Origin of the sequence: Streptomyces sp. CA-106110, assembly GCF_050936285.1 — a bacterium.
Lineage (GTDB): Bacteria > Actinomycetota > Actinomycetes > Streptomycetales > Streptomycetaceae > Streptomyces.
Genome location: NZ_JBNJNB010000001.1, coordinates 6885793 through 6942677, shown reverse-complemented (window position 1 = coordinate 6942677; position 56885 = coordinate 6885793). Strand labels below are relative to the sequence as shown.

The 56885-nt window shown below is 68.8% G+C and carries 46 protein-coding genes, 3 pseudogenes and 1 riboswitch (1 of these 50 running past the window's edge); of the genes and pseudogenes, 14 read left to right on the top strand and 35 right to left on the bottom strand.

Features of this window, described 5'->3' with window-relative positions; genetic code table 11:
* On the top strand, positions 1-328 hold the 3' portion of the coding sequence (locus ACQEXA_RS31970; protein WP_432929097.1) for a DUF5958 family protein. The gene continues 68 nt to the left of window position 1, outside the view; 328 of the gene's 396 nt are visible here — the last part of the coding sequence; its start codon lies beyond the left edge, outside the window; it ends in the stop codon at positions 326-328.
* Between the two features lie 663 nt (positions 329-991).
* Here ACQEXA_RS31970 and ACQEXA_RS31965 read toward each other — a convergent pair.
* From ACQEXA_RS31965 to ACQEXA_RS31925, 9 genes and pseudogenes are all read right to left on the bottom strand, one after another.
* Positions 992-1165, bottom strand: coding sequence for an SHOCT domain-containing protein (locus ACQEXA_RS31965; RefSeq protein WP_432929099.1), 174 nt, complete (start codon positions 1163-1165; stop codon positions 992-994).
* Between the two features lie 681 nt (positions 1166-1846).
* Positions 1847-3286: an NF041680 family putative transposase gene (locus ACQEXA_RS31960; RefSeq protein WP_432920289.1), complete on the bottom strand. Its 1440-nt coding sequence runs from the start codon at positions 3284-3286 to the stop codon at positions 1847-1849.
* Between the two features lie 643 nt (positions 3287-3929).
* A pseudogene (gene pknB, locus ACQEXA_RS31955) lies at positions 3930-5078 on the bottom strand (Stk1 family PASTA domain-containing Ser/Thr kinase); the annotation flags it as partial.
* 788 nt (positions 5079-5866) lie between these two features.
* Positions 5867-6670 (bottom strand): hypothetical protein, encoded by an 804-nt coding sequence (locus ACQEXA_RS31950; protein ID WP_432929101.1) that lies wholly within the window; start codon positions 6668-6670, stop codon positions 5867-5869.
* 303 nt (positions 6671-6973) lie between these two features.
* Positions 6974-8290, bottom strand: coding sequence for an IS110 family transposase (locus tag ACQEXA_RS31945; RefSeq protein WP_433131791.1), 1317 nt, complete (start codon positions 8288-8290; stop codon positions 6974-6976).
* A gap of 245 nt (positions 8291-8535) precedes the next feature.
* On the bottom strand, positions 8536-9600 hold the full coding sequence (locus ACQEXA_RS31940) for an IS110 family transposase (RefSeq protein WP_432929103.1): 1065 nt from the start codon (positions 9598-9600) through the stop codon (positions 8536-8538).
* A 97-nt stretch (positions 9601-9697) separates the two neighbouring features.
* On the bottom strand, positions 9698-10600 hold the full coding sequence (locus tag ACQEXA_RS31935) for an IS3 family transposase (RefSeq protein ID WP_432929105.1): 903 nt from the start codon (positions 10598-10600) through the stop codon (positions 9698-9700).
* A 58-nt stretch (positions 10601-10658) separates the two neighbouring features.
* Positions 10659-11903, bottom strand: coding sequence for an IS110 family transposase (locus tag ACQEXA_RS31930; RefSeq protein ID WP_432929107.1), 1245 nt, complete (start codon positions 11901-11903; stop codon positions 10659-10661).
* A 251-nt stretch (positions 11904-12154) separates the two neighbouring features.
* A complete protein-coding gene (locus tag ACQEXA_RS31925) occupies positions 12155-12466 on the bottom strand; it encodes a transposase (protein WP_432929109.1) in 312 nt (103 codons plus the stop codon).
* 424 nt (positions 12467-12890) lie between these two features.
* Here ACQEXA_RS31925 and ACQEXA_RS31920 point away from each other — a divergent pair.
* Positions 12891-13031: pseudogene (locus ACQEXA_RS31920) on the top strand (GNAT family N-acetyltransferase); the annotation flags it as partial.
* A gap of 225 nt (positions 13032-13256) precedes the next feature.
* Here ACQEXA_RS31920 and ACQEXA_RS31915 read toward each other — a convergent pair.
* Entirely contained in the window at positions 13257-13949 is a 693-nt protein-coding gene (locus tag ACQEXA_RS31915) for a class I SAM-dependent methyltransferase (RefSeq protein WP_432929110.1), read from the bottom strand.
* A gap of 346 nt (positions 13950-14295) precedes the next feature.
* Here ACQEXA_RS31915 and ACQEXA_RS31910 point away from each other — a divergent pair, with 346 nt between their 5' ends.
* The gene (locus tag ACQEXA_RS31910; RefSeq protein ID WP_432929112.1) at positions 14296-14757 is read left to right on the top strand and encodes a DUF4265 domain-containing protein; all 462 of its coding nucleotides are present in this window, start codon (positions 14296-14298) and stop codon (positions 14755-14757) included.
* On the opposite strand, the gene ACQEXA_RS31905 is transcribed toward ACQEXA_RS31910, so the two are convergent.
* Positions 14726-15166, bottom strand: a complete 441-nt coding sequence (locus tag ACQEXA_RS31905) for a VOC family protein (RefSeq protein ID WP_432929114.1) — start codon at positions 15164-15166, stop codon at positions 14726-14728. The genes ACQEXA_RS31910 and ACQEXA_RS31905 overlap by 32 nt on opposite strands.
* Positions 15167-15624: 458 nt before the next feature.
* A complete protein-coding gene (locus tag ACQEXA_RS31900; RefSeq protein WP_432929116.1) occupies positions 15625-15834 on the bottom strand; it encodes a hypothetical protein in 210 nt (69 codons plus the stop codon).
* Between the two features lie 638 nt (positions 15835-16472).
* Here ACQEXA_RS31900 and ACQEXA_RS31895 point away from each other — a divergent pair.
* The gene (locus ACQEXA_RS31895) at positions 16473-17291 is read left to right on the top strand and encodes an alpha/beta fold hydrolase (RefSeq protein WP_432929117.1); all 819 of its coding nucleotides are present in this window, start codon (positions 16473-16475) and stop codon (positions 17289-17291) included.
* Positions 17292-17571: 280 nt separating this feature from the next.
* Here ACQEXA_RS31895 and ACQEXA_RS31890 read toward each other — a convergent pair whose 3' ends face one another.
* Complete coding sequence (locus ACQEXA_RS31890) at positions 17572-21660, bottom strand: carboxypeptidase regulatory-like domain-containing protein (RefSeq protein WP_433131789.1); 4089 nt, start codon at positions 21658-21660, stop codon at positions 17572-17574.
* A gap of 155 nt (positions 21661-21815) precedes the next feature.
* Positions 21816-22010 (bottom strand): hypothetical protein, encoded by a 195-nt coding sequence (locus ACQEXA_RS31885; protein ID WP_432929119.1) that lies wholly within the window; start codon positions 22008-22010, stop codon positions 21816-21818.
* Between the two features lie 119 nt (positions 22011-22129).
* Here ACQEXA_RS31885 and ACQEXA_RS31880 point away from each other — a divergent pair, with 119 nt between their 5' ends.
* Positions 22130-23083: a TrmB family transcriptional regulator gene (locus ACQEXA_RS31880; RefSeq protein ID WP_432929121.1), complete on the top strand. Its 954-nt coding sequence runs from the start codon at positions 22130-22132 to the stop codon at positions 23081-23083.
* 412 nt (positions 23084-23495) lie between these two features.
* On the opposite strand, the gene ACQEXA_RS31875 is transcribed toward ACQEXA_RS31880, so the two are convergent.
* The 4 genes from ACQEXA_RS31875 to ACQEXA_RS31860 form a co-directional block, all read right to left on the bottom strand.
* The gene (locus ACQEXA_RS31875; RefSeq protein WP_433131787.1) at positions 23496-24608 is read right to left on the bottom strand and encodes a hypothetical protein; all 1113 of its coding nucleotides are present in this window, start codon (positions 24606-24608) and stop codon (positions 23496-23498) included.
* Between the two features lie 49 nt (positions 24609-24657).
* Complete coding sequence (locus ACQEXA_RS31870) at positions 24658-25764, bottom strand: SPFH domain-containing protein (protein ID WP_432929125.1); 1107 nt, start codon at positions 25762-25764, stop codon at positions 24658-24660.
* A gap of 308 nt (positions 25765-26072) precedes the next feature.
* Positions 26073-26411 carry a putative quinol monooxygenase gene (locus tag ACQEXA_RS31865; protein WP_432929126.1) on the bottom strand — a complete coding sequence of 113 codons (339 nt, stop codon included), beginning with the start codon at positions 26409-26411 and terminating at the stop codon, positions 26073-26075.
* 366 nt (positions 26412-26777) lie between these two features.
* Complete coding sequence (locus tag ACQEXA_RS31860; RefSeq protein ID WP_432929128.1) at positions 26778-27305, bottom strand: YbhB/YbcL family Raf kinase inhibitor-like protein; 528 nt, start codon at positions 27303-27305, stop codon at positions 26778-26780.
* A 586-nt stretch (positions 27306-27891) separates the two neighbouring features.
* On the opposite strand from ACQEXA_RS31860, the gene ACQEXA_RS31855 reads away from it, so the two are divergent.
* Complete coding sequence (locus ACQEXA_RS31855) at positions 27892-28959, top strand: NAD(P)-dependent alcohol dehydrogenase (RefSeq protein ID WP_433134665.1); 1068 nt, start codon at positions 27892-27894, stop codon at positions 28957-28959.
* A gap of 546 nt (positions 28960-29505) precedes the next feature.
* Here the strand turns inward: ACQEXA_RS31855 and ACQEXA_RS31850 are convergent.
* Positions 29506-30321 (bottom strand): 2-oxoglutarate and iron-dependent oxygenase domain-containing protein, encoded by an 816-nt coding sequence (locus ACQEXA_RS31850; RefSeq protein WP_432929130.1) that lies wholly within the window; start codon positions 30319-30321, stop codon positions 29506-29508.
* Positions 30322-30933: 612 nt separating this feature from the next.
* Positions 30934-31108, bottom strand: a riboswitch (M-box (ykoK) riboswitch).
* Positions 31109-31334: 226 nt separating this feature from the next.
* Between ACQEXA_RS31850 and ACQEXA_RS31845 the strand changes: the two genes are divergently transcribed.
* Entirely contained in the window at positions 31335-31502 is a 168-nt protein-coding gene (locus ACQEXA_RS31845; protein ID WP_432929132.1) for a hypothetical protein, read from the top strand.
* A gap of 172 nt (positions 31503-31674) precedes the next feature.
* Here ACQEXA_RS31845 and ACQEXA_RS31840 read toward each other — a convergent pair whose 3' ends face one another.
* The 3 genes from ACQEXA_RS31840 to ACQEXA_RS31830 form a co-directional block, all read right to left on the bottom strand.
* The gene (locus ACQEXA_RS31840; protein WP_359404394.1) at positions 31675-32028 is read right to left on the bottom strand and encodes an antibiotic biosynthesis monooxygenase family protein; all 354 of its coding nucleotides are present in this window, start codon (positions 32026-32028) and stop codon (positions 31675-31677) included.
* Positions 32029-32243: 215 nt separating this feature from the next.
* The gene (locus ACQEXA_RS31835; protein WP_432929134.1) at positions 32244-33500 is read right to left on the bottom strand and encodes a M20 family metallopeptidase; all 1257 of its coding nucleotides are present in this window, start codon (positions 33498-33500) and stop codon (positions 32244-32246) included.
* Positions 33497-34234 (bottom strand): trimeric intracellular cation channel family protein, encoded by a 738-nt coding sequence (locus ACQEXA_RS31830; protein ID WP_432929136.1) that lies wholly within the window; start codon positions 34232-34234, stop codon positions 33497-33499. The genes ACQEXA_RS31835 and ACQEXA_RS31830 overlap by 4 nt, the downstream gene beginning before the upstream one ends.
* A gap of 339 nt (positions 34235-34573) precedes the next feature.
* Here ACQEXA_RS31830 and ACQEXA_RS31825 point away from each other — a divergent pair, with 339 nt between their 5' ends.
* A complete protein-coding gene (locus tag ACQEXA_RS31825; protein ID WP_432929138.1) occupies positions 34574-34783 on the top strand; it encodes a hypothetical protein in 210 nt (69 codons plus the stop codon).
* Between the two features lie 211 nt (positions 34784-34994).
* Here ACQEXA_RS31825 and ACQEXA_RS31820 read toward each other — a convergent pair whose 3' ends face one another.
* Positions 34995-35828 carry a COG4705 family protein gene (locus ACQEXA_RS31820; protein WP_432929140.1) on the bottom strand — a complete coding sequence of 278 codons (834 nt, stop codon included), beginning with the start codon at positions 35826-35828 and terminating at the stop codon, positions 34995-34997.
* A gap of 116 nt (positions 35829-35944) precedes the next feature.
* Between ACQEXA_RS31820 and ACQEXA_RS31815 the strand changes: the two genes are divergently transcribed.
* Entirely contained in the window at positions 35945-37198 is a 1254-nt protein-coding gene (locus tag ACQEXA_RS31815) for a COG4705 family protein (protein ID WP_433131785.1), read from the top strand.
* A gap of 166 nt (positions 37199-37364) precedes the next feature.
* Positions 37365-38645: an IS256 family transposase gene (locus ACQEXA_RS31810; protein WP_432938879.1), complete on the top strand. Its 1281-nt coding sequence runs from the start codon at positions 37365-37367 to the stop codon at positions 38643-38645.
* A 401-nt stretch (positions 38646-39046) separates the two neighbouring features.
* Here the strand turns inward: ACQEXA_RS31810 and ACQEXA_RS31805 are convergent, their stop codons facing one another.
* Positions 39047-40210 carry a metallophosphoesterase family protein gene (locus tag ACQEXA_RS31805; RefSeq protein ID WP_433131783.1) on the bottom strand — a complete coding sequence of 388 codons (1164 nt, stop codon included), beginning with the start codon at positions 40208-40210 and terminating at the stop codon, positions 39047-39049.
* Positions 40211-40354: 144 nt separating this feature from the next.
* Between ACQEXA_RS31805 and ACQEXA_RS31800 the strand changes: the two genes are divergently transcribed.
* Complete coding sequence (locus ACQEXA_RS31800) at positions 40355-40528, top strand: hypothetical protein (RefSeq protein ID WP_432929146.1); 174 nt, start codon at positions 40355-40357, stop codon at positions 40526-40528.
* A 133-nt stretch (positions 40529-40661) separates the two neighbouring features.
* Here the strand turns inward: ACQEXA_RS31800 and ACQEXA_RS31795 are convergent, their stop codons facing one another.
* The 9 genes from ACQEXA_RS31795 to ACQEXA_RS31755 form a co-directional block, all read right to left on the bottom strand.
* Positions 40662-41369: an SDR family oxidoreductase gene (locus tag ACQEXA_RS31795; RefSeq protein ID WP_432929148.1), complete on the bottom strand. Its 708-nt coding sequence runs from the start codon at positions 41367-41369 to the stop codon at positions 40662-40664.
* A gap of 520 nt (positions 41370-41889) precedes the next feature.
* Positions 41890-42681: a hypothetical protein gene (locus tag ACQEXA_RS31790; RefSeq protein WP_433131781.1), complete on the bottom strand. Its 792-nt coding sequence runs from the start codon at positions 42679-42681 to the stop codon at positions 41890-41892.
* Between the two features lie 10 nt (positions 42682-42691).
* A complete protein-coding gene (locus ACQEXA_RS31785; protein WP_432929152.1) occupies positions 42692-43213 on the bottom strand; it encodes an RNA polymerase sigma factor in 522 nt (173 codons plus the stop codon).
* 357 nt (positions 43214-43570) lie between these two features.
* A complete protein-coding gene (locus tag ACQEXA_RS31780; protein WP_432929154.1) occupies positions 43571-43843 on the bottom strand; it encodes a hypothetical protein in 273 nt (90 codons plus the stop codon).
* A 78-nt stretch (positions 43844-43921) separates the two neighbouring features.
* Positions 43922-44464, bottom strand: a complete 543-nt coding sequence (locus ACQEXA_RS31775; protein ID WP_432929156.1) for a DUF6518 family protein — start codon at positions 44462-44464, stop codon at positions 43922-43924.
* Positions 44465-44948: 484 nt separating this feature from the next.
* Entirely contained in the window at positions 44949-45713 is a 765-nt protein-coding gene (locus ACQEXA_RS31770) for a class I SAM-dependent methyltransferase (protein ID WP_433131779.1), read from the bottom strand.
* Between the two features lie 285 nt (positions 45714-45998).
* Positions 45999-46967 carry an ATP-binding cassette domain-containing protein gene (locus ACQEXA_RS31765; protein ID WP_432929159.1) on the bottom strand — a complete coding sequence of 323 codons (969 nt, stop codon included), beginning with the start codon at positions 46965-46967 and terminating at the stop codon, positions 45999-46001.
* Positions 46964-49789, bottom strand: coding sequence for an ABC transporter permease (locus ACQEXA_RS31760; RefSeq protein ID WP_433131778.1), 2826 nt, complete (start codon positions 49787-49789; stop codon positions 46964-46966). Before ACQEXA_RS31760 ends, ACQEXA_RS31765 begins: the two co-directional genes overlap by 4 nt.
* Before the next feature lies 1 nt (position 49790).
* Complete coding sequence (locus ACQEXA_RS31755) at positions 49791-53090, bottom strand: FtsX-like permease family protein (protein ID WP_433131776.1); 3300 nt, start codon at positions 53088-53090, stop codon at positions 49791-49793.
* A 175-nt stretch (positions 53091-53265) separates the two neighbouring features.
* Here ACQEXA_RS31755 and ACQEXA_RS31750 point away from each other — a divergent pair, with 175 nt between their 5' ends.
* The 3 genes and pseudogenes from ACQEXA_RS31750 (at position 53266) to ACQEXA_RS31740 (ending at position 55356) form a co-directional block, all read left to right on the top strand.
* Complete coding sequence (locus ACQEXA_RS31750; protein ID WP_432929165.1) at positions 53266-54006, top strand: ABC transporter ATP-binding protein; 741 nt, start codon at positions 53266-53268, stop codon at positions 54004-54006.
* Positions 54007-54162: 156 nt separating this feature from the next.
* A pseudogene (locus tag ACQEXA_RS31745) lies at positions 54163-54801 on the top strand (patatin-like phospholipase family protein); the annotation flags it as partial.
* 180 nt (positions 54802-54981) lie between these two features.
* A complete protein-coding gene (locus ACQEXA_RS31740) occupies positions 54982-55356 on the top strand; it encodes an HGxxPAAW family protein (RefSeq protein ID WP_432929167.1) in 375 nt (124 codons plus the stop codon).
* A 175-nt stretch (positions 55357-55531) separates the two neighbouring features.
* Here ACQEXA_RS31740 and ACQEXA_RS31735 read toward each other — a convergent pair whose 3' ends face one another.
* Complete coding sequence (locus ACQEXA_RS31735) at positions 55532-56110, bottom strand: GNAT family N-acetyltransferase (protein ID WP_433131774.1); 579 nt, start codon at positions 56108-56110, stop codon at positions 55532-55534.
* A 217-nt stretch (positions 56111-56327) separates the two neighbouring features.
* Positions 56328-56777 carry a hypothetical protein gene (locus ACQEXA_RS31730; RefSeq protein ID WP_432929171.1) on the bottom strand — a complete coding sequence of 150 codons (450 nt, stop codon included), beginning with the start codon at positions 56775-56777 and terminating at the stop codon, positions 56328-56330.
* Positions 56778-56885 lie beyond the last annotated feature (108 nt).

Here is a 56885-nt window from a genome sequence, read left to right as displayed (position 1 = left end):
CGAGTGGTTCGAGGGCCTCTCGGAGGAAGACCGGCGCAAGGTTTTGCATGCACTGGTGCTGTTCTGCGGGCAGGCCCGTGCCTGCGAGGACGACGTCCTGGAGAGCATTGCGCGTTCTGGCATTCGTCCCACTCACACGCCTGCAGTGATGCTCACGAAGTGGCGCTTCGGGATGGCAGGGCTTCCGGCCTACGAACTCACCAAGTCCTTCCGCTTGCTTGTTGCCCTCTTCAGCATCGCGGACACCCGCAGGCGGGCGCTGCATTGCGCCGATGGGTGCGGTCACGAGTGGCACAACCTGCCGGATCCTCTGAGTGATGCGACCTGAGGTGACTTCTTGCCCTGGGTCTTGCCCAAGAAGTTGGCGACCTGCGTTTCCGCTGGTCCGAGCGGTGCCTCGCTGCGCCTGCGTAGGTGTCATTGGTCGTCGTTGGCCACTGTTGAGCAACCTCGCACGGCCCAGAGACGGCCCAGGACGCCAGGCCATCCGCCGCACCGCACCTTCTGATCCGCTGACCCGACCGCGCCCTGGCGGACGCACGCAACCAGCGGTTCACCCGCTGAGTTGACGACTTGACGCTGATCCAGAGGGGCGGTGCGAGGCGGGCGAGTGCGGGGGCGGCTCGCCCGGCGCGACGTGCTGCTCTACGCGAGGACGACGAGACCGCCCGCTGGTCCGTGGAGGCCCGGTACGGAGCCGTCGAGGGCAAGAGCCGCTGGTGGGATCTGGCATGCGAGCCCGACGCCACGCGCCTCGTTGAATGATCTGATGGCGGACCCCATACCCGGGCGAGGTGTGGCGCGAGCTGCCGACCCGTGAGTCATCCCAGGGCGTGGCCGAACCTGACGCTCACCTTGTGGCAGATCCGGTCGGTTGATCTTGCGGAGTAAAGTCGAACCACCTGCGCGAGAACCGGCGTCAGTACCGCGCCAAGAGATTTGGATCATGCGCGTCGACCCGGGCCCGGGCGCCGACTGGCCGCCTCAAGTGTCAGAGACGCTCGAGCAGCTCAGCCTTCTTCTCCGCGAACTCCTCGTCCGTGAGGATGCCAGCGTCGTGGAGCGACGCGAGCTTCGCGATCTGCTCGACAACATCCGGCTGAGCTGCGGCCTCGGCCGGTGCCCCATGCTTGCCTCGCTGGATCACCGAAGAAGCGAGGTCCAAGACCTTCTCGGCTGCACTCTCGCGGGTTCAAGGCCGCTACGGGACGGCCCTTGGGCGAGGCCGCTGCATGGTTCTGACTCGTCCGAAAGGCTGAGCCGCACAGGCCGGGATGTGCATCCGTGCTGCCCTCAACGGCTGCCGTCGAGGGGCATGCACGAAGAGCACGGTCGAGGCCGTTCGCGTACCCGATACGAAAACACCCCCTCCGGAAGATCCCGGAGGGGGTGTTTGCCCTGGTAGGCGACGGTGGCTGGGGCCGGGGTCGAACCGGCGACCTTCCGCTTTTCAGGCGAGTTGATCGTGCGGCCAGGATCATGATCCGGCCCGACAACGACTGACATCGACACCCCGTGACATACCGCTGCGTACGCTGACGGCCGTTGTCGTTGCCGTCAGACTGCCGTCAGGGTGGTCGCGGTCGGTTGCTGTGCTTCCCTGCTGTACAGCACGGTCTTCAATTCGAGCGTTCATCGCCCGCATCCCGCAAGCGGCCTCCGGTGCGGCCAGGACCGACAGGATCCACTGGTAAGGCGGCGCGAGCGCCTCCGCACCGAAGCCCTCGACGCGATGCGGCACCGTCGACCCCGTCACCGCAGCGGCCCGAACCTGTCCTGTCGTCTCGGTGACCGGCTCGGTTCATACGGTCTACTCAGTGCCGCGGCCAGCGGCTCAGCTTGATCTTTAACCTGCACGGTTCTTGTGTTCCGCGATGCTGAGATCGCGTTTCACGGTTTTACCGACGTCGTGGTTGGGTGCCCGGCGGCGGTTCTTCGAGCCGGTCGGGCGTCCGGGGCCGGGCCGGGAAGGTTTGGGTGCGGCCGCCGGACGGGCCGTCTTCGCTCGGAGGTTCCGAAACCCCCGCCGCACCCGCGCGGGCGTGAGCCGCCCCGGCTCGGCGGGCTTCTCCCAGGGGCGGCGAAGATCCTCGGCGAGTGGGCGGGCGAGCCGGAGCTGCGTGTGGGCGATGATGACCAGCCAGGTCCAGCGGTCCGCCGTATCGGGCTCACGGACCTTCGGACGGGTCCAGCCGAGCGTCTGCTTGATCATCCTGAAGGTGTGTTCAAGATCGAACCTTCGCAGGAAGGCCTGCCAGAACACATCGACCAGTCCAGCGCTCGCACCGGTGACCGACGACCACAGCCAGACCGGCTTGGGGTCACGGTCACCGGGCAGGTACTCGACCCTGAGGCGGATCAACGTGCCATGCAGAACGGGGAGTTCGCCCTCGTGGTCCAGCCAGGGCCCGCGGTGGGTGAGCCGGGGATGCATCCGGTCCCATGCCATCGCCTCGGCTTTCCCATAGCGGGTGGTGTCGGTGACGGTCGCCACCTCCGGCTCGTGCCAGGTGTCGGACTTGGCCAGGGTGAAGGTTCCGCCGTGCTTGCGGGGCCGGCCCCCCTTGGGGCTGTAACGGTGCGGTGGTGCGGGTCGAAGCAGCACCCGGTCGGAGCGGAGACGGCCCACCAGCTCGACCGGCAGGTCCGTGAGGACGAAAGCGAGGCGGGTGACGTCGTAGCCGGCGTCCATCACAATCAGGATGTCCGGGTCACCGTCGCTCCAGTGCCCTGCAGCGATGATCCGGTCGACAACTTCGCGGAGCTGGGCGGCGGTCACCGCAGTGGCGTCGTCGGCCGGGCCCAGCCGCACCGCGTCCAGCAGCGCGGTCCAGGATGTGCGTCCGGTCTCCAAGGCAGCGACGAAAGAGTAGGGCCAGCCCGGGATGAACTGCGAGTTGCTCTTGGCCCGCCCGTAGACATGACAGAACAGCCGCTCCGCGCTGGTCGGCGCATCGGGCCGCAGCCACGGCGAGACATCGACCGCCAGCACGATCCTCCCATCGGCCGCCCTGGGTAGCGGCAGGGACGCCAACGACCGGCGCAGACGTTCCACCTGGAGGCGCCCGCAGTTCAGCGCGTCGTACATCGCGCCGTGTCCCCGCTGGTGCTCCGCCACCAGCGTCAGGTCGACCAGCGAGGTGACCGGGCCGTCGGCACACAGAACCGCATCCGTCAGCTCGAACAGTGCATCCGCTCGCCGGGACAGGCAGGCATGGAAGTCCTCACGGAAGCAGGACAACACGGACAGCGACTCGACGCGGGCGGCGTCATCCAGAACACTCATCACAGCGGCCGTTTCTTGGTGCTTCGTTGCTCGACACTCCGAAGCCTCAAGGACGGCCGCGCTCTCTGTCCGGCGAATCAAGAACCCCGACAAGAAACGATCTTGCCGAGGTTAAAGATCAAGCTCAGAGCTTGTTGAACTGGTGCTGCGGGAGACCGTACTGCTGCGCTATGGGGTTCCACAGGGCGGCAGCCTTCTTCTTGGCGAGGGTCGCCTGCTCGCTGGCCGCGTTGCCCTGGTCGGTCTGCTCGGTTTTCGTCGCGTGGCCGTTATGGCAGCCCTTGGCGCCGGCCGCCTGGTCGGCCCAGGCGGCGTAGTGGTTGTCGGCGGCGGCGGACGCCTTCCAGGCCGTGGTGAGCTGGGCCACCAGGTCGCCGTGGTTGGGTAGTTTGTCGAAGGTGAGCTGGGAGAGCTTGGTGACCAGGTCGTCGCGCCGACTTGCGGCGGTGCGCAGGTCGGTCGCCGAACCAGCCAGGTTGCTGCACTGCTTGATGGAAGCGACCGCGTCGATCACCGCCGTGCGGCTGCTGTTGCTCGACTGCAGCAGCGCGTCGAGCGACTTCGCCTGGGCCTGCGCGGTGTCCGTCCCGGACTGGCCGCTGCCCGAGGTGGCGGAGGTGTTGGCGGCCGGCTGCTGGTCGTTGCCGTTGTTGCCGCCGACGTCCAGCGCGGTGCCCACGACAATGCCGATCAGAGCGAGACCGGCCACGATGCCGATGAGCGCACCCAGCGACAGACGCCGACCTCCGGCGCGAGCCGGATCAGGGTACCCGGAGTCGAAGCCGGCGCCGCCCGGGCGGCCGCCGCCGTCGCTGTAGCCAGACTGTTGCGGGGGCTGCTGGGCAAACGCGGGACGCGACTGCTGCAGCGTCGGCAGGGCGGTGGTCGGTGCGCTGTCCGTGTAGCCGCCGTACCCGTATCCGACGACGCCGAGCGCGGCCGTCGCGGCGACCGGCTGTCCGTCAAGGTGCGCCTCGATGTCCGCGCGCATCTCGTCGGCGGACTGGTAGCGGTAGCCAGGGTCCTTGGCCAGCGCCTTCAGGACGATCGCGTCCACCTCGGGGGGGATCTCAGGGCGGAAGACGCTCGGCGGTTGCGGGGCCTCGCGTACGTGCTGGTAGGCGACGGCGACCGGGGAGTCGCCGATGAAGGGCGGCCGAACGGTGAGCAGTTCGTAGAGCAGGCAGCCGGTGGAGTACAGGTCGGAGCGGGCATCAACGGTTTCGCCCATCGCCTGTTCCGGCGAGAGGTACTGCGCCGTGCCGATCACTGCGGCCGTCTGCGTCATCGTCATGCCGGAGCCCATCGCGCGCGCGATGCCGAAGTCCATCACCTTCACCTGGCCGGTGCGGGTGAGCATCACGTTGGCGGGCTTGATGTCCCGGTGGACGATGCCGTTGCGGTGCGAGTACTCCAGCGCCTGGAGGATGCCGACGGTCATCTCCATGGCGCGCTCGGGCAGCAGCTCGCGACCGCTGTGCAGCAGCTCGCGCAGGGTCGAGCCGTCCACGTATTCCATGACGATGTACGGGATCAAGACGCCGTCCACGAAGTCCTCGCCGGTGTCGTGGACCGCGCAGATCGCGGGATGATTGAGCGAGGCGGCTGACTGGGCCTCCCTGCGGAACCGGGCCTGGGACGACGGATCGTGGGCGAGGTCCACCCGCAGCGTCTTCACCGCGACGGTGCGGCCCAGGCGGATGTCATGGGCGAGATGGACCTCGGCCATACCACCACGGCCGAGTATCGTGCCCACCTCGTACCGGCCGCCTTGGCGACGCGGCTCTTCCATAGTGAGTCCCCCTGCTTCTCCCCTTGTCGGAGCCTCCCCGAGCCCGAACCTTCGACCACTGGGTTCGGGGAGGCGATGAAGCCCTCGCTAACCGCTTCGACGTGCGGTGACCACAACGGCGACTGCGCGATCTTAGCCCGGGATCCACCGTTCGGCGTGGTCCGACGTCGCTTTGGCCGCAGCTTGGGTTACAGGCCGCGAAGTGCCTCGTAGAGGTCGCCGTAGGCGCTCCAGGAGGTGACGCTATGACGGGCCGTCTCAAAGGGCTGGTGGCAGTTGGACACTCACCCGCCCAACCCGACCAGGCGCTTAGAAGATGTGGGCACACCCCAGCTGGCTGGGCCAGCGGGTCTGCGGGGCTTCCGTGACAGGCCGCCGGGCGTTGTCGTCGTCCGCGCTCGTTGCCGTCAGCGTTGCCGTCATTGTCGTCCGGGTCTTGATACGCGACCGCCGCTTTACAAGTTCGACTTCGGCTCCCAGCGATCTGCCGGAACAATGAGCGGCGGCGGCTCTCCGATCCGCTGGAGGCCCGTGGGATTCGCCACCGTCCGACGACGTTGATGTCAGCAATGGATGTCAGAGACCTTCTGATCCGTAGGCGCGTGCGCCCCAGTCGCTCCTCACGGGAGGCGGTGCATCCGGCCGCTCGTGAAGGACCGCCTAGCACAGAGCAGTTCTTAGCTGTCCACCACTGTGCGTGCCTGTTGGTGTCACCCACTGATGTCAGGGCCAACCTCTCGCTGGCTCTGTCCATGAACACGGGTTCTGGCACAACTTCTGTGGGGATATCAGCAGTGGCAGTGCAGCCGTACCAGAATCGTGTCGCCGGGCAGCTGCGCCAGGTATGCCTCGCTGCCCGGCCATACGGCGGGCCCCGGAGGATCGTGAGGACACGATTCCGGGTCGCAAGCCGCATGAACGGCGTTCCCGCCGCTCTCCCGCCACCAGCCATCCACGGTGAGCACATCGGTGTCCGGCGCAAGCGCCCGGGAGAACTGACGGATGTAGTCAGCACGGCTCCCGGAGTAGCCGATGACGGGATGCTCCGTATGGAACGGGGAGCCCGGAAAGCCCAACCCGAGACTCCAGGGGTGACCGAGGTACGCCCTGATCAGCGGCTGGGCTTGGTAGGCGGCCACCATTCCGTCGCTCCAGGGGCCGCCCGGGAACGCGTGCGGATCGTTTCGCCAACGGTCCACGAAGGCCCGGAGGGGCAGGGCTGGAGGATGCATGGCGGACAGACGTTGCCACAGGTCCCAGGACGCGGCCGCCGCTCGTTCGGAAGCGGCCTGAGGCCGCGAGAAGTCGAGCAGGGCACGTGGTCCTCCGGCACAGACTCCTGGCGCGCTGGGAGCCGGGCTGCCGTCGTATCGGGGCTTGTCGTGAACCAGCCTGGGATCGTCCTCGTATCCGTAGACGATCGCGAACCCCCGGCCGTCGCTGCCACCGAGGATGCGGCGTGCATCCCACATGCCGCGGTCCAGAGGGTTGTCACCGTTCTGGTCGAACGGCGCGAGAGCCACGGCGAGGGCCCCTTCGATGTCGTCCGCGCCCCCGGCCGGCAGACACACCGTCACTGTCAGGCCGGCCATACGCCCTCCCCCGCTATGTCGACGGACAGAATGATCGCACCGTGCGGCTACGTTTGACATGCCCCATTGGCGGCAAGCAGGTGTCCTGCACTGGCGTACGGCGGGCGGGCGAGTAATCACCGCTTTAGGAGTTCGATCCAAGCCTCCTCCGGCTGCGGCCATCGCTTGATACGACGGCCGGACAGGGACGCTGGTGTATGTCCCCGTCCGGCGTCGTTGATGAAGCTGATCGGAAAATTGAGCTTCGGGAGGGCAGGCGGCAGCATCCGGGCCGCTTGCGGACCGGATGTCGGGGTGGGTGAGTCAGGTGGATGCGGCTTCGAGGGTGACCTGGTGGCCGAGGGCCTGGAGTTGGCGCACGAGATCGCGGGTCTTGCGGGCAGGGTTGAGATGGCGCTGGTGCCAGTCTGCGCCGAGCTCCTGGTAGGAGGCGTCCGGGTCGTTGATCAAGTGCCAGGTGATAACGAGTATCGAGCGGGCCACGGCGACCAGGGCTTTCGCGTGTCCGCGGCGTTTGACGATGCGCCGGTAGCGGGCGCCGAGGAAGGTGTCGGTGCGGGCGGCGGCGTTGGCGGCCTCGCCCAACGCCCCCTTCAGCCAGGGGTTGCCCTGCCCGGCCGGGCCGGTGGTGCTCTTCGCCCCGGACTGGATCGTCCGGGGGCACAGCTTCGCCCATGAGACGAGGTGTTCAGGGGTGGGGAAGCGGCTCATGTCCGCACCGATCTCGGCGAGGATGATCTGCGCGGTCGCCGGCCCGATCCCAGGGACCGCGTCCAGCTTCTCGGCCAAGTCGCGGGCGTTCACGCCACCGGTGGACGGTCCCTCTCCCGAGCCGTCGTACGCAGTGGTGATCTCCTCCAGCGTGCAGGCGATGAGTCGGTCGAGTTCCTGGATCTGGTCGGTGAGGTGGTCGACGGTGCCCAGCAGCACCCTTAGCAGCCGTGCGTGATGGTCCTCGAACTGCCCGGTCAGAGCCTCAACCAGGGCCGCCTTCTTCTTGACCAGGTTGCCCTTCGCGAGGTCGGCCAGGGCGCGGGGGTTGCGTTCGCCGCCGACCAGGGCGTCGCGCATGGCCCGTCCCGACATGCCGAAAAGGTCCGAGACAACGCCGGACAGTTTGATCTGCGCGTCTTGGAGGGCCTTGTCCACCCGGTGCTTGTGGCGAGTGCGCTCCTGGACGAACACGGTGCGGGTGCGGGTGAAATCCCGCAGCTGGCGGACCGGCTTGGGCGGGACGAACGAGGCACGGACCATGCCGCGTTCGGCGAGCTTGGCCAGCCAGACCGCGTCCAGCTTGTCAGTCTTCGGACGCCCAGGGACGTTCTTCACATCGCGCGCATTGACCAGCCAGCAGTCCAGTCCGCGGGCCTCCAATAGGTAGAAGAACGGACGCCAGTACGAACCCGTCGCTTCCATGACGACCCGCTCGACGCCCTGGCAGATCAGGCGGTCGCCGAGCTCCAGGATCGTGTTCGTGGTCGAGGCGACCGTCCAGACCCGCTGGACGCGCCGACCCTCGATGGTGTCGTGCGGGACGCGCAGGCAGACCATCCCTGACGCCTTCGCGATGTCGATCGCCGCGACCCGCCCGACCGTTCCGTCGTCGTGGTCTTCTCTCAACTCCTCCACCATGTACCCCCTGATGTGATGGCCGGGCGGCGCTGCCCGGGGAGCCTTGAGGGGTAACGGAGAAGCTGATCGGCGTGCTCAAGGCGACAGTGTGCGGCCCCTCGGACGGCTCCCTCACCAGACTCCTATGCGGGCTCACAGCCCAAACATCAAGCGGCGTCGGCGGACAGCCCCTGGACCGATTTTCACGTCCGCGAGGCGTCATCCGCAGGTGAACGGCTGACTCCTATAGGCCGTCAAGCGGTCTGGATGAGTGCCTTCGGTGGGGTGTGTTGGCCGGTGAGGTACTTGTAGACCTCGCGGGCGATGAAGCGTTTGAGGCAGCGCAGGATGTCCCTCTTGGACATGCCTTCGGCGGTGCGGCGGGCGACGTATTCCTGGGTGCGTTGGTCGTATCGCATGCGGACCAGCGCGATCATGTGGAGTGCGTGGTTGGCCCTGCGGTCGCCGCCCCGGTTGAGACGGTGCCTGTTGGTGCGGCCCGAACTGGCCGGGACAGGTGCTGCTGCACACAGGTGGGCGAAGGATGCCTCCGAGGTCAGTCGCTCGGGGTTGTCTCCCGCGGTGATCAGGAGTTGGGCGGCGGTCTCGATGCCCACACCGGGTAACGCGACCAGCTCAGGCGCTGCTTCGGTCATCAGTGTCTTGAGTTCGGCATCGGCATCGTCGATCTCTGTGGTGAGGTATTGGTGGCGGCGGGCCAGGCGTCGCAGGGCGACCTTGGCGGCGCAGGCCGGGTCGTTGGTCTGCGTGCCGGGGCGGGAGCGGGCCAGGTACTTGATCAGCTCGGCGGGGGCCAGAGCGCGCAGCGGTTCGCGGACTTCGCTTGGTGCGGTGATGATGAGGGCGCGGATCTGGTTGATGGTTTGCGTGCGGGCCTTGACGGCTGAGCGGCGCACCACCCGTAGGGAACGGATGGCCTCCACGATGCCGTCGTGGGCCTTGGGCGTGCCGCCGGCACGGCCGGTGAGGACGGCGGTTGCGGCGGCGAAGGCGTCGACGGGGTCGGACTTGCCGCTTGCCCTGCGGGCCCGGCGGTCGGGGCGGTCCACCTCGATCACGGTGACCTGGTTGTGCCGCAGGTGCCGGGCGAGTTCGCAGCCGTAGGCTCCGGTGCCCTTGACGCCCACGGCGATGAGGGCACCGTGGGAGCGGAGCCAGTCCAGGAGTCGGTGATAGCCGTCGGGTGTGGTGGGAAATGCCTGGGTGGCCAGGTGCCGGCCGATGGAGTCGATCACGGCGGCCTGGTGGAAGTCGGTGTGGGTGTCGACACCGCCGACCACCGCTGTCTCGTCTGCCATGCTGATGACGCTGTCCTTCCGTGCGGCACATGAGGGATGGCACGCGCCGGTCGGGCGGGAGGACTGAAGTTCCCCCCTGATCTTGGACAGCGGATGCTTACGCTGCGGGGGTGAAGTCGTGCTGCAGCCTGGCTCGGGTTTCGAGTGGGGTGAGGTACCCGAACTCGGGGTGTTTGCGGAGCCTGGTGCGGTTGTATTCGACTTCGATGAAGCGGAAGACGTCGGCGCGAGCCGCCTCGCGGCTCTCCCAGACGGTCGTGCCGATCTCCGCTTTGAGCAAACCGAAAAAGCTCTCGGCTGCGGCGTTATCGTAGCATATGCCGGTTCTCCCCATACTCTGCCTCAGGTTCAACTTCCTTATTTTCCGGCAGAATTCGCTACTCGTGTACTCGCTGCCGCGGTCGGTGTGCATGATGCAGCCGGGCTGCAACTGGCCGCGCCCGGCGGCCATCTCCAGCGCGTCGGTAACCAGTTCGGCGCGGTGGTGATCGGCCATCGCGTACCCGATCACCTCGCGTGTCGCCAGGTCGATGACCGTCGCCAGGTACCACCAGCCCTCGATCGTCGCCAGATACGTAATGTCCCCGACGAGCTTCGTGCCGGGTTCGGCGGCGGTGACGTCGCGGCCGACCAGGTCCGGGGCCGGGGCGGCCTTGGTGTCCTGCTTCGTCAGGTACCGGCGCTTGCGGCGGGTCACGCCTCGGATATCGCGCTCCCGCATGATCCGTTCAACCTTCTTCCGGTTGATCGCATGGCCCTTGCGCCGCAGCGCGGCGTGCACGCGCGGGGCGCCATAGGCACCACGCGACTTCCCGTGGATCTCCCGTATCTCCTCAGCGAGTTCGTCCTCGGCGCGCTGCCGCTCGGCGACGGCCGGCCGACTTGCCAGCCAGAAGTAGTACGTGGCGCGCGAGACCTTCAGTACACGGCACAGCAGCGCAACGCTGTAGCCATCGGGGTTGCCCTCGGTGGCCTTCTCCGCATCGATGAAGAGGCACACCTCGCCTACTTCACGATCTCCTTCGCGAAGAAGGCCGCTGCTGAGATATGAATCCACGTCACGCCGACGTGCCCGGAACCACGGGCACCCTCATGCCCAGGTCCTCCAGCTGGGAGATCAGCCGTTGGGCTCGGCGCTCGGGCGAGTACCGGCGGGCGATCCAGTCCGATCCCAGCTCCCGGTAGGGCACCCGGTCGTGGACGATGTGCCAGTAGGCGACGATGATGTCGTGCCGGGTCGCGCCGATGGCCTTGAACCGTCCCGCACGGCCCTTGATCTGGGCATGGTGGGCGGCCAGGTAGGTACCGCGGGTGCGGGCGGCTCCCCAGGCGGCCTCGGTCAGTGCCTGTTTGAGCCAGCGCGAGCCGGGACGGGTATGCCCTGGGCGGCGCTTGCCGCCGGAGGCGTTGTTGCCGGGGCAGATACCTGCCCAGGAGGCGAGGTGGGCCGACGTGGGGAAGACCTCCATGTCCAGTCCGATCTCGGCGATCAGGACCTGGACGTTCTTCGGCCCAACGCCGGGGATGGAGCGGATCAGTTCCACCAGATCGGCGTGCGGAGCAAGGCGCCGTCCGATCTCGGCATCCAGCGTCGCCGATGCTTCCTCCAGCGAGTCGATGTGGTCCAGCAGCCGCGCTGCCAGCACACCGTGGTGCTCGGGGCGGAAACGGTTGCCCAGGGCCTCGACCAGACGGTCTTGCTTGGAGCGCAGTCGCCCCTTGGCCAGCGCCGCCAGCGCCTTCGGGTCACCCTCACCACGGATCAGCGCGTCCACGATGGCCCGGGCAGACTTCGAATACGCCTGCGAGGCCACCGAGGTCAGCTTGATCCCAGCGTCCTGCATCACCTTCTCCAGGCGCTGGATCATCCGGGTCCGCTCCTGGGTGACCGCGCTGCGCGAGCGGGTCAGATCCCGCAGATCCCGCATCTCCGGCGGCGGCACGAACGAAGGCCGTACCAGTCCGTGCTCCAACAATTGGGCGATCCACGCGGAGTCGGCCACGTCGGTCTTACGGCCCGGCACGTTGTGCATGTGATGGGCATTCAACAACCAGCACGCAAGCCGATCCTCCAGCGCGGCGAACACAGGCTTCCAATAGATCCCGGTGGCCTCCATGCCCGCCAGCTCGATATGTTCGGCGACCAGCCAGTTGCCGAGCTCACCCAGACCGCGCACGGTGGTCTGGTAAGTCCGCGTCTCATGATGCCGACTGCCCCGGCGCCTGCCGGGAACCCGGATCGTGGCGACCGCGGTATCGCGGTGCACGTCCAAGCCGGCGACCCGGTCCACGATAACGTCCATCCTCGCCTCCCCGATGATCGGCCGCGGACGGTGCCGCCCGAAGGGGCCTACCAGTCGAAGAGTCTGAGATTCGCGCTCGTGGCAGCAGTCAACGATCCCTCAGGCCCCAGCGTCATACTTTTTACGCGGACTCGAAGTACCACACGGCACCGACGTCAACCGGGCGTCACCATCCGCAGGATGACCCTGGCGAGCCGATGGCGAACAGTAGCGTTGGGCTGGCGTCCTGCAGGCGCGGTCCAGCCGGATTCTCATCCCGCCACGGTGGCGCCGCACAGCGGCGGCATGACTACTTTTACCAGGATCTCGTTCGCCTTCTTCAGCTCGGCGGCCTCACGACGCAACCGCCGCAGCTCGTCCCGCTCATCACTGGTCAGCGCGCCAGCGGGCCCCTCGCCGCGGTCGACCTTCGCCTGCTTGACCCAGCCGCGCAGCCCCTCGGCACTCACGCCGAGCTCCCGGGCAACCTCGGTCACGTTCCGACCGGAGGAGCGAACCAGCTCCACCGCGTCCTGCTTGAACTCGGGCGTGTACCGCTTGCTCATGTTGCTCTTGCCACTCAACCTGGACTGCTTCCTCTGGGACCCAACCGTCCCAGTATCAGGCTGTCCAGCTCAGCGGGGGAACTTCAAACCGAGCCATCCCCCTCCGCCGCGAACATCCGGCATGCAGGTCAATCACAGCAATGACAGGGCACGGAACACCCCTGCACATCCCCGGGTTGCCCGGTGCAGGACCGAACTGGCAGCCCTGATAAGCAATTCGTCGGTGACCCGAGGTGCGAGGGGAAGGCAGTGCAGATCGCGAACGGAACCGACTGGGGCACCTGTCCGTCGCTGACGGGGGTCAGGATGTAACGCACCGGGGGCCAAACGGAGCAGCTGCAAGACGACCGTCTCGGACTGAAATGGACGCTGCTGGACGGCGGACGCGTAGACCTGCGGTCCCGGATCAGGGTCATGCGAGCTCGGATCGCGTTCGGGACGAAGAGGTCGTGGTGGCACACTCCTGACTACCACCTGGCACCCAGGCGAGGACGGGCCGGAACGTTTCTACCGAGCACTCGGGTTCCGTCCGACGGGCGAGACCAGTGGGGACCAGACAGTTGGCGAGTTGGACTTGCAGTAGAGCGTGATCCGCCGGACAGGACCTCGGCTTCTGATCGACTAAAAAGCAGAGGGTCGGCTGTGCCCTGCGTGCCCGGTCCGGCGGGGCGCAGCGGGGACTGACGGGGAACAGCGGTGCCGATCGCGCTCCGACCCAGGTCAGGGAGTTGCCAGGTCAGCCGTCATCCGCATACGGCGTCTTCCGAACAGCGACGAGCCCGACGTCCAGTCGTCGAGGCACATACCCCTAGGCCGCGAAACCCGCCCGCGCCCATGTCCGGTCCTCCGTCAGGTACTTGTCTACCTTCAGGCCCACCTCCGCGAGCGCCCCCTCGAACTGCTCCTTCGTCAGCGGCCGGGACAGGAACGTTTGTGTCCATGTGGCATCAGGGAACTCGTACTCCGCATATATGGAGTCCACCCCATCACCGGATGGCTCGGCCGACACGATCCGCACTGTGAACCCGCTGGGCTCGACACGCTCACGCGGCAGGTTCGTATGCCAGTCCTCGCCCTCTCGCTGGATCAGCACGCAGCCGCCCGTCGCGAGATGCCGGACGCAGGTGCGCAGCAGCGCCCGACGCGCTTCAGTGTCTCCGGCGTGCACAAGGAACGACGCGAGCATCACCACGTCGAATGTCTCGCCCAGGTCAAGGTCCTCGATCGGGCTGCATATCGTGCGCGCCCCGCGGACTCGGTTGAGCATCTCTGGGGACTCGTCCACGGCGGTGACCGTAAAACCCAGCTCCAGGAGCGGGTGGGTCACGCGCCCCACGCCACAGCCCAGCTCCAGGACGTGCGCACCCGCCGGCACGGCCGCGGCGACAATGTCCGGCTCATCCCCGACCGGCAGCCGCGAGTACAGCTCGACCGCGCAGCCGTCCGGGGTGATCACCCCGGGCCCGGTCCCCTGATGTCCCGCTCGCCTACTGAGCCCCATGCCTGTCCAACGGGCCGGGCCAGACGGCCGTTCCCCTACCCCGCCGGTTTCCTCGTGGCGCCGACCGCGGGAACCAGCTCCGGGGGCCCGTCCTCCGAGAGAACGACGCCTGCAAGCGACCAGCCGGGGCTCAATGCGCTGGAGCCGGACTCGCCTGAGTGTCCAACTGCGTGACAACGCCGACACACACCGGCGAACAAGCACGGACAGCTGCGGACCATCGGGGCACGTGAGAGACATGCCGGCCCGAGGTCCAGCGCCCAGCGAAGTTCGTTCGGGACGAAGAGGTCGCCATCGAAAGAGTGCCCCTCCAGGCGGCCCGCTTGATGCGTGCATCCTGGGCAGCATGACGCATCCCAGCGGCTCGTACGTGAAGGTGCACTTCCGGCTTGGGATAGAGGCCGACTGGCCTCCGGCCTCGGTGGAAAGTCTGTGGGCCATCGACCAGGGTGACGGCACTGTGCGGCTCGACAACATCCCCTGGTTCGTCCGAGGCATCGCCTGCGGGGACATCGTGGCCACGGAGCCCGACGAGGAAGGCGTGCGATGGGGCGGCGGGGTGGTTCGGCGTTCGGAGAACTGCACCATCCGCCTCATCGTGTTCCGTGACGGCGGCTCAGGAGTTGTGCGGAAGAGCGTGATCAACGCGTTTCAGGAACTCGGCGTCGACGGCGAGGGCATAGAGCGGTTCGGCACGACTTCGGAGGTGGCGAGCCGCCTCTCTCCCAGGTCCATCTCATGGCTTCCGTTCGGCTGCATGGTTCGGTTCCTCCTTCTCAGTGCAGTTGCTCGGCCAGCCCGACGATGATGCCCTCCGGGCCGCGGAGGTAGCAGAGCAGATAGCTGTCCTCGAACCGGGCGATCTCGCCGACGAGTTCGGCGCCATGGGGGCGCAGGCGGGCAACGGTGTCCTCGATGTCGTCGACGGCGAACATGACGCGGTGCGTGCCCAGAATGTTGTGCGGCCGATTACGCGACCCGGCGCTGATCACCGCGGGGCTGCGGTACTTCGCCAGCTCGAGCCGGCCGTGACCGTCCGGGGTCCGGACCATCGCGATGTCACAGCGGACGCCGTCGAGTCCGGTGCACTGGTCGGCGAAGAGGCCCTCGACCTCCGCCCTGCCCTCCAGCTCCATACCGAGTTCCAGGAAGAACGCGATGGCGGCCTCCATGTCCTCGACGACGATGCCGACGTTGTCCATCCGCTGAATCGCCATGCTGGTTTCTCCTTCTTCCTGGTGCGGCCGGTGGTGGCCGCTGATGTCCCTGGGACGGAGCCGGTGGCACGTTCTCGACATCCCCAGACCGCCGAACTCCGAAAAATCTGGATCGCGCCTCAGGTGAGATTCATCCGGATGCACCAACCCACCGCCAGCACGATGAGAATGGCTCCCACGAAGGCCCACACCGTGGTTGCTGCGCTGTGCGCGGTATAGATCAGGGCAAGCATGCTCAGCCAGATACCCGGCGGGAGCGGCCGTAGCCAGTGGACGTTGGCGCCCCCTGCTGAATACGTGTCGAAGGCGCCGATCCATCGCGCTCGGCGTCCGTGGAGCACCAGGTCAGGAGGGATGCGCCGACGATCACACGAGTCGCCTTCTAAGCGCTTGGCCTGCGAGATGGGGCCAGCCGGCCGAGCGGTCACCCACAACCTGACCGCGCTGGCCATGGAGCCTCACGAGTAGAAGCCGACCCAGTACTCCTCATGACCGCACGCGAAGTCTTCCGGCCGCTCTGCCCTCAACACTTCGTACCGGGCGACAAAGGCGTTCAGGGCCTCATGGAGCGAACAGCCCAGATGGTCACGCAGGATCTTGATGCCGCGGAGGATCTGGTTGCCGAAGATCTGGTCATCGGCGAGGCTGATGGTTGCGCCGTTGGTCATGGCTACGATCGAAGCCGGGCGATGAATCTCTTGGCAAGGCCCTTTCCCCGTGCCACAACCGTGCCAGAACGAGCGGGGAGCCATGGGGAAGGGCGGGCGCCGGCAGGGCGTGTACCGCCTGTCCGCCGACATGCTGCTTCCGCAGGTCAGCCTCGGAGTCGCTCAACCTCGCTCTAAAGCGGTGCCGCGGTGTCGATCACGGACCCGGCCGATCCCACGAACACAATCCGCCGGGCCCCTCGTGGCCCTCCTCTCTGGAAGAACCCGCTCCTCGCGCAGTCATGAGAACAGCACCATGGACGCGGGTCCCATCGCGGCCTCGCAGGCGACGCTCCCTCCCCCGGTCGCCGGAAGCACTCCGAGCGGCGCCGCCCCCATCCCGGCATCTGCGGACGTGACCGTCACGACGGCACCCCACCCGCTTGCCATCACGCCTCCTACCTGCATGGACGCGCCTTTTGCCATCTGCAGACCTCCCTCCAGGACGCCACGCGGGTAATATAGGAGCATGTGCGCGTATTGTTGGTTCGAGCGCCCGCTTCGAACCTGTACCGCGCGCCTCTGGGCGGCGTCTTCGGACCACGTCAGGACGACCGCCCTTGGCATACGAAAAGAGCCCACTCAGAAAGGGCGAGTACATGAGTGAGATCAAGCCCCGGTTCCGGAGGGTCGACGGACTGTCCATTCGCTATGCCGAGAGCGAGGACGGACCCCGCGACCGAGAAGCGCTGCTGCTGAGCCCGTTTCCGGAAAGCCTCTACGCCTACCACGCGACCTGGTCGCGATTGGCCGAGACCACTCGCCTGATCGCCGTGGACCTGCCGGGGTTCGGGCACTCGAACATGCGGGAGGACCTGCTGTCACCGAGGGCAATGAGCGACTTCATCGTGCGGATCGCCGACGAGTTGGGACTGGCGAAGCCACACATCGTGGGCCCGGACATCGGCACCAGCGCGGTGCTGTTCGCCGCGGCCCAGCACCCGGACCGCTTTCGCAGCGCCGTCGTGGGCAGCGGAGGCGCGTCGGCCCCGCTGCAGCTGGCAGGCCCGTTGGATGAGTGGGTGCATGCCGAGGACCTTGCACCGTACCGGGCACTCCACCCCAAGGACATCGTCACGATCGCCATCAGCAAGATCAAGGGCTACGACGTGCCGGAGATCGTGCGCGAGGACTACATCGGGGCCTACGTGGGCCAGCGGATCGTCGACCAAATGGCATACCTCCGCGCCTACCGCGAGGACCTACCGGTCCTGCGCGATCTGCTGCCCGGCATCGAACTGCCTGTGCAGGTCATCGGCGGCCGCGACGACCACGTGGTGCCGGTTGAGAACGCCGAGTACCTGCACCGGCACCTGCCCAACAGCAGGCTCGACATCGTCGACATCGGCCACTACATCTGGGAACAGGCCCCGGAGGAATACGCCAGGATCGTCAATGACTGGTGGGCAGTGAACTGATCGCCATCCCGAGGGAGCAGCAGATCGCGGAGTGCCGACATCACCAGGTGACATCGACGCAGTTGCCCGACCGTAGAAGAGGCCGACCGTCCGGGGATCAGGTACACGGCCGCGAGCACGAGTTCCGGCAGGGTACGCCGATGGCCGGATCCAGCAACGATGCCGCCGTGGAGCCGGCGGTACGAGACGTCCGCCGTGCCGCCTGACCGGGAGCCAGGCGGCACGGCGGAAGGGTGCTGCGGTCGGTCGACCTCGGCTGAGGCCGACCGAGGTTGCCCGGTTACAGCTTCGTGAGAGTCACATTGGTGATAGTGGCCCGACCCTTCTGGAACCGCACCTTCAAGGTGACCGGCTTGTAACCGTCCTTGGCCACGATCGCCGTGAGCGGGCTGTTGCCGGCGTCCAGCCACAGGCCGTAAGCGCCATTGGCCTCCGTGAACAGGGTGTACTGGGAGCTGGACGAGTCGAGCTCGACCGTTGCTCCGCTGATCGGGGCGGTGCCGCCGGTGTCGGTCGTCCCGAGCACGGTGCCGGAGACCTTGCCCCATGTCTTGGGCGGGGCCACGGTCAGGGTGACCGGGACCTTCCCCGTGACGTACGGCGTGTCGGCACCCACCGACAGATAGGCCGTGTAGACGCCGGGCTGGGACACCTCGGGCACCGAGGCGTTCAGCGTGACGGCCACGGTCGTGCTCTGGCCGGGCTGCAGGGTGAACTTCTGGGCGTCGGTGCTCATCCAGGTGACGTCGACCGGCTCTTCCTGGTCGTAGCCGGCGAGCCGCTGGACGGCCGGGGTCAGAGTTCCGTTGCCCAGTTCACCGCCGACCTTGTAGAAGCCCAGTGCGCCGCCGGCCTTGGCGCCGGCCTGATCGGCGTTCGCCAGAGCGGTCCAGCTGTTGCTGGACGGGTCGTAGGCGAAGGACTGGTTGGTGGCTTCCTGCGCGCCGAGTGACTCGGTGACACCGGTGGACACGACCAGCTGGCCGTTGGCGGCGGCGTAGGCCGAGCCCCACAGTGGAATCGGCAGGTCCGCGATCTTCGACCAGGTGTTGGCGGCGGGGTCGAACTTGTACGCGTGCCGGCTGGCGCCGCCCTGCGAGGAGGTGCCGCCTGCGCAGTAGAGCTCGCCCTGGATGCCGGCGCAGGACTCCCAGGAGGTCGGCTCCGGGTACGCGGCGAGCTGGGTCCAGCTGCCGGCGGCCGGATCGTAGGCCTCGACGTCGGTCATGCCGCAGGCGAAGCCGCTGCAGCCGCCGACCGTGTACAGCTTGCCGTTCAGCACGGCGCTTCCGGCGCTGAAGCGCGGGTCGGGGTCGGTCGAACTGCCGGTGCTCCAGGTGTTGGTGGTGGTGTTGTAGATCTCGAGCTTGGGATCGTTTCCGCCACCGGGTCCCGTTCCGCCGGTGATGTAGAGCTTGCCGTTGATGAACCCGTGGGCCGCGCCCTCGCGAGCGTCGGTCGCGCCGGCGAGTTTGGTCCAGGTCCCGGCCACCGGGTCGAGGACGTACAGAGCCGAGCTGTCCTTGCCGTTCCCCCCGTAGCCGAGAGCGGAATAGATCTTGCCGCGGTAGCTGTCGACGGAGCCCGAGGCGCTGTTGACGGGCAGGTTGGGGGCAGCCTCCCAGACGCCGCTTCCGGTGCCGTCCTGCGGCGCGACCGTGGAACCGGACGTGTCGCTCTTGGTCACCGAGGGGAGCGGGGAGAACGTGCCCTTGATGAGCTGCAGAGGCGCGCCCTTGACAGTGGCGGTCGTCATGCCGTCGGGGTGCTCACCAAGCGTGACGGACGCAGGCAGGCCACCGGTATTGGTGATCTTCAGGTTCTGCGTGCTCCTGCCGCCCCAGGCCACCGAAGAGCTGATAGAAGCCGTGGTGGAGATCTGACCGGCCTGGAGGACGAAGGGGGTGTTCACCACGGTGTCGGCGCCCACCTCCACAGCCTTGTCCAGCGCGCCGTAGCGCCACTTCTCCGCAGTGAGCTTGACGGATCCAGCCGGCGAGAACAGGTGGTAGAAGCCGTCGCCGAGGCCGGGGTCGTCAGGTGTGGCGGCAGCGATGGCACGAACCGTTGACGAGCCATCGGCCGTCACCGTGGCGCCGACGAGTCCATGACCGGTGTTGGCGTCGGTCACGGTACCGGTGACCAGGCCGCCGGGAACCGGAGCGAAGTCGCGCTGGCCGACGAAGACATTGTCCAGAGCCCATGAGCCGAACGTGGTGTTGAAGTGGAAACGGACCTGTACGGCAGGTTTGCCGGCGTAGCCGGTGAGGGGCAGGACGATCTTTCCGTTCGTGAAGGCCGACGACCAGATGGTCTGCCAGTTCTGGCCGCCGTCGTCGCTGACCTGCGCCGAGACCGCGTCCGCGTTGATGGTTGCGACGTCCGTGTCAAAGGTCAGTTCGGGGTTCGGCGCGTTGCCGAGGTCGTACACCGGGGACGTCAAGTACGTGTCCTGCTGCTCGTACCCGTAGACGTCCGTGCGTGCCGTGGCGAAACCGCCACTGCCTCCGGTGGTGTTGCCATAGGAGCCCGGGTCGTCGAACTCCCAGCCATGGGTGGTGCCGTCGGCGTTGACCACACTCCAGCCGTCGGGCGTGGAGGTCGAGTCGAAGGGCTCAGTCCGGCCGGTCTCTTTGAGCTGGTACCCGTCGGCGTCGGCGTCCCAGACGTCTACGGTGGACGGTACCTCGACGCTCAGTGGCGTTGTGCCGACCTCGATCGTCTTGGTGGCGGTCTGGTAGCCGTTGTACGCGGGGTTGACGCGCAGCTTGTAGGACGCGTTCTGCGGCAGCTTCAGGGAGAACGCACCGGTCATCGGGTCGGTCCAGGTCGGCGCACCCGGAACACCCAGGGCGGAGACCGTGGCGTAGAGGGGCCAGCCGTGGCCGGAACCGTCCACGACCTTGCCGGAGACCGTGACGCTGGGGACCGCGGTCAGAACGACGTCCTCGGTGAGGTTCGCGCCGTCGGCGAGATCCACTCCGGTGACGGTGCGGGATGCGTAGCCGTATGCCGCGACCGTGATGTCGTAATGGCCGACCGGTGCGACCAGCGAGTAGGTGCCATCGGCCCGGGTGTAGGCGGACGCCGAACCGGCGGTGACCAGCGCGCGCGACACGGCGGCGCCGGTGGTGCCGTCGGTGACCTTGCCGGTGATCTGGCCATGCGGGCCGGTGCGGAAGGCCGTCAGGCCGTTGGGCGTGCCCAGGCCTGTGGGACCGTCGTAGCCGGGGCCGGCGGTGCACAGGTAGTCCGGGGCGCAGGTGCCGTTGTTCCCTGTGGTCACATCGTTGATGGCCTTGGTCGCCGCGTACGGATAGGCGTTGGGGTAACTGCCGGCCGTGGGCGTACCCGCATCGGCGTAGACGCCGGCGATGATCGGCGAGGACACACTGGTGCCGCCGAAGACTGCCCAGCCGCCTCCGCCATAGGTCTGGTAGACCGCGACGCCGGTAGCCGGGTCGGCGACCGCCGAGACGTCGGCCACGGTGCGGTTGGCACAGCCCGAGTCGGTCTGGAAGGCGGGCTTGGGCTCATAGATCGAACAGCCGGAACCGGCGCCGCTCCCGTCGTTGCCCTTCCACACGGACTCCTTCCAGCCGCGCTGGGCGCTCGAGTCACGCGCCAGCGAGGTGCCACCGACGGCGGTGACGTGGCTGGAGGCCGCGGGATACGTCACGCCGTAGGCGAAGTCGCCGGAGGAAGCCACCACCGCGACGCCTGGGTGGTCATAGTGCGCGTCCCAGGAGAGCTCCTCGCCGACCTCACCACTGCCGGGGTCGGAGCTGTAGGCCGAGCCGTAGGAGTTGGAGACGTACTTGGCGCCGAGGGCGACCGCCTCGTCGACGCTGGCGCCGAGGTCGTCGATGCTGGGCGAGTCGGCCTCGACGAGCAGGATGTGCGCGTTGGGCGCGATCGCGGAGACCATTTCGAGGTCGAGCGCGATCTCCCCTGCCCAGCTCGGGTCGGGCGTCGGGTAGTGGGTGCCGCCGCGCTGGTCGACTTTGGAGAAGCAGCCGTTGTCGGTGGTGCAGTCGGGAAGCCCGTACTGCTTGCGGTAGACGGCGAGGTCAGCCTCGGCGGTAGGGTCGTCGTCGGCGTCGACGATCGCGATGGTCTGTCCGGCACCGCCGTCGGACGGGAGGTTGTAGGCGCTCCACAGGTCGGCGGGGCCGTAACCGTTGGGAGTGGCTGTCTGCGCCAGCCTCTTGACGGCCTTGATGTCGGTGCGGCGCTCTGCGAAGCAGCTGAACTCGCCCGGCTTTGCGGCGGCGCAGGTGTGCTCCACGCGGATGGTGCTGCTCGGCGCGGTGGAGTCGGCTGACGGCGTCACCGCTTGCGCCGGGGTTTGTACGCCCAGGAGCGCCATCGCGACACTGCTGAGCACAGCCAGGCCGGCGGAGACGCTCCGCCCTCTGCGCGGACTGTTTCTGATGGTGTGCAAAACGGCGAACGCAGTGCCGGGCACTGCGGCGAGTAGCGAAGCAGCGGGAAGGCCCGCCGCCCGCCGTCGTCTTGGGTCGTTCATTTGGGAACCCTCCGGTCCGGAACCACACGACTGCGGCCGCGGCGGTAGCTGTCCAGTGCCGGCGAGCCCGGCACATAGGCGTGGGACGGATCGAAGCCCGTGCTGATCGCGACGGTTTTCGCGGGCGGTGCGGTGGCCTCTTGCTGAGCGGCTGTCGCAGAGCCGTCCCCGCGGTTGCGCTGGATACGCACTCGCGCCTCCTTCCCAAGATCGCTGTGTTTTTCGTCACGCTGGCACGCCGTGAAGTCCGCTGGAAGGGAGGATGGGCGGGTAGTTCGCGTCAGTGTCGTGAATACGGTGGTGATGGGAAGTGCTGGAAGCGCTGGGGCTGACACCGGGACAACAGGAGGTCTACCTGGGCCTCCTGGACGGTGGCCCCGCCACGTCCGCCGAAATCCGCGCCCGCGTGGCGTACGCGGGGGTGACTGCGTCGCTCACGGCGCTGGAGACGAAAGGGCTGGTCTCCCGGCTGCCGGGCCGCCCCGTGCGGTACCAACCCGCGCGCCCTGACATGGCGATGGAAGTGCTGGTCCGCTCCCAGGAGCAAGCGCTGCAGCAAGTACGGGTGCTTGCCGCCGGGCTGATGGAGCGTTACCGCACCGGGCAGAAGGCGGTGAGCCCCGACGAGATCGTCGAGACCGTGACCACCCGCGAGGGCATCGTGCAGCGACTCGCCCAGCTCCAGCGCAGCGCCGTTCAGCAGGTCAGCATTTTCGACCGGCCCCCGTACATCCAGGGCCTCGGGACCAACGCCATCGAGTCAGAGCTGTTGCCGACGGGAGTGCGGTACCGCTGCGTCTACGACCGGTCCGGGCTCGAACTGCCGGGCCGACTGGCCGCGATCCGCGAACTGGTGGCGAGCGGCGAGGAGGCGCGGGTGACGACCGGGGTTCCGGTCAAGATGTTCATCGCCGACGACCGGATCGGGCTGATCTCTCTGGAGCGCTCCCCGACCAGCGACAGTGCGCTGATTATTCATCAGTCCTCGCTACTGGACACCTTGATCGCTCTGTTCCAGCGGGCGTGGGCGGACGCGGTGCCGATCCGGTTCGGTCCGCCGGGCGCTGCGCCGACGCCGGACAAGACACACCACGGCACCCTGCTCGGCCTGCTGGCCGCCGGCCTGACCGACGAGGCGATAGCTCGGCATATGGGTTGGCACCCCCGGACCGCCCAGCGCCGCGTCCGCGACCTCATGGTTGAACTCGGAGCGCAGACCCGCTTCCAGGCAGGTCTGCAAGCCGCTCGCCGGGGCTGGCTGTAGACGCTCGCCTGCCGTAGTAGGCGTCGTCGTCACTGTTCCATGCGGACGCTGTCGGCTCGGGCCACGTACGCGTCCTGCCGAACGGAAGGGTACTCGACGCTGAGGTCAGGAACCGCTCAATGGCAGGGGTTTGTGAACGACGCCTGACGCCCGACTGCACCTGCTGACGGCAACGGGGACGTACGACGAGGCACGAGGGCCGTAGTCAGCGGACTGGGCCCGGCCATGGGGAGGGGCCCCACTGTTGGGCCTGTACCTGGCGGGATGAACTCCTAGAGCGGGTGTCGCAGGTTCGAATCCTGCGACACCCCTGCCATCGTCGCTGGTGCAGCACAAGGTCCCGTCATCGGAAGCGTTCTGCGGGTGGCTGCGGCGAATACGCGGCGAAGTTTCTGCGGCGTCTCCGACACAGCTAGCTGTGCCTCAGCCCCAGATACAGCAGGATGCCTGCGCTCACCACGGCCAGGGCGGCGAGCACGGCCGTCACGATCTTCAACACGCTGTACGGCCGCTCACCGATCACCTCGCCGGTGCGGGCGTTCACCATGACCTGCCAGCTCCGGCCCGCGTGCAGATAACTCAGAATCCACACTGGCAGCAAGAGCAACTTGAAGGTCAGGTCGGAGTAGCGGGTGTCCACGGAATGCACTCGCTGCTCGTCGCCGCCGATGTCGTTACGGCAGCTGGCCTCGATCACCGAGGCCATCTTCGTCTTGGCCGTGTCCAGGCCCGCCTCCGGCTCGATGTCGTAGCGCACGGTCTGGAAGCCCGCCAGGTACTCCTCCTGGTACGGCCGCGCCTCGTCCAGCGGCCACGGGTGCAGCTTGTCCAACTGCTTCTGGGTCATCTGGGTGGTGCCCGGCACCAGGACGTCGTCGAAGTCTTCGACGACGGTCCCGGACGCGGGCCACCATCGGGTGCGCTGCACCTCACGGGTTTCGGTGCGCGTCTCGCCGCCCTCGGTGACGGTGTGGGTCTCGGTCACCCAGTAATGCTCTCCCCGCTCGCCGCGGTAGTGCGAGATCGTGGCGGCGTCGTAGGTCCAGTGCGGCAGATAGCTGCCCTTTGACGTCTCCGCCTCGGTGACCTTCTTCAGGCTGGAGGGAGCGAACCAGCGCGAGGACGTCCACGCACGCAGTGCCTTTCGCGCGGCGGAGCGATCCAAGCCGAACGGCACCACGGCCTCGGGGACGACCCGCTCGGTGGGGGCCGCGTCGGCAACCAGCGGCGTGGCACAGAACTGGCACCGCACGGAAAGGGAGTCACTCTCGGTGCACGCCTGGCAGCCCGGGCAGTGGAAGGTCCGCAGCGCGCCCGGGGTGGCCAGTGGTTTGGCGGGCAGCGTGGCCAGTTCCTCGAACGGATGCTCCTGCACCTGCCGCAGCACGGGCACAATGGCCTGTTCATGCTGGCAGTAGGAGCAACGCAGCGCGGCGGTGCTGGGCGCGTACTCCACGGTGGCTCCGCAGGCCTCGCACGGGAAGGTGCGTGAGGCTGCGGGATCGGCGGTGCTCGGATCGGTCATGGCCGTTCCTCTCAGGGCCGCTGCAGGAAGTCCGAAACGACGTGGTGGCTCAGGACTGCGGGGGGAGCGGCGGAGGGGTGCTGACAAAGAGCCGGGCAAGTTCCTGCACCTGCTCGGCCGGCAGCCATCCGGACATGCCCGGCTGCCAGACCAGGGTGCCGCGGGTCAGGGCGCCGTTGCTGATCAGCCCGAGCAGCGCTGCAGTGTCGTACGGACCCTGCTGCTGCCCGCCGGCGCCGAGGTACCACTGCTGCTGGGTGGGCAGGGGAGGCGGGGTCACCGCGGGCGAGGCGGGTGCCGGCGGCGGGGTGAGGCCGGCTGCCAGGCGCTGACCCAGCGCCATACCGACCCCCAGCCCGACGCCCTCACCGGGGCCGCCGGGATTGCGGGCCGCATCGCCGATCGCCTCGGCGGCCTGGAACTGGGTATAGCGTCCGAGGTCGCCGACGATCCCCATCCGGGAACGGGTGTCGATGGCGGCCTCGACCTCCTCGGGGAGGGAGATGTTCTCGATCACGAACTTGGGTATCGCGATGCCGACCGAGGCCAGTTCCTCGCTGAGCAGCCCAGCCAGCCGGGCGCCCAGTGCGTCCTGCTGGGTCGCCAGGTCCAGCACGGGTACCTGCGCGGCGGCCAGCGCGTTGGCCAGTCGCCCGACGATGAGCTGACGCAGGTACTCCTGCACCTCCTCGGTGCGGAACTCCGGGTCGGTGCCTGCCAGTTCGCGCAGCAGAGCGGCGGCGTCGGTGACCCGGGCGGCGAAGGCGCCGAAGGCTCGCAACCGCACCATCCCGAACTCCGGGTCGCGGACGATGACGGGGTTGCGGGTGCCCCACTTGAGGTCGGTGAACTGGCGGGTGGTGACGAAGTAGACCTCCGCCTTGAACGGCGAGTGGAACCCGTGCTTCCAACCCTTGAGCGTCGCGAGCAGCGGCAGGTTCTGGGTCTCCAGGGTGTAGGTGCCCGGGGTGAAGACATCCGCGATCCGGCCTTCGTTGACAAAGACCGCGACCTGGGACTCCCGAACCACCAGTCGGGCACCCATCTTGATCTCGTTCTCGTACCGCGGGAAGCGCCACACGATGGTGTCGCGGCTGTCGTCCGTCCACTCGACGATGTCTACGAACTCACCGCGCACGCGATCCATCAGTCCCATGCTCCCCCACACTCCCGCATGCGCTCAGCTGCTCTCCCCGCTCGGTTGGACACTAACAAGCTGCTCGGCGGGGCTGTGCCCTGGGTCGGCTCGCAGTCGGCACAGCCGCCCCCTGGCCGGCCCGCTGGGGGCCCCACGGTGGCTCGCGTCACGGCAGTTTCAAAGATCGTGGACTAAGGACTCACCCCCAAGTCCCACGATGCGGCATCCCGAAAGCCGACCAAGGAGCCTGACAACCACACTTGGACGTTTCTCCTGCGGCATTTCGGGGCGGTAGGTGCCACGTGTGCGCCACCATGCCGCGAGTCTTACTGCACAGTTGTGACGACTGCATGGCGGTCTGCCAGCAGGGGCACGATGCGCTTCAGCACGAGGTCCCGGAAGTGGGCGCTGTCGCGGTGGGCGTCCACCGCCGCCTGGTCGGCGTAGTGCTCGACGAGCACGAGGTCGCCGTCGGCGGCGCCGTCGGGGCGGTAGATCTGGTAGCCGAGGCAGCCAGGCTCGGCTCGGGAATCCCGGATCAGTTCGGGGAGCATGGATGCGATCGTCTCGCTCTCACCGGCCCTCGGGCTCCAGCGGGCAATCACGACGACCTCGCCTGGTCGTGCATCGTCCAGCGGCCAGATGTTCGCGGGGTTGTCGCTCACGGGTTCGTACTCCTCGTGGTCTCAACGATCGGTGATCCCGACCCCTGGGTAGCAACGGCGCTCCAGGGTCGGCCGTGCATCAGTAGCGCACGACGGCGTCCAGGACCTGCCACCATACGAATCCTTGCCGACCCGCGTGGCTTCGTGGCCATTCGACACGGGAGGCAGACGCATCAGTGGTCACAGCGTGGTGGCGGGCCGGTTTCGTCTCTGAAGCCGAAGACCACAACCTGCAGCACGGGGTGACGCCGGCAGCCACAGCAGTGTCTCCGCGCGTGCCTCGCACGCCGTCGGCTTCATGAGCGCTCCGCCCGGTACTGGAACGGCATTCCGCCTTCTGGGGTCGCCGTGCCTGCGTCCAGTCGCTCACCGCTCGTAGGTCCCGTACATGGTTGCCCGTGCGATTGCGTGGGTGAACAAAAGGAAGTCCATGAGGGCAGGGGTCGTCGCCGCGGACACCTCCAGTTTCTCCACGTCGACGGCATGCACCACGAGGAAGTAGCGGTCGGGACCGTTGCCTGGTGGTGTCGCCGGACCCAGGTACCTTCTGTAGCCGGCGTCGTTGGCCAGCGTCACCGCGCCGCCGGGCAGCTCGCTTCCGTCTCCCGCCCCGGCCGGAAGATCGGTCACGGAGGCAGGAAGGTTGGCCACAGCCCAATGCCAGAAGCCTGAGGCAGTGGGCACATCGGGGTCGAACATCGCGACGGTGAAACTGCGTGTCCCCTCGGGGTGGCCGGACCAGCTCAGCTGCGGTGAGATGTCCGATCCACCCGCTCCCAGGATGCCACTCACCTGCTCGCGGGCCAGGGGCTCGCCGTCGGCCACGGACTCCGAGGTCACCGAGAAGGTCCTGATCGGCGGCATGAAGTCGTAGGGACCATAGGGTTTGATCACGGCAATCCCTCGTATCCACTACCGGTGATCGGGGAGGGCGAAAGGCGCTGCCGGCGTCAGTCCGCCGCAGTCGCTGTCCTGTGACGGTCGCTGTGGTTGCCCGGGTCAAGGGGCCGCTGTGGCCGGGCCGGCTGTTTCCCCTTGCTGCTGTCTGGCAGGGACTCTGCTCGCCATACGGGCCTCGAATGCCCGTATGGCGAGGGAAAGACACGGTGGCACGGGCCGGCTTCAGCGCGCCTGCGCTGCCGTGTAGCCACGTATGCAGCGTGGCACTCCCATGCGTCAACCGTAGGCCGCGAAGGGGGACCGGGCCACCGCGTGACCGCAGCTCGGCGATGCTGCCGGGGCCTCCCCCGCCGTGGCGCCGAAGCCATGCGAAGAGTGGTTTGCGGCGCTCACCCCGCGACGCTCTCCCGATGCCTCTCGCCCTTCGAATCTCCGGATGCGTGGTAACGGCCGACGCGGGAACCTGGTGACATCCGAAGCGGAGCGGCGGCCGCGGGGACCGGTCACGGCGCCCAGTCTCGCCACGCTGCACCGGCTCGTGCCGCTGCTTGCCTGCGAAAGCGAGGCACCCCCCATGCAGATGCGAGCAGCTCGGATGTACGGATACAACGAACCCCTTCGGATCGAAGAGGTTCCCGTGCCGGATCCCGCGCCGGACGAGATTCTGTTGAAAGTCGCCGCGACAGGTATGTGCCGAAGCGACTACCAGCTCGTCGACGGCTATTTCAAAGGTCCGTTTCCTGTGGACTTGCCTTACATCCCGGGACACGAGGTCACGGGCCGTGTAGCCGGCCTGGGCAGCGCTGTACCGGCAACGATCGACTGCTCAGAGGGCGACATGGTCGTCGTCAATCCCAGCTGGGGAGACGGCACATGCCGCCAGTGCCGCGAAGGCAACGAACATCTGTGCAGCGGCAACGGCCGGTGGGTGGGCTTCGGCCCCCCAGGAGGCTTCGCCGAGTACATAGCCGTGGAGTACCGCCACGCCATTCCGGTCTCCGAGGAGGCCGCGAAGACGCCTGAGCTCCTCGCCCCGATGACCGACGCGGGCATGACTCCGTACCGCGGGATGAGGAAGCTCCGGGACGCCGGCAAGCTCGGCCCGGGCCGCATCGTCGCCGTCACGGGTATCGGCGGTCTGGGCAGCTACGCGGTCCAGTACGCGAAGCTGCTCGGAAGCGGCGCGACTGTGGTGGCGCTCGCGCGTACGGACAGCAAGCTGGACGTGGCGAGGGAGAACGGCGCGGACTACGGGATCAACGTCAGGGACAAGTCCGCCGAGGCCATCCAGGACGAGTTGGAGGGGCTGACCGGTCGCAGGACGATCGACGCGATCCTGGACTGCGTCGGCAGCGAGGCATCGATCTCGATGGGGTTCGACCTGCTGGGCCCCGAGGGCGCACTGGCGGCCATCGGCCTCATGGGCCACCGCGTCGAGCACAATCAGTTCCCCTTCGTAGGGATGGAGCTGTCCTACCTCGGTTCCTTCTGGGGCAACCACATGGACCTCGTCGAGGTGCTCTCCCTCGCCGAAGCCGGCCTCGTCAAACACAACGTCACCAAAGTCAGGCTCGAAGACATCAACGAGAACCTGGAGGCCCTGGGCCGCGGCGACGTCGTCGGACGACGGGTCATCGTCTTCGAATGAGGATCGTGCGGTATGCGCTGCCAGGGGCAGGCCGCCCGCCGACTGCAGACCGTGCGTCCTGGCTCGAGCAGGCACGCGCCGATGGGTCTTTGAGGTGCGATTACGTGGCCACCTGTCCTGCCGCCTCTCGCACCCGGAACGGGCCTCGCGGGCACCATCACAGGCGTTTACCCGGCGATCCGCGCCTCCATGGGCGCCAGTGATGAGCGCCGGGTACTACACGGGAATCGAACCCCTATAGCGGGTGTCGAAGGTTCGAATCCTGCCGGGGCACCAGCCAAAAGGCCCCGGACCGATCATAGTCCGGGGCCTTTGACGCCACCGACCGGGCGGCCGTTCCTCGTCGCGAAGACATCGCCGTCCTCCGTCCAGGCCACGCCCGTGCGCGCCAAGGGTGCCGGCGCGGCGGTGCGATGCACAGAGCGGGCATCGGAACAACAGCACCCGGTTGTTCACGTCCACGTCCGACCAGCGCAGGCTCACCATCCGCCGGCTTCCTTCGGCCGCCGAGTCTGCGCGGCGGCCGAAGCGGTGCGCGGGGAGCGGTCAGAGGGCCGGGACGTCCGGGAGTCCGAACATCGAGGGGTTGCTGCGGATCTTCTCGCGCAGGTCCACCTGTGTCGTGTCCGGCTCGGTGGTCCAGGCGTAGATCGGCTCGGCGAGCTCCGGATTGACGAAGTACATCAGCGCGGTGCGGTTGGTCATGTGCAGGTTGCGCACCTGGTGGTAGAGCGCCGGGATCCGGCCGCCGGTGAGGTCGGCGAAGACCGAGCCCGGCATCAGGAGCACCTCGTCGGCCGCGGTCTGCATCGGGCAGGCTTCGCCGTTCAGCCACAGTTCCAGGCCGGGTGCGGTGGTGTGAATCACCGTGACCAGGTGGCCGTCCTCGTGCTTGTCCTGCAGCAGGTCGCGGTCGGAGTCCGCCGTCGCGTAGTTGTTGAGCTGCATGTAGGAGGCCGCCTCGAACGGCAGCGCCTTGTGACCGCCGAGTTGTGCGGCCACCTCGCCGACGGTGTCCGCGACGAACGCGGACAGGTACGCGCGCCAGGCCAGCAGTGCCTCGGTCAACTCCGCTATCTCGGCGGAGTTCGGGATCAGGTCGAGCCGGTCGTGCCAGAGGGTGAAGCAGTCGTTGAGGTCCGGGCGCTCCGCGCTGACCGAGAACTCACGGCCCAGCGGGCGGTAGCCGAAGTTGAAGTCCGCGGCTGCGTAGCGCTCCTTCTCGCCGACCGGTCGGCCGAAGAACTGCCGGCTCTCGCCGAGTACTCGGTGCAACAGGGGTTCTCCGCCGTCGCGGAGGGTGATTCGGGCGTAGCCGTCGCGCAGCAGATCGCCGGCAGCTTGCGTGGCAGTGGTGAGCATGGTGCTTCTCTATCTGTATCTGGGTGCCTGAGCGGGCATCGGGGAATCGACGGAACGTCACTGGGGCAGCCACCGACGGCCGAGGCCTGCGGATCGCGACACGTCCGTGCCGTCACGGCGGTAAGCCGGCGAGCACTCGCACGGCGGGCCATGGCGACGGAGGCACCGGCAACCCCGCACGGCGTCACGGGCAGGGGTGAGGGCACGCCCGGGGCAGTGCGCGTCGGGTGAGACGACCGGGGCGGGTCGGCGTTCGCGATACGGCGCCCGCGCGCACATGGAAGGGCAACCCGTGACGGCAGGGAGACGACACTGGCGAAGGCACGCGGACAGACAGGCCAGGCTCGTTGAGTTGCCGCTCGCAGGAAGGACTCCGAACGGAACACAACTGGGCTCTGCCACAGTGAAGTTGGATTTACAGCACCGCTACGGGCTCAGGTGCGGGAGGCAGCCTGAGCGAGAGCGGGTCGGGTACTCGGACTACTGCCGGGACACATCCCGACTGCCTCCTCTCGTGACCGCGCACCTCGGTGCGCTCGTCCACGCGGACGACGGCATCGCCGCCCGCCCCAGGGCAGCACGAAGTCCTTCCCGGACCACGGCCGCACTTGGCCGACACCCTCCACGTAGGAGTTTCAGCACTGCGCGGCGTGTCCCCACCCGTCCTGGGCGGGAAGCCACGGCCACCCCTTGATCCGGGGGGACCTGTCCTGAACCTGGGCGTCCCTCGACGTCGTCGGGTCAGTGGGTTGTAACCGCGCAGACGCCTCACCGAACGAGGTGTCGCGCCGGACAGTATGGCCCAGGCTCGAAGCGCCCTGTCAACTACGGAATCCACTGTGCACCGGTGGCACCCCACGGCCCGTGACCTGCGCGTATGGGTGTCGTCAAAGACAAGCGGAATTCCATCATTCTCGTGTCAAGGCCGGCGTCAGCAGCGGATGCGGGGGTGTATTCGAACAGTGCGGGGACGGCTTCCCGCGCCCCGTGCCCAGGAGAGGAAGCGATCGGCGATGACAGCATCAGAGTCCACCACGGTCACCCATCAGGGCGAGGACGCCCCTCACGCTCCCGAGTCGGAAAACGGCGAGCGCCACTCCCCCGACTCGGAGTCCGGCACCGAGGAGCACAACCGCATGGTGGCTGTGCACTGCCACGTCGCCATGGACTACTCCGAGTAGCCCTCCTGGACCGCAGAGCCCGGGGATCCGGCGCCTCTCGAAAAGTCATCGCCGCTGGTAGGAGCGGTGTCGGCTGGTCGGTCGAGAGCACTTCCTGGCGACCGTGAGCTACTCGCGGGACGGTCGCTGAGGTGACTTCGGTTGGTCAGCCTGCCATCGGGCGCCGCGGGGCCTACGCTCGCGTGAACCCGTGGCTCCGCTCCACTTTCGCCACATGCAGCGTGTAGCTCTCGTACCACTCGGTTTGCCCGCGCTTCTGCGCCGCGCGGTGCTCGGCGTTGGTCCGCCACTCCGTGAGGGCGTCGGCGTCGCGGAAGTACCCGACCGTGATGCCCAGCCCGCCAGGAGTCTGCGCGTGGTCCATCCCCAGGAACCCAGGGACGTCCTTCACCAGGTCTTCCATGCGTGCATTGGTCTCGCTGTAGCCGCTCTGGTCCTGAGTTCGCACCGTGGTGAAGACAGCCACGTAGTAGGGGGGTTCAAAGGCCTCGACGGGCGCGACAGGCGCTTCCGAGTGATTGCTCATGGCGCCACCGTAAGGCGGGATGAGCCCGCCGATCCAGCATCTTTCCTGAACGGGATGCATGAGGGATCGGGCTCTTGACCAAAGCTGTCCGAGGTCTCCGCCAGCTCCCGGAAACGGCCACGAGCCTGCCGGCTCACAGAACGGCGCGCGGGTCGGAGAACCAGGGCGAACGTCGGCTGATGCGGCATCAGCGGCCGATCGCTGGGACGTCCCGGTCACGTGCCGAGCCAGGCGAGTACCGCAACGGTCAGGGCGCTGACACCGGTGTCCAGGGTCGGCTGGATGACGGGGGCAAAGGTGGGGCTGTGGTTGACCGGAATGTCCCGCGCGATCGTGCCGTTCTTGGCCGCCTGGGCATACAGGTCGGGGTCGATGCCGCCGATGCCCCAGTAGGTGAATGGCGCGTCGAACGCTTTGGGGATCTCGCTCATGTCCTCGCTGGCGGTCTGCAGGTCGATGGTGTGTGCGTCCTCACCGAAGTAGGCCGTGAATGCTTCGGCGACGCGCCGGGTCGGGGCCTCGTCGTTGACCGTCGGTGGGAAGGTGACGGTCTTTTCGATCTCAGGTGCCTTCGGTGACCGGGACGCCTCGCACTCGGCCTTGACGATCCGTTCGATCGCGTGGAGGACCTTGGTGCGCGAGGCGTGGTCGTAAGTGCGGACGTTGAGCTGGATGACCGCGCTGTCGGGGATGATGTTGGGGTCGGTGCCGGCATGGATGCTGCCCACGGTGACGACGGCGGGGGTGGTGGCGGCCACTTCCCGGGAGACGATGGTCTGCAGGCGCACGACGATCATCGCGGCCATCACCACGGGGTCCACTGCGGCCTGAGGCATGGAGCCGTGTGCGCCCCGGCCGTGGACTGTGATGCGCAGGCTGTCCGCTGCCGACAGGAACGGCCCGGAGCGAATGCCGACATAGCCGGCCGGATACGGCAGGACGTGTTGGGCGAGTACCACGTCGGGTCGAGGTGACCTGGACGTCAGACCATCATTGATCATGGTGTCGGCGCCGTCGCCGTTCTCCTCCGAGGGCTGGAAGAGCGCCACGAAGGTGCCCCGCCAGGCATCCTTGGCCCGAGCCATCAGCCGTGCGCAGCCGATCAGACAGGTCACGTGCACATCGTGCCCGCAGGCGTGCATCACAGGCTGCTCCGCGCCACCGTCGGCGGTCACGGAGACCGTGGAGGCGTAGGGCAGGCCGGTCTGCTCTCGCACCGGTAGGGCGTCCATGTCGGCGCGGGCCATGACGGTCGGGCCCTCGCCGTTGGCCAGCATTCCGATCACGCCGGTGCCGCCGATGCCGTCGGTGACCTCGTAGCCGAAGTCCCGCAGGGCATCCGACGCCTTCTGTGCGGTGCGGTGCTCCCGTAGCCCGAGTTCGGGGTGTCTGTGCAGGTCCTTGTAAAAGTCCTCGAGGTAGGAGCGGATGCCGTCCAGGCCGGCCAGCACAGTGTGGGCACGGTCGGTCATGAAGACTCCTTGCCCGAGCGCGGCCCTCTCCCGCGGCGGGAGCGGCGTCGCATCAGCGAGGCCAGTTTGGCGTGCGGCTGCCAGGCCAGACCACTGGGAAGGTTCCAGCCGTAGTGCACGGCGGTGAGCCGGAAGACGAAGGCCAAGGCGATGCCCAGGCCGATACCGACCTCAGGGATGCCGAGGTACCAGCAGAGCACCGTGACCGCTGCGACCACCAGGGCCACGGTGGCGTACAGGCCGTTGCCGCCGAAAACGGCCGGCCTTCGACCGAGCACGACGTCGCGCAGGGCGCCACCTCCGACGGCGGTAAGGGTGCCCAGCAGGACGGCCGGAAGCCAGCCCAGGCCGACCGCCAGCGTCTTGTTGGCGCCCGCGACCGCCCAGAACCCGATCACCGCGGCATCCAGCGCGGTGAACAGTCGGGACCAGGACTCTTCACTGACCTGGATGAGGAAAGCGATCACGGTACCGGCGAAGGAGGTCAGCAGGTAGGCATAGTCGGTCAGGGCGATCGGGGTGCCGTGCTGCAGCAGCACGTCCCGCATCAGGCCTCCGCCCAAGCCGGAGACGATGCCGACCACCAAGAACCCGAACAGGTCCAGGCCGGCCGCACGGGCCACAGCGCCACCCAGCAGCGCGCACGAGAAGACGCCGGCAAGGTCCAGGTAACGCGTCGCAATGTCAATCCCGGCAGAGAGCGAAGAAGACGACATCACGGACGTATTGGACATGAGGCGAGCCTACTCACGGTCCCGCCTTCGTAGCCTGCCCGGCGCACCTCTAGGGGCAGTCGGCGGAGCCGGGAAGGGCCCGGTCTGATGCACGGGCGCTCCGGGCAAGGGTGTGAGTCGGCCCCGGGCAGTGCCCCTGGGAAGCGGTCAAGGCCGACGCCGATGCCTTCGGCAAGGGCCGCCGACCCCGCCACCGGGGCCAGGCCAGGCCGCCGAGGAGACCCCCGAAGCAGGCGCTCGGCGAAGTTCGTACGGGACAAAGAGGTCCGGTCGCCATGCGGTCCTCCGAGTCGCACAACCGTACGGACCTGCCTACGGATCAACCAGTAACCTCAGCTCATGGCCGACATCACACCGCTCCGGCGTCGACTCGCAGCCACCGCGCTCATCGTCTGGCCGACGCTGTCACTTGCCGGGTGGGGTCTGGCCCGCATCCTCGGAGGCCCGGAGGACCTCGCCGACTCCGCCGTGAGGGTGGCCGCGCTCATGGTCGCCGTGGCGGTGGTCATGAGGGTGCGCCAGTGGCGGAAACGCCACCGGCCCGGGTAGGCGCTCTGTACAGCGGCGCAGCACAGCAACCACCGCGCCGGCAGCCGACCGTCACGGACCTCAGACGACCAGCTGACCGGCCGGGCAGACCTCAGCGACCCTCACGCCCTTGGTTCGCATCGAGGGGCGCGCACGTCGAGCGATGGCCTGACTCGGCCATGGGGACTCCACCGCCACCACCGGCGCAGGCCATCGCTCCCTCCACCTGCCGCTACACGCGTGCGGGGGCGGATTCCGGTGCGGCGGCGGGCTCGTGCTCGCCCTGGACGTCCGCCTTGGTCACCGACAGGTAGCCGACCATCACCACGATCAGGGCAAGCAGGACCAGAGCCACCGGCCCGTCGCCGAGTCCGAGACCTCCGACGGAGCGGGGCTTTCCGAGGCCGTCGGCGATCGACGCGCCGAGCGGACGGGTGATCACGTAGGCGGCCCAGAAGCAGAACACAGGGTTCCAGCGCAGCCAGCGGTACCCCACCGCCGGGATGAGGATCAGCACCGCGAACACGGCCGCGGAGGTGAAGTAGCCCAGGTGCAGGGTGAAGGCGGTGAAGTCACCCAGCGCGGTGCCCATGGCGAAGGTGGCGACCACGGTCGCCCAGTAGAACGCCTCACGGCGCGGGGAGTCGATGCTGTGGATCGACAGAGTGCCCTCGGTGCGGCGCCACAGCCAGAACACGGCCAGCAGCAGCACCGCGTACAGCACACTGGAGACGGTGTAGGGCACGCCGAGAGCCACGTGCATCACGTCAGCGGCCATCGTCCCGAAGATGCCCACCATGGCGACGGCGAACCAGTACGACCACGCCCGGTAGCGACCCTGGCGGAACTGGACCGCAAGCGCGACGAGGAAGGCGACGAATCCGAGCACCACGGCGAGCTGCGGCACCATGACCTGGACGAGATAGTCCGAGGCCCCCTCCCCCAGCGCCGTCGACAACCCCTTTGCGATCCAGAAGGCGGCGACGATTCCGGGGACGCGAACCGCGCCTCGGAAGGCGCCTGCGGCTGTGCTGCCCGAACGGGCATGACGAGCAATCGAAGTCACCCGGCAAGCCTACGGATCCGTCACGGCATTTGTCTACACACTTGTAGACAGTTGCCGTTGCGCAGACGCGAGGGTCACTCCCTCCGTGCTGCCACCCGTTGCACGTGAGGGGTTACATGACGACCACAACGACGCCCGACAGTCTTCGGACGCCCTCTCGGGGGATGCTGAACAAGGTCCCCGAGGTCACGATCTGGTTCTGGGTCATCAAAATCTTGTGCACCACGGTCGGCGAAAGCTTCGCTGACTGGATCAACATGAACCTCGGTGTCGGTCTGATCAGCACCGCATTGATCTTCACCGCCGTGCTGGCCGGCGTCCTGGGCTGGCAACTCAGCACCAAACGCTACATCCCGTTCGTGTACTGGCTCACGGTGGTGGTGGTGAGCGTGACCGGCACCCTTTACACCGACATCCTCACCGACAGCCAAGGTGTTCCCCTCGCGCTGAGCACCAGCGTGTTCGCCGGCGTTCTCGCCGTTGTCTTCGGGATCTGGTACGCCCGCGAGCGGACCCTGTCGGTCCACAGCATCATCACCCGTCCCCGCGAACTCTTCTACTGGCTCGCGGTCCTGGTCACCTTCGCCCTCGGCACCGCGACCGGCGACTGGACCCTGGAGCTGACCGGCTGGACGCCGGGCGTCTCCGTGCTCCTTCCCCTCGGGTTGATCGCCGCGATCGTCCTCGCATGGCGTCTGGGCGCCAACGCGGTGCTCTCCTTCTGGCTGGCCTACATCCTCACCCGCCCGCTCGGCGCCAACCTCGGTGACTGGCTCGGGTCGCCCAGCAGCGAGGGCGGTCTGGGCCTCGGCACCGCGGCGACCAGCGTGATCTTCCTCTTCGCGATCCTCACCACGGTCGTCTACCTCACGTTCAGCCGCAGCGATGTCATCGAGACCTCCGACCCGACCCGCACTCCACGGGCGGTGAACCCGGCGCGTGAGCGCATCATGCTCGGTTACTACGCCGTCGTAGCGGTCGCGACTGCGGCGCTTCTCGTCTGGGCACACCAACAACCCCACGCGGCGGCGGCCGGCGAAAATGACACCCCCGCACCCGCGACCGCCCATCTCACCCCGAAGCAGGCAACGTCACCGTTTCCTCCAGTCGAGATCGCAAAGTTCCGCATGATCGCAGCCGACACCCTGGGGAAGCTCAACTCGGGCGATCAGGCGGCCGCGGCCACCCGGGTGACCGACCTCGAGACCGCATGGGACGCCGACCAGCCCACCCTCGAGCCCAAGGACGAGCAGGCCTGGCACTTCCTCGACAGCGAAATCGACCCTGTCCTGACCGCGCTACGCGCTCCGAACCCGGACAGTGTCACCGAGGTCAAGGCACTCAACGCCCTCCTCACCTCGCTCAGCTGACCAACCACCATGACCGACTGCCCCGGCGCCGGGGCAGTCGGCATCAACACCGTTGCGTCCAGCCGGTCGGTGGTGCGTCAAGCCGCTGATGGCAGCCCTGCCGGGAGTGTCTAATCAACGGCGGATCTGCTGATCAAGGGAGAGACGCCACGTGAGCGAGATGACGATGGAGCAAGGGTCCGTGGAGGAGTCGGCAGGCAATGCGACGCCATCGGCCGCGTCGGACGAACAGCTCGTCGCGATGCTCGTTGACCGGGCACGTAGTGAGGGACTGCAACTGACTGGCGAGGGCGGGCTGTTGCAGATGCTGACCAAGCGGGTGCTGGAGTCCGCCCTGGAAGGCGAGATCACCGATCACCTCGGCTACGAGAAGCACGATCCGGCCGGGAAGAACAACGGCAACAGCCGCAACGGCACCCGGGCGAAGACCGTACTGACCGACATCGGTCCGGTGGAGGTGAAGGTGCCCCGCGACACCGCCGGCAGCTTCGAGCCGCAGATCGTCAAGAAGCGGCAGCGCCGCCTGACCGGTGTCGACGAGATGGTGCTGTCCCTGTCCGCGAAGGGTCTCACCCACGGGGAGATATCGGCTCATCTCGCCGAGGTGTACGGCGCCGAGGTGTCCAAGCAGACCATCTCCACCATCACTGACAAGGTGATGGACGGCATGGCCGAATGGCAGAACCGGCCGCTCGACCGCGTCTATCCGGTCCTGTTCGTGGACGCTATCAATGTCAAAATCCGCGACGGTCAGGTCGCGAACCGCCCCATCTACGTCGTGATGGCCGTGACCGTGGACGGCACCCGCGACATCCTCGGCATCTGGGCCGGTGACGGCGGCGAGGGCGCGAAGTACTGGCTGCACGTGTTCACCGAGTTGAAGAACCGCGGCCTGGACGACGTGCTGATGCTGGTCTGCGACGGACTCAAGGGCCTCCCCGAGGCCGTGGAGACCGTCTGGCCTCGCACGATTGTCCAAACGTGTGTGGTTCACCTGCTGCGGAATTCGTTCCGTTACGCCGCCCGCCAGGACTGGGACAAGGTTGCCAAGGCCCTCAAGCCCGTCTACACCGCTCCCAGCGAGGACGCGGCGACGGAGCGGTTCCTGGAGTTCCAGGAGTCCTGGGGCCAGAAGTATCCAGCGATCGTGAAGCTGTGGTCGGACGCCTGGGCCGAGTTCGTGCCCTTCCTCTCCTTCGACGTCGAGATACGCAAGGTCATCTGCAGCACGAACGCGATCGAGAGCGTCAACGCCCGCATACGCAAGGCCGTTCGCGCCCGCGGACACTTCCCCAACGAGGCCGCCGCCCTCAAGTGCATCTACATGGCGCTGATGAGCCTGGACCCGACCGGGAAGGGCCGCAAGCGGTGGACCATGCGCTGGAAGGCCCCACTCAACGCCTTCCAGATCGCCTTCGAGGGCCGCCTGACCCCGAGCAACAACTGACCGCTCAACAACCAAGATCAGCCGTTAAATTGACACACCCGCCCTGCCCGCGCTCCGCACCCACATCGGCTCCCACATCACCGGAGAGGTGACTGGCACGCCGAGCACAACTACCGGGTGAGGGTGTGGCTGTGAGAGTGGGAGACGTCTACCGAGTGACCGTTCTCGGGCCTTCCCCGAACCGTGCGAGGTCGGTCGAGACAACGACAGAAGCCCACGGCTTCCGAACTGGTCGGAGCCGTGGGCTTGTTCTGTCTCGCGGGTCAGCCCGATGGCTGATCAGTACACCGGCGCCTGATCAGAGCCGGGTTCTTCGTCTCCTTGGCGTGTGCCGCCAACACCCGTTCCGTCCGGATGAGGACGTCGGGGATCGGTGTGAGGGAAGGGTGGGGCCTGGGGCCTCACTTGCAGGCGCCGCTGCCGGAGTCGCTGTACTGCAGCGCCGTGGAGTCGAAGCCGGGGCCGGGCAGGACGGGCTTGTAGTCCCAGCTGTAGCTGTGGGACTTGAGAGTGAGCTTCATGACGCCGAAGGCGCTGGCCTGGGCGGTGACCACATTGGGGTTGTCGTAGTTGCCCGGCGTGCCGGCGAGGGTGTCGATGGCCTCGCCGCCGGAACCGACGATGAACTCCGGGATGCCGTGGGTCGGGTCGGACTGACCGGCCGGGTTCATCGGGCGCAGCCGTGCGTACGCGTGCTCGTGGCCGTTGAGGATGAGCGTGGCGTGGCGCTGGTAGAGAAACTTCCACCAAGCGTCGGTCGCAGCACCCTCGGTGCCTCCGGCACCCGGCGCGGACGCGGGCAGGGTGGCGGTCGAGGTCGCCGTAGCGCTGAAGGTCGGCTGGTGCCAGTACGCGATCGTGCACGGACGCGTGTTGGCGGCCAGGTCCTGCGAGAGCCACTGGGTCTCCTGGCCGAGGAGGCCGTTGCCCGTCGTGGAACAGTCGTGCTTGAACGTGTCGGAGTCGCACTCGGCGTTGAGCGAGATGATGTGCCAGTTGCCGAGGTTGTAGGAGTACCACCCCTGGTTGTCGGCGGTGTCGTCGCCGGCCTGGCCCTGGGTGTTCGGCGTGCCGGCCTGGTCGTGGCCGTTGAAGTAGCCGAAGTAGCCGACACCGTTCTGCCCGGCCTCGTTGTCGCCCTTCTTGGTGTACGGGTAGTACTCGTGGTTGCCCGGCGCCGGACGCTCGAGCATCTTCAGGCCGCCCCATGCCTGCTCGAAGGACTGCTCGAAGTCGGTCAGCTTGCCGACCTGGTACTGCTCGTCGCCCAGCAGTGCCACAGCATCGGGGTGCATGTCCGTGGCCTGCTTCGCCGTGGCGAACTCGGCGCTCATGCCGCCCAGAGTCGGGCTGCCGCACTTGAGCGACGTCGGAGTGGTGGCGTTCTCGGCGTCGTCGGACTCGCAGGCGATGTCGCCGACAGCCGCCAGGGTGTACGACGCCGCGCTGTGGTGGGCGTAGGGCCAGTCGTTACCGCTCTGGTTCGCGGCGGCGACGGCGGTGCCGGTGACCGCGAGGACGATCAGACCGACAGCTGCGGCGGAGACCTTGGTGACGCGTCTCATGTGCGTGTCCTTCCAACTGGAGGAGTGGCCAGGCACGTTAGGCAGTCGATCTGGCAGTTGCTACATACACGCTCTGACGACTCGGTGAACTCCGTCCGTGGCGGGACAACTGCGTCATCCCTGCTGCGGCATGATCGATGCGGTATGAGGCATGGCTGGTCCTGGTCACCGAAGGTGTCCCACCACAACGGGCGAGGTCCACAGTTCGAACCTCCGCCGGAGCAGGACGCGACCAAGCCCCTCCTGGCAGCACCCATCGAGATCCGGCCGGTGGAGAGCGACCCCCGCGACGACCCCGACAAGGGCGTGATCCAGTAGCAACCGGCTGTTTGAGCCGTCACAGCAGAGCGTGTCGATGCGGTATCCGCACGGGACCGCCATCAAGTCCCACGTGAACAGCCGGACCTGCGCTCCGGTGTCGAAGTACCCAGTCGCCGTGTCCGCTTCTCGGTCAGCCGACGCTGGCGCCGCCGTCGACGCGCAAGGTCTGGCCGGTGATGAACGCGGCGTCTTCGGAGAGCAGGAAGCAGATGGCGGCGGCCAGTTCGCGGGGTTGACCCAGGCGACCGAGCGGAACACCGGCGACGTAGCGGGCTTCGCCGGGCGATCCGGGCGGGTTGTGCCGGCGGAACAGCTCGGTTTCCGTCGGACCGGGAGCAACCGAGTTGACGGTGATTCCCTCGCCGGCGAGTTCGCCCGCCCAGGCGCGAGTGCAGAAGTCCAGCGCTGCCTTGGCGGCTCCGTACGAGGTTCGCTCGGGCAGACCGAGGGTGACGAGGCTGGTGACGTTGACGATGCGGCCCCAGCGCTGCTCGGCCATTCCGGGCAGGACTGCCTGGGTCAGTTGTACGGCGGTGCGGACGTTCAGGTCGTAGACGGTCAGCAGGTCGTTCAGGTCCACTTCGGGCAGCAGGGCGGGGCGGACGATCCCGACGTTGTTGACCAGGGCGTCGACGGTGCCGCGCTGCAGGATGTCATCGAGGGTGCGCGCGGTGGCGGCGCGATCAGCGAGGTCCACGGTGTAGAACTCGCCGGGGAATTCCGGTGGAGCGGAGCGGGCCAACCCGATCGGATGGTGGCCGTTGACGTTCAAACGATCGGCCACCTCATAGCCGATGCCTCGTGACGCGCCGGAGATCAGCACTCTTCTGGAAGACACGGCTTCGGACTCCTCAGGGATTCACGGGGGCGGGGGCCGAACGTGCGAGCCAATGCGTGGAGGTGAACTGGTTAAAGGGCCGCATCCCACGGTTGTCTGCGAGGCAGGACGTGCCGCGCCGGCACGCCGTGCTGCGTCGCGACGGGCCACGTCCCTGTTGTGGTCCAGCCGTAAAGGTGTCCCTTCACATGCTGCGGTGCGGGAATCGCCTACATCCAGTCAGCGTACGCCGCTACTGGCGGGCCGACCTCCGAGGCATTTTCACAATTACCAAAGAGGACGTCTTATTTCGTGAGGCCCTGGTCTTCAGCCTTCCGCGACTATTTCTATTTCATTTTCTTGCCCGCGGAGCGAAGGTTTTCGCAGGCCACGCTGTGTGCTCAGCGCGACCCTGGAAAACTGGAGCCGGATGACGTGGCGGCCGGTGGACTGGGCGATGCGGGTGACGGAGCGGTAGGACTTCCGGGGCTCGACCGGGCGGCCGCTCCGTGAGGTCGGAGCGGCCGGCCGTGTCGGCTCCTCAGTCCTTCGGGAAGATGGAGTCGCCGGAGACGGTCCGGGTGGAACCGTTCTTGAGGGTGATGTCGACCTTGCCGGCGCTGCCGGTCGGTTCGGCGGACGGCCACCAGGCGGTGAACCGGCCGTTCTGGATGGTGGCCTCGATGGTGCGGTCGCCGTCGTGCAGGGTCACAGCCTTGACATCGGTTCCCACCGAGCCCACGAGGTAGTTGAGGCCGGTGCTCCCTTCGCCGTGGCCGCCGGCCGAGTCCACCTCGACCGCGTTGCTCGCGAGCTTCTTCACCGGGCCGATCACCTCGGCCATGCCGTGGCCGACCTTGTCGGTGAGGCAGTAGGAGATGGTCTTCCCGTCGGTGACGACCACAGAGGTGATCGAACCGCGCACGTCCAGGTTGGCGTACGAGACCGACGTGCCGGAGTAGTCGCTGCCCAGAGCCTTGACACACCACTTCTCGGCGGCGATGGCGACGGGCGAGGCAGCCGGCAGACGACTCGGGGTGCCGGTCCAGCTCGCGAGTTCCGCCGCGGGCAGCACACCCGAACCGGACGCGCCGTGCGAGGCCTGACCCACGACGGCCACGACCGCGGTGGCGGTGACGGCTCCGGCCGCCACCCAGAGCAACGGGCGACGACGACGAGGCGGGGAGGCAGGCTGCGAGGTGGACACCGCACTGTTCATCACGGTACGCAACAGATGTTCCTTACGGTTGCTTTCGGCTTCGGTCAGCTCGCGGACGGGAGCAGCGTCCAGAGCGGCCAGCAACCGGGGGAGGTTCTTCTCGTGATCGTTCACGTCTCTTCCTTCAGTGCGCCGGAGCCGGAGCGGGGACGGTTCGACCGGTCGGGCCGAACAGCTTGGCCAAACGACGTTTGGAGCGGGAAAGCCGCATCGTGTAGGCCGCGCGTGAGCAGCCGAGCACGGTGGCAGCGTCCCGGTCCGTGAGGCCCTCCCAGACATGGAGCGCCAGTACTTCCTGGTCGGCGGCCGACAACCGCCGCCAGGCGGCCACCAGGTCCATCCGCTCCTCGGCCTGGGTCAAACCGTCGTAGCTGTCGTCGCCACCGTTCTCCATGACACGCACCGCGACAGCCGTCTGACGGCGCTGCCCGCGGTGGGCGTTGAGCATCGCGTTACGCGCGGTGCCGAAGAGCCACGGACGTGGGTCCTCCGGCAGCTCGCTGCGACGACGCCACGCGGCGAGGAACGTCTCACCGACGATGTCGTCCACGTTCATCGGGTGAGCACGCCGGCGGACGAACCGCAGCACGTCCTCGTAGTGAGCGCGGTAGACATCGGTGAACTCGTCCTCGCTGTCGATGGCCATGGCTTCCTCTCGCTGCTTCCGTCCCTACGTGTCCACCACCCGTGACGGTGCAACGCGAGAGTTCGAAGAAATTTGCGCTGGCCCCCAGCAACTCGGACAGGGTACGCGGCAGCCGAACGACAGAGGTCGTCCCAGGTCATCGGGGTCGTCACAGGCCGCCGCAGGTGACAGCCCAGGGCTCGTGACCGGTCTCAGCAGGGATTGACCGTTCTCAGCGGAGATCGCCTACCGCCGAGTGATCACGAACGTGTTCCGCGAAGATCCCGGTCGGGCAGATGAAGGAGGGCCACGGGTACCTGGGACACCGGTCCCTGCGACAACGACACCGCGGCAGCCTCGGCGACACTCAGCGTCTGATCACGAACGATCAAGGCCCAGTGCGTCTGGAAGACCCCGGATCCAGGCGGCTCGGTCCGGCTCGTGCGAGGCCACACGCTCCAGCGCCTCGAGGAACCGCCGGCGCTCACCAGAGTCCATTCCGCCCAGCTCAGAAGCGATGCCTTCCAGAGTGCTCAACGCCATGTGCGAGTCGTGCCCCACCTGGCCGAGATCCTCCAAGGTCGCCAACGCCGTCAGAAGGGCCTTGACCACTTCGTCTCCCTGAACCACAGCCTCACCCAGCGTCGACACGACTGATCAGGAGAGGATGCTGTCATCGCGGAGGCGCCCAGGACACCACCGGTGCCAAAGCTCCGTGACTGCTCGGCTTTACCTTTCGCTGCGGCGCCGCCGGTTGATCAGCACTGTGTGTGCGACCAGGACGACACAGGCAGCTACCGCTGCAAGGCATGCAATGGTCCACGCTGTCTCACCGACTGGCCCCTGTCCGGAGACCTCGGCTCGCAGCCGCGCCGACGTCTCCACGACAGCCAGCAGCGGGATCATCAGCCGAAAGGGGAGACCGCGCAGTCCACGCTCGCGTGCCAGGTTCCCCGCCAGCCCCAGAATGGGCCCGGCTACCAGAGCGACTGCACCCCATGCGACCGTGGCCGACAAAAGCCCGGCCCAGGTGGTGTGCGTGTGCACCGCGTAGTAGGCAGTGACAGCCGCTGCCAGGGACGCTGCGGCCAGGGCGGCGGACGCGACCCTCGATGCGCAGGCGAGGCCGACACAGAAGGCCAGGGCCGACCAGGGCCATGCCTCGTTCAGGACGAGATACACGGCACGGCCTGCCGTGGAGGCGTTCGTCTCAAGAAGGCGGGTGAGGACTCCGAGTGCCGTACCGGCTGCCAGCGCGGCCGCAGGTGCCAAGATGAAGGAGCGTGATGAGAACACGGCGTTCCACAGAATCCTTTTCGGTAACCAGGCGTCTGAGACCCGGCCTCTGCACGAGTCAACGGCCGTCGTCGTGGGTTCACGGCTGCTGCTCGCTCAACCCAGCCGGTGAGGTCGCTGGGATGTGAGGCGCTGAGTGACTTACTGATGTGGTGCGGCGGTTCCCCGGCCTGACTTCGCGGGCTGGAGCTCAGCCGCGCCGGCCGACGCAGCCGGGGCGATGACGGCTCTGGTGGTCAGGGCCGCGGCGAGCAGTACGGACTTACCCAGAGCTTTCAAGGTCAACCCCGATTCGCATGGGCAGCGTTGGATCGTCTGGAGCGACAACTGGCCTCAACTAGCCCTGATCATGGGGCAGTTGAGGTGATGAGTTCCTTCCATCAGGGCGACCCACTACGGGGACACAGCCGCCGAATCGTAGCGAACCACCGGCACACCGTCCGCAGGGTGGTGGAGTCACCTACCTGCCGGCGTGTGCCACGAGCAGCGGCTGGAAGAAGCCCGTCTCCTGCGGCATCCGCCACTCGGGGTCCATAAACCCCGCGTCGGTCACGAGGCCGGCCAGCCGGTCCCGGCCGAGCGCCCAGTAGACGGTCCGGCGGACCTTGACGCGCCATTCTCCGTCACCCGGCAACAGTTGGAAGTGCTCCAGGTCGTAGCGCTCGCCGTCCTCGTGCCAGTGCCAGAGCTGGAAGGTGACGGTCCGTTCTTCCCCGTCCGCGGACTGGTGGACCTGTGGAGGCGCTGAAACGGGGCGGTTACGCAGCAGGTCATCGTAGGGGCGGGTACTGAGCAGCAGCAGGCCGGCGGGACGCAGTACGCGGCGCATCTCCGCCAGGGCGGCGTGGACGTCCTGCTCCGTCAGCAGATGAGGCAGGGCGTTGTCGGCGCAGACGACGGTGTCGAACTGGGCATCGCGAAACGGCAGTCGTCGCATGTCGGCGGCGGCCGTGCACAGCGTCACGTTCCGCTGAGCGGCTTCACCGGCAGCGCGCGTCGCGGCGCGGGTGCTGAGGTCCGTCCCGGTGACGCGGTGCCCGCGCAACGCCAGGCCGATGGCCTGCGTGCCGATGCCACAGGAGCAGTCGAGCACCGACGCATCCTCCCGGCCGATCAGACCGTCGAGGACCTCTCCCTGCCGACGCATGCTTGCGTCCCAGTCTGCGTAGATCAGGTGGTAGTCATCTGCCAACTCGTCATAGAAATGTGCCACCGAGGTCCGCATGACCTGAGGCTATTGGGCGTGAGGCCCAGCGCAAGGTCCCGGGCTGATCACGGTCCGGGCCTCGACGCGAGCGACGCCGGTGGTCACTGACGACTGGATGACGTCAGTCTGAGCCCGGCTGCGGAGGCCGTACTCCCCGGCTTCACCGGCCCGTACGAGACGCGCCGCCGAACCGGATGCGAAGAGCGCAGGCGCCGTACCCGCGACGGCATTGCGCACCTCGTCAGCGTCACCGACGCCGCAACTCGGAGACACCCCCCGAGGGCAACCGGGCACCGCTACGGGCTACGGCGTCTCGTCGGGCCGCACCGTGATGTGGTCGGGCTCCAGTTCCAGCAGGACCCGCTCGCGGATCTCCAGGGCCTGGGTGAAGTCGCGCGGCAGTTGGAGGCGGCCGGCGCGGTCCACGGTGGCGTACTCTCGGGCCGTGGTCGTGGTGCGCCCCTGGTCGTCGGTGGTGGTGCGGCGCAGGACCTCCGAGGCCGTGCGGCCGTCGCGGATGGCGACGGTGCGGTCGACCGCGGAGGCCACGGTGGTGTCGTGGGTGACCAGGACGACCGTCGTGCCGAGTTCCTTGTTGACGGTGCGGAAGGTGGCGAAGACCTGCTCGGCGGTGGCGGAGTCGAGCTGGCCCGTGGGCTCGTCGGCGAGGACCAGGGCCGGGTGGTTGGCCAGCGCCACGGCGATGGCGGTGCGCTGCTGCTCGCCGCCCGACATCTGATCCGGACGCCGGTCGCGGCAGTGGGCCACGCCGGTCATCTCCAGAAGCTCCGCGGTGCGGGCGGCGCGCTGCCGCCTGCCCTTGACGATGCCGCTGAGGCGCATGGGCAGGGCCACGTTCTGGGCGGCCGTGAGGTAGGGCAGCAGGTTGCGCGCCGTCTGCTGCCAGACGAAGCCCACCACTTCGCGCCGGTAGCGCAGCCGGGAGCCGCTGTCCATGGCCAGCAGGTCGAAGCCCGCGACCGAGGCGCCGCCGGCGGTGGGGACGTCCAGGCCCGCCAGGATGTTCAGGAGCGTGGACTTGCCGCTGCCCGAAGCGCCGACCAGGGCCATGAGTTCGCCCTTCGCGACCAGCAGGTCCAGCCCCTGCAGGGCCTGCACCTCCCCTCCCTGGCCGGCGAAGATGCGCACGAGGCGGTCGCACACGATCAGCGCGTCGTGGCCGTGAGCGGGTTGCTCCCGCTGCTGCGCGACGCGCCGCTCCAAGTCGGCGAGCGTGAGCTCGTCCGGCGCCGCCGAGGTCTGTTCCGTCATGTCTGGTCCCCCATCCTCAGGTTCGCGCCTTCGCCGCGCCGTCCGGTCAGCCATGCCTGGGCCGCGAGCACGGCGCACGCCACGGCCAGCAGTCCCGCCGACGGCAGGACGAGTGCGAGCGGGTCGGTGTCCAGCACCACCGCCGGCACGTCGGCCATCGGCGGCCGGCTGGTGAAGGCCAGAGCGGTCAGGTCGACCCCGGGCCGCAGCAGCGGGACCACGGCGAGACCGGTGAGCATGCCGCCGACCGCCCCGAGCAGGATCTGCGGCAGCATGTCGAGCACGGCGAGCCACTGGCGCTGGCGCGCCTGCATGCCCATGGTGCGCAGCCGGGCCAGCGCGGTGCGGCGCTGCGGTGAGCTCTGCAGCAGGAAGAGCAGCAGGGCCAGGGCGCAGTAGCCGCCGCCGGCCGCGACCACCGCCAGATACACGCGCTGGGCACCGGACTGGAGCGCGGTGGTCTTCAGTGCCGCCCGCTCCTGTGACCGCAGCTTGACGGCCAGTCGGGCCGACGCCTGGTGAGCGGTGGTGCGCAGGGCCGTGCCGTCGACGTGGCCGCCGGTCACGTACAGCGCCGTGGGTTCCAGAGCGGACGCCTCCAGCCATTCGGGATGGGCACCTGCCACGGCCTTCATCGACACGATGACGAAATTCCGGCCGTCCGGCACCACGGGGACGGCGTCCCGTGTCGCCACAGCCCGCACGTCGAAGGGGCCGGCGGACGTCCGCATGGTGATCGGGTCGCGGCCGAACTCCGTTGCCAGCCGCGGGGACACCACCGCGGCGAGCGCGCCCGCACGGCGACCGTCCAGCACCGCCGCCGGGAAGTGGCCGTCCACGCCCGTCACCGCGGCGAGCCGCGCATAGGACGCGGGGTCCACCATGAGCAGGTCGTACGTGATCCCACCGCGCTCCGTGTGCTGATCGGCATCGATGCGGACGGCCGCCACGTCGCGCACGCCGCCGAGGCGGTGGACGCGTTCCGCAAGACCGGACGGCAGCGCGGCCGGCGCCTCGATGCTGGCGTCCGCGCCGACGTCCGCGAGGGCCGCCCGGTCCCGCCCGGCGGCCACCCCGGACAGGACCGCACCGCCGAACGAGGTCACGGTGAGCGCCACCAGGACGGCGAGCAGCGGCAGCGTGGCCGTGGCGGGAGCACGGCCGGCGCGCGCCACGCCCAGGGGGAGGACCGCACCCCGGAGGCGGGCCGCGGGCCGGGCGAGCAGCCGTAGCGGCAGCGGATACAGCCGGAGCAGCACCACTGCGGCGACCACCGCGACGAGGACGGGAGCGGCCGCGGTGAGCAGGTCGAGGCCGCCGTCCGCCGTACCGCGGCGGCGCAGCGCCAGCACGGCGCCGGTCACGACGAGGACGACGGTCAGCTCGGCCACGGTGCGGCGCCGCGAGGGGCGCGCGCGCACGAGGTCCTCCGGCTCGCCCGGGCGCACGGCGCGGACGGAGAGCAGGGCACGTAGGGGCGGAGCCAGCGACGCGACGGCCGCGACCCCACTCGCCGCCCATACGGCGGCCGCGGAGCGCTGGGTGGGAATCAGCAGCAGGGCGAGGACCAGTCCGGCGGCCGCGGGCGGCACCGCCGTGAGGGTGCTCTCACCGAGCAGACGCACCGCCAGGCCGCGAAGGCCCGCTCCGCGGGCGCGCATCAGCGTCAGCTCCGTGCGCCGCCGGGCGGCGGCCAGTTCGCCGGCCATGAGCAGCACGATGACGGCGACCGTCCCGACGCCGACCGCCGCGACCATGATCAATGGCTCGGTGGCAGCCCGTTCCCTTCCGAACGGCTCCACGAGGGTGGCCAGACCCTCCTCCTGGACGGTGAACCCGCGCAGCCCGGTCAGCTGCTGGAGCCGCGCGGCCAGCGGGCCGCTGGTGAGCGCGGTGACACGGTCCACCACGACGGAGGCGTTGCGTGCGGTCAGGGCGTCGGTGTCGGCGGGGTGGTGCCAGTAGGTGGTGACGCCTTCGTGCAGGCCGAGTAGGGCGCCGGTGGCCCTCTCGTCGACGAGGGCGGTGAAGTGCCAGTAGAACTCGGGAGTGGCCGCCGGGGGGAGCTTGCCGGGCACAGTGGACAGCGTCGGCACCTGGAGGTCCGGCTCCGCGTTCCAGTAGGAGGCCTTGGCGTGTTGGGGCCGGACGACGCCCGTGATCCGCACCGTCAGCTTGGCTCCGCCCGCTTCGGCGAGATGGACCACGGAACCCGTGCGCAGACGCATGATGTGCGCCGTGCGCTCGGTGACGGCCGCCTCGACGGTGCCGGCGCCGGAGCCCGGCCGGGGCAGTCGTCCGTCCACGACGTGCGTGAAGCGGTCGAGGTCCGGCTGGGCGACGAGGGTGGCCTTCGGGTCGGTGCTCGGGGTCGGCCGGGGCATGTACGGGTCCGTGGCGGGCACGGCCTGAGCCGTCCGCACGCCGTAGACGTTCTGCCGCCCGTCCAGAGCGAGGGGCGGGCGTACGACGCTCTGGAACGTCGATTCGGTCGAGGTCAGGGACCGGGGGGTGACGAGGGACTTGGCGTCGTAGGGGAAGGACAGCCACGACACGTCCAGCGTCGCCGTGACGCTGCGATGGGCCACGCTCGCCCCCGCCACGGTGTCGCGCAGGGCGGAGTCCTCCTGGACGTCGACCGCGCGGGGCAGCGCCGCCGCGAGGAACGCGGTGATCAGAACCAGCAACGACAAGGCCAGCGTGGCGCCGGGTGCCGCGCGCAGACGGGTGCGTATCCAGGGGGCTGTGCCGGTGGGCGCGATGCCGGTGGGCGCGGTGCCGCTTCCGGCGTGCGTGTGCCGACGGCGCGGGAGGGCGGGCATGTCATTCACCTCCCTGGCGGCGCAGGGCCTGGGCAGGTTCGCCGGACCGCAGGGCCGTCAGTACGACCACGAGCAGCGGTACCGCCGTCACCGCGATCAGCAGCCGTGCCACCGGGCCCGCGGGCAGCTCGACACGGAGGGCCGGGAGCGGACGGGCCGCCTGCGCCGTGAGGACGATCAGCGGTACGACGAGGCGCGTGAGCAGAACGCCCAGGGCCACGCCCACGGCCACCGCGACGGCCAGCAGCAGACCCTGCTCGGCGGCGGCCCCACGGGCCAGCGAGCGCCGGGAGGCGCCCAGGGCCCGCAGTACCGCCTGTTCGTCCGCACGCTCCCGGTACGCGCCGACCGCCGCGACGGCGCAGCCCACGGCGGCCAGCACCGCCGCGGCCACCACGGCTGCCGGGAGGCCGGCCTGCGGGCCCGCACCGAGCGGGTCGGCCTTGAGCCTCTCCCACTCTTCGTCCTGGACGAGCACGGAGGCGGCATCGGCACGGCCGCGCAGCACCGTCGCCACACGGGAGGCGGCGCCGTGGTCCGTGGCGAGCCACCACTCGTCGGGCTCCAGTACCACCCCGCCGTGATCTGCCAGGGCCCGGTTCACGGCGCGCAGGTCGAGCAGCAGGGCACCGCCGTCATCGGTGGCCGGCGGCACGACCGTGGGCAGGGCGCGTACGGCCGCGGTGACGCGGACCGTCAGCGTCGTACTGCCCAGGTTGACGTCCGCCGTCTGGCCCACATGCGTACCCGTGGCGCGGAGGAAGGCTTCGGTGGCCAGCGCGGCCGGTACGGGGACGGCGGCGGTGTCGGCCCGCAGGACGAGCTCTCCGGTCATGACCTCACTCGGATCCTGCGGCGACGCCTCGTGCCCGGTGCCGTATCTGACGGAGAGCGGGGCGGCGGCGGTGGAGCGGGACGCCGTGGCCCGCGGCGCGGAGGCACCCGGGATGGGGGTCAGCACGCGTGCGCCCCAGACGGCACCGGCGGGCACCGGGACGGCGCGTGTGCGTCCGTCGGTCAGGACGGCGTTGAGCCCGGTGACCGACAAACGGTGCTCCTCGGCGTGGCGCGGCAGGCGGTAGCCGGCGTTGATGCCGGTCAGCCGCAGCGGGCCGGCGGGGACCGCGCCCTGGGCCCGGCCGGACTCGGCGGCGAAGTCCGCCGTCAGCACGTGCGGGCGGCCGTCGGCGGGCAGCGTGCCCAGGGGGAAGGTGTACGGGACGCCGTACCGGTCCGTGACGGTGGCGATGAGACGCGGGGCGTCCGTGCTCCGAGGCGACGTGCCTGCCGGGCCGAGCACCTCGAGGCGGGCGGTGATCCTCAGCCGGCCGGCGTTCTCCGGCAGTACGAAGCCCGCAGATCTGCCCTGCGCCTGCGCGCCGGAGTGGAGGGGCCCGAGCAGCCGGCGCGGTGAGCGGTCCGCCAGGTCGTCGCGCCAGTGGAGCACCCCGGCCGCGGCCTCGGTGTCCATGGCCAGCACGGTGGCGTCGCGGTCCTGGGGCAGGGAGACCTGGGTGCGGACAGCGGGGGCGGCGGCCACGATGCCGGGAACGCCGTCGTAGACCCCACCCTGGGCGAAGGACGGGGTGGACGAGTCGGCCACGCGGAGGTCCGCGCCGACCGCGAAGTCGGCCTGATCGCGCTGGGAACGCGCCCAACTGGCGTACTCACCGGTCGCGAACACCCCCATCGCCACGGCGAGCACCACCAGCAGCACCGGGCCCGCTCCCCGTCCGGGCCGGCGGGACACCTGCCAGCCGGTGAGCGCCGTCGCCAGTCCGCGGGTGTCGGCGGCCCGCCGCTCACCGAGCCGGGCCGCGAGCGGCAGCAGCCGCAGGGCCAGCACCGCGCCCGCGCACAGGCAGAGCGCCGGCGCGGCCACGAGCACCGGATCGACCCCCAGGGCGCCGCCCGTGTCGACCGTCAGGACTCCCGAGCCCGAAGCGCGGCGGGACAGCTGCCAGTAGGCCAGCACCGCGACGACGACGAGCGCCACGTCGGCCCCGGCCTTGACGATCCCGGGCAGCTTGTCCCGGCGCCGGCCGGTGTTCCGCTCATCGACGTACGTGCCGGAGCGGCGCAGTGCCGGGCCCACGACGGCGAGCGCGCAGACCAGCGCGGTGACGGCGGCCACGGTCCAGGTCCCGGCCGGTGAGCCGTCGAGCCGCACCTGCGCGCGGGCCAGCGGGCCGTGGCCGGCCAGCAACCGCAGCAGCGGGCCCGCGAGCAGGGGCGCCACCACGACTCCGGGCAGCGCGAGCAGCAGGGCCTCGACCGCCGCGAGCCCCGCCACGCGGGCGCGGGAGGCGCCACGGGCCCGCAGCTGCGCGATCTCGCCTGCCCGCTCCCCGGCGAGCAGGCCGGCCACCAGGAGCAGTGCGAAGGCCGCCAGGAGCACCACCTGCAGGGTGCTGATCAGCACCGTGGACCGGCTCACCAGGAGTGTGCGGCGCAGGTCCGTCAGCAGATCCGGCAACTCACTGTGGGCTCTAACGGATCCGTTGGTCGACCGCTTCAGGTCGTGCAGCGTCTGCTGCATGCTGTGCCGCAGACGGTCCATCCGCGCCGTGGTCATGGCGGAGAAGTCAGCGCGGGCCTGCCAGGACATGTGGTCAGGTGCGACGGCCCCGGAGGTGAAGGCGCCGGGGTCCGCAAGCATCGGGCCGTACGTGGTGAACGACAGTGTCCGCACACCCCGGCCGCTCAGCGGGTCGAGCCGCCAGTACAGGTCGGTACGGTCGACCGGCCGGTACAAGCCCGTCACCCGTACGTGCAGCGGCCGGCCGTCGCGCCGGTCGCTGAGAGTGATGCGGTCCCCGGTGTGCAGGCCCAGCGCCCGGGCGGCCTGTTCGGGCAGGGCGACGGGAACCGGGCGTCCGGCCTCGGGCGGGCCTGGACGCGTTCCGCCGGTCATCGTGACCCGCGAGGGGTCGAGGGTGGCCAGCAGCGTCAGATCGGTGTCGGGGTCAGGGGAGGTGCCGACTGCGCGGGGCAGGCCGTAGGAAGCGGACTGGATGCTGGCGGCCACCCGTACCGGCATGCCGTCGAAGGCTGCAGGAACGGTCCTGCGCACGGCCGTGTCGAGTGCGGCGCGGTTGGTCGGAGTGACATCCGCGTCGGCCTCGACCAGGGTGCGCGCGGCCGCCTGGTCCTGCAGGGCACGCTGCAGCCCGGCGTCCCCGACCGCTCCGCTGAACGCCGCGAGCGATGCCAGTACGCAGGTGGTGAGCACCACACAAAGCAGCGCGGCACCCAGCAGCAACCAGTGCGCGCGTGCGCGCAGCAACACGAACCCCGTCAAAACTCTCCCCGCCACCGTCCCGCGCACCCCCGCAGAGGTACGCAGCCGGCCCCGTCCCCCGGCGAAGCCTCCCCTGTTCTCCCTTTGTTGCTGCGGTCATGAGAACACGAGGCACAACGTACCCGTCCGTCAGGGGTCTGTCAGGTGATCCACAGGCGCGATTATGCTGACCGCCATGAGCGAACGGGTGCTGGACCGGGCGGACGGCCCGACGGGGGGTGAACCGGCACCACCGGACGGCAACATGGTCACGGTTCACCAGGTCACGCGGACCTACGGCCGCGGGGACACCGCTGTGCACGCCCTGCGCGAGGTGTCGTTCGCTGTGCCGCGCGGAGAGCTCGTGGCGCTCAAGGGGCGCTCCGGTTCCGGCAAGACCACCCTGCTGAACGTGGTCGGCGGGCTCGACCGCCCGGACTCCGGCAGCGTGCGCGTCGCCGGGACCGAACTGGTGGGCCTCGGTGAGAAGGAACTGCTCGAACTGCGCCGCGACCACATCGGCTTCGTCTTCCAGTCCTTCGGCCTGCTGCCCGTCCTCACCGCGGCGGAGAACGTCGGTGTCCCGCTGCGCCTGCGCAGGACCGAGCGCCGCGAACGCGAGGACCGCGTCGCCCTGCTGCTCAGCCTGGTCGGCCTCGAGAACCACGCCGCCCAGCGCCCCGGTGAGTTGTCCGGCGGCCAGCAGCAACGCGTCGCCATCGCCCGCGCCCTCGCCAACCGCCCCTCCCTCCTCCTCGCCGACGAACCCACCGGGCAGCTCGACGCGGAGACCGGCCGCTCCGTCATGGAACTGCTGCGCGCGGTCGTCCACAGCCAGGCCGTCACCGCCCTCGTGGCCACCCACGACCCCCAGCTCCTGGCCATCGCCGACCGCGTCCTGGAACTACGCGACGGGCGGATCGTCCCGGCGGAGTGAGCACGGGCGGGCCGGCGCAGGCCGGAGACCGCTGGGACGGCGGGCTTCTCCACGAGCTGCCGGCGGCTGCGACCCGGTGGGGCGGCCGCCCCACCGCACTCACGTGCCCTGTACGTGGACTCGCACTCACCGAGCAGTTCGCGCAGCCGGTCCCCCGGGGCAGACGCGGTCCGTCCCCCGGTGACAGCGCGCCAGACAGCGCGCTTCCTCTGGGCGGCGCTCGGCTCCCGCGATCCCCAGCGGTCCGTCGAACGCCTCGCCCGTGCAGCGCTGCACGCCCCGACCGGCCCGGAGTCCGACGTCTTCGACACGGTCGGCACACTCCTGGGCGACGTGCACGACTGGCCCGAGCGAGAGCTGCGGATCACAGCGATCGACGCGCAGACCGGACAACTTGAGGTGTTCGACGCACACTCCGGAGTGACACTCCTCGAGGCCGTCGCGGCGAGCTGTGCCGTGCCCGTCGTCTGGCCGCCGGTCACCGTGGCGGGCCGACGCTGGATGGACGGCGGCAGCCGTTCGACCGCCAACCTCCAACTCGCGCGCGGATACCGCCGGGTGCTGGCGGTCGTGCCGATCCCCCAGGCAGTCGGGCCGCATCCGAGCGCCTCGCAGCAGGCCGCGGAACTGTCGGACGGCGGGACGCGTGTGACCCTGCTGTCCCCGGACCGCGCTGCGCGCCGCGTGATGGGCCGCGACATGACGGATGACACGCGCCGGCTGGCTGCCGCCCGCGCGGGCCATGCCCAAGCCGGCGCGCTGGCCCCTTCGGTGGCCGACGTCTGGCAGGGGTGACGTGCGGTCAGAGTGGCGTGTACTCGGCGAGCATGTCCGTGAAGCGCGTGCCGTACGGCCCGTGGACGGCCTGCATCTGCTTGGCGCTAACTGGGACGGGGATGACACGCACGACGGATTCCTCACCCACCAAGGGACAACTGCCAGGCGCCGTTGGCGGCGGCGCGGGGAGGACAGCACATGAGCGGTCACCACGACGAAGGCCACACCATCGCCGGATGGTCCGGTTTCAGCATCGCCACGGTCGGCGCAACGGTCGTCGGCGCGGGCGTCGTCGGCTGGCGCCCGGGGATCTGGCTCGGGTCGGCCATCATGGCGGCGGCGGCACTGGTCGTGTGGGTCCTGCACCTCGCGGGCTGGGGCAAGCCGCCGGGCCCGCGACCTGCGGACCAGTGGGGTGCCTGGGTGCGGGACCGCACCGTACGCGAGGGGCACCCAGGCTGCCTCGGCTGCCGGCTGGCGGGACGGCGCGGCGCCACGACCAGCACAGACGCCGCGCCCGAGCCCTCCACCTCCACCGCCCACGCGGAGGCCCCGGCCGCCGGGCCCTCTTGAGGGGTACAGCCGTCTCACGAGGGGCCGGCGCCGAGTCCGGTGAAGCGGACCGGCAGGCGCCACCGTGCCTGACTGTGTGACGACGCGGATGCACAGCGGGCGGGCAAGTGGCCCAGGTCTGTGCGCCATCGCCACAGGTGAGTGCAATCGCGATCCCTGCGGGAGGCGCTTCCGGCTAGGCGAGCTCGATGCTGAGCTGGGCGCCCAGTTCCTGGAATCCCAAAGCGGCCGCGACCCGTCGAGAGGCGAGTGGCCGAGCACACCATTGCGGCAGCAGTCCCGCGGCGAGGGCGTGTGCCACAGTTGCCGAAGCCGTCACCTTAGCGAGGCCTCGTCCCCGCCAGGCAGGATCGGTCAACACACTGATATGGGCGACCCGACCCGGCCAGGCTTGGTATCCGGCAGCGGCGACCACCCCACCGCCCGCGCGGATCACGAAGGCCGGCGAGGTGATGTCCCTGAGAGCGGCCTCCCCGGCATCGTCCTCGCCCGCGGCGACCTCCAGTCTTCGCAGATCAGGATGGTCACCAGGAAGTCGCCGCACAGCCAGGGCGCCCGGAGAGGCCGAACGGAATGCGTCAGGGGATGCGTAGGACAGCGTGGCGGGGCCGAGTACCCGGACTACCGGCAAGACCTCACACACCGCGTCGGCATCGGTGACCGCCTCCACCGGCAGCGCCGCCAGTCCATCCCGAACCAAGGCTGCCGAGCGCTCGGTTGACGCGGTCACGATTGCTGCACCGCCCAGGGACACGACGCCGACCCAGCCGGCAGGGCAAAGGCTCGACTCAGGCGAGGCGACAACGCTGACGCCTCCCCTTGGTGCGAACGACACGGGCGCTGCCGCCAGGCCCTCCCACAACGCACGGGCCCTGGCCAGCAAGGGATCTACCGGCATAGTCGGATCTTGTCAGCTCAGCGCCAGGTATCACAGAGGTGTCGGTCGGAGGTGAACGGCCATGGACAGGGCCCTAGACACAGATCCAGCAGTACAGACGATGCCCTCGTTCGACCGCCCTGCCCGCCAAGTCGGCTGCCCGGTCGAGGAACTCGGCAAGGCCGTCCGGGTCCGGCGCCGTGGAGAAGACGTCTGATGCGGCCCAATCCAGGGCAATACCTCGCAGCGACGCCCGGTCGGCCACAGCGAGCGCATCACGCAGGGAGTCCGTGAGCGACAGGCACACGAGCTGCCCGTCCTCGATCATGGCGACCAGGTGGCCGCGCCGGGGGTCGGCCTGAACTGCTTCGGCCGTCCGGCCCGTGAGGAGCACTTCGGCCGGCAGCAGGTCGAGGGTTGGGTCCATGGCATTGACATCGAACCCGTCATAGCCCGTCGCGGTCGGCTCGTCGTCATCGCGCACAACGGCACGGACCGCGTCGTCGTCGTCAGCGGCGGCGAAGTAGCCGAAAAGAACGCCCATGCCGGGATCTTGGCACCCTGCACTGACAGCCGAGATCAGCCGATCCTGTCGTCGCCGGGCTCAGCAGGTGCAGGGCCGCGTGCCGCAGTCGTGCCACATGCAGCGGTC

Bases quoted from the DNA above. Each gene is read 5' to 3' on its own strand.
- ACQEXA_RS31910 (WP_432929112.1), top strand. From the start codon at position 14,296: ATGACGCATCCCAGCGGCTCGTACGTGAAGGTGCACTTCCGGCTTGGG.
- ACQEXA_RS31905 (WP_432929114.1), bottom strand. From the start codon at position 15,166: ATGGCGATTCAGCGGATGGACAACGTCGGCATCGTCGTCGAGGACATG.
- ACQEXA_RS31850 (WP_432929130.1), bottom strand. From the start codon at position 30,321: ATGCTCACCACTGCCACGCAAGCTGCCGGCGATCTGCTGCGCGACGGC.
- ACQEXA_RS31845 (WP_432929132.1), top strand. From the start codon at position 31,335: ATGACAGCATCAGAGTCCACCACGGTCACCCATCAGGGCGAGGACGCC.
- ACQEXA_RS31805 (WP_433131783.1), bottom strand. From the start codon at position 40,210: ATGAGACGCGTCACCAAGGTCTCCGCCGCAGCTGTCGGTCTGATCGTC.
- ACQEXA_RS31890 (WP_433131789.1), bottom strand. From the start codon at position 21,660: ATGGCGCTCCTGGGCGTACAAACCCCGGCGCAAGCGGTGACGCCGTCA.
- ACQEXA_RS31940 (WP_432929103.1), bottom strand. From the start codon at position 9,600: ATGGCAGACGAGACAGCGGTGGTCGGCGGTGTCGACACCCACACCGAC.
- ACQEXA_RS31840 (WP_359404394.1), bottom strand. From the start codon at position 32,028: ATGAGCAATCACTCGGAAGCGCCTGTCGCGCCCGTCGAGGCCTTTGAA.
- ACQEXA_RS31960 (WP_432920289.1), bottom strand. From the start codon at position 3,286: ATGAGTGTTCTGGATGACGCCGCCCGCGTCGAGTCGCTGTCCGTGTTG.
- ACQEXA_RS31950 (WP_432929101.1), bottom strand. From the start codon at position 6,670: ATGGCCGGCCTGACAGTGACGGTGTGTCTGCCGGCCGGGGGCGCGGAC.
- ACQEXA_RS31915 (WP_432929110.1), bottom strand. From the start codon at position 13,949: ATGGGGCTCAGTAGGCGAGCGGGACATCAGGGGACCGGGCCCGGGGTG.
- ACQEXA_RS31740 (WP_432929167.1), top strand. From the start codon at position 54,982: ATGAGCGGTCACCACGACGAAGGCCACACCATCGCCGGATGGTCCGGT.
- ACQEXA_RS31730 (WP_432929171.1), bottom strand. From the start codon at position 56,777: ATGGGCGTTCTTTTCGGCTACTTCGCCGCCGCTGACGACGACGACGCG.
- ACQEXA_RS31870 (WP_432929125.1), bottom strand. From the start codon at position 25,764: ATGGGACTGATGGATCGCGTGCGCGGTGAGTTCGTAGACATCGTCGAG.
- ACQEXA_RS31855 (WP_433134665.1), top strand. From the start codon at position 27,892: ATGCGAGCAGCTCGGATGTACGGATACAACGAACCCCTTCGGATCGAA.
- ACQEXA_RS31800 (WP_432929146.1), top strand. From the start codon at position 40,355: ATGAGGCATGGCTGGTCCTGGTCACCGAAGGTGTCCCACCACAACGGG.
- ACQEXA_RS31760 (WP_433131778.1), bottom strand. From the start codon at position 49,789: ATGCCCGCCCTCCCGCGCCGTCGGCACACGCACGCCGGAAGCGGCACC.
- ACQEXA_RS31900 (WP_432929116.1), bottom strand. From the start codon at position 15,834: ATGACCAACGGCGCAACCATCAGCCTCGCCGATGACCAGATCTTCGGC.
- ACQEXA_RS31895 (WP_432929117.1), top strand. From the start codon at position 16,473: ATGAGTGAGATCAAGCCCCGGTTCCGGAGGGTCGACGGACTGTCCATT.
- ACQEXA_RS31830 (WP_432929136.1), bottom strand. From the start codon at position 34,234: ATGTCCAATACGTCCGTGATGTCGTCTTCTTCGCTCTCTGCCGGGATT.
- ACQEXA_RS31815 (WP_433131785.1), top strand. From the start codon at position 35,945: ATGACGACCACAACGACGCCCGACAGTCTTCGGACGCCCTCTCGGGGG.
- ACQEXA_RS31835 (WP_432929134.1), bottom strand. From the start codon at position 33,500: ATGACCGACCGTGCCCACACTGTGCTGGCCGGCCTGGACGGCATCCGC.
- ACQEXA_RS31785 (WP_432929152.1), bottom strand. From the start codon at position 43,213: ATGGCCATCGACAGCGAGGACGAGTTCACCGATGTCTACCGCGCTCAC.
- ACQEXA_RS31770 (WP_433131779.1), bottom strand. From the start codon at position 45,713: ATGCGGACCTCGGTGGCACATTTCTATGACGAGTTGGCAGATGACTAC.
- ACQEXA_RS31875 (WP_433131787.1), bottom strand. From the start codon at position 24,608: ATGACCGATCCGAGCACCGCCGATCCCGCAGCCTCACGCACCTTCCCG.
- ACQEXA_RS31825 (WP_432929138.1), top strand. From the start codon at position 34,574: ATGGCCGACATCACACCGCTCCGGCGTCGACTCGCAGCCACCGCGCTC.
- ACQEXA_RS31750 (WP_432929165.1), top strand. From the start codon at position 53,266: ATGAGCGAACGGGTGCTGGACCGGGCGGACGGCCCGACGGGGGGTGAA.
- ACQEXA_RS31765 (WP_432929159.1), bottom strand. From the start codon at position 46,967: ATGACGGAACAGACCTCGGCGGCGCCGGACGAGCTCACGCTCGCCGAC.
- ACQEXA_RS31930 (WP_432929107.1), bottom strand. From the start codon at position 11,903: ATGGACGTTATCGTGGACCGGGTCGCCGGCTTGGACGTGCACCGCGAT.
- ACQEXA_RS31810 (WP_432938879.1), top strand. From the start codon at position 37,365: ATGGAGCAAGGGTCCGTGGAGGAGTCGGCAGGCAATGCGACGCCATCG.